We start from the raw sequence: 55,973 nt of genomic DNA on the forward strand, positions 1-55,973 counted from the left end.
TTCGGCGGCCGGCCGCACCTCGAGGACCCCTCGCCACCTGGAGAGCAGGGCGAGGATGCGAGGATTTCGCGCCATGGACGAACTCATAGATCTGCTACCGGTCGGGTGCGTGCGGCTCGACGCGAGGGCGGCGGACTGGCGTGAGGCGATAGCGGTCGCCGGCGGGCTCATGGTGGACGCGGGTTTCACCACCGCCGAGTACACCGCCGAGATGATCGCGAGCGTCGAGGAGAACGGGCCGTACATCGTCGTCGCCCCCGGCGTCGCGTTCGCCCACGCCCGGCCCTCTCCCGCCGTACGCACGACCGGCATGTCCTGGGTGCGCCTGGCCGAGCCCGTCGCGTTCGGCCACGAGACCAACGATCCGGTCACCCTGGTCGTGGCCCTCGCCGCCAAGGACTCCGGCGCGCACACCTCCGCGATGGCCGGCCTGGCCCGGCTGCTCGGCGACCCCGACGCCGCGGCCGCCCTCGCCGCGGCGCCCACCCCCGAAGCGCTGCGCGCCGTGCTGGGCGGCGACGGCGAACGGCCGGGCCCCGCCGCCGGGAAGCCACGGGCGGCCGGGCCCTCCCTGCACAAGATCCTCACGGTGTGCGGCAACGGCGTGGGCACCAGCCTCTTCCTCAAGAACACCCTGGAACAGGTCCTGGACCGCTGGGGGTGGTCGGCCTACGTCACCGTGGAGGCCACCGACACCATCTCCGCGAAGGGCAAGGCGTCCGAGGCCGTGGCCCTGCTCACCTCCCGCGAGATCGCCAGGACCCTGGGCGACGTGGGACGGCCGGTGAAGGTGATTCAGGACTTCACGAGCACCGCGGAGATCGACGCGGTGCTCCGGGACACGTACGACGTCTGACGACGGGAACAGTGGATCTATCATGGGCTGGCTGGTAACACCCGCGAAGTTTCTCGTCAACGAGATCCTGAGCGAACCCGCGTATCTGATCGGCATCATCACCGCCATCGGACTCATCGCGATGAAGAAGACCGCCGGGCAGATCATCGGCGGTGCCATCAAGGCGACCCTCGGATTTCTGCTCATCGGGGCGGGCGCGGGGTTGGTCACCAACTCCCTCGCCCCGCTGGGCACGATGATCCAGGGCGTCACGGGAGCGCACGGCGTCATCCCGACCAACGAGGCCATCGTCGGCATCGCCCAGGCGCAGTTCGGGTCGCGCGTCGCCTGGCTGATGATCCTGGGCTTCGTGGTCAGCCTGCTGCTGGCCCGGTTCACCCCGCTGCGCTATGTGTTCCTGACCGGACACCACATGCTGTTCATGGCTACGCTGCTGACCGTGGTGCTGGCCAACGCCGGTCAGTCCACCGTCGTCGTGGTGGTGGTCGGCGGGGTGCTGCTCGGCATCATGCTGGTGGCCATGCCCGCGTTCGCCCACCCGTGGACCAAGCGCGTCACGGGGAACGACACCGTCGCCATCGGCCACTTCGGCACCGCCGGTTACGTGGTGGCGGGCGCGGCCGGAAGGGTGGTCGGCAAGCGCAGCCGCAGCACCGAGGAGATGAAGCTCCCCGAGGGGCTGCGCTTCCTGCGCGACTCGATGGTGGCCACGGCCCTGTCCATGCTGCTCATCTACGTGGTGATGGCGGTGCTCTTCCTCGTCAAGGTCGGGCAGCGGACGGCGTTCAAGGCGTTCGCCACCGGCACCGGTACCGCGGCCACCGACACCGGCAACTATGTGATGCAGTCGGTGATGCAGGGCCTTCAGTTCGGCATCGCGGTCGCGGTCATCCTCTTCGGCGTGCGGACGATCCTCGGTGAACTCGTGCCCGCCTTCCAGGGCATCGCGAGCAAGGTCGTGCCGGGCGCGCTGCCCGCGCTGGACGCGCCGATCGTCTTCCCGTACGCGCAGAACGCCGTCCTCATCGGCTTCCTCTCCAGCTTCACCGGCGGTCTGGTCAGCCTTGCCCTGCTCACCTGGGTGTTCAACCCGGCGTTCGGCCTCGCGCTGGTCCTGCCGGGCCTGGTGCCGCACTTTTTCACCGGTGGCGCCGCGGGCGTCTACGGCAACGCGACCGGCGGTCGGCGCGGCGCCGTCGTGGGGGCGTTCCTCAACGGTGTGCTCATCACCTTCCTGCCCGCCCTGCTGCTCAAGGTGCTCGGCGCGTTCGGAAAGCAGAACACCACCTTCGGCGACGCCGACTTCGGCTGGTTCGGCGCGCTCATCGGCAACGCGGGCAAGGCCGGTGGCGGGGTGGGCCTCGCCCTCATCCTGCTGATCGGCCTGGCGGTCCTGGGCGCGGCCGTCCTGGTACAGAAGCGCGTGGTCGACACGGGCTGGGACCCGGGCGCCGCCCGCGACGCCCTGATGCCCAGGGACACGGCGGCCGGGGAGGCGACGGCGGCCGACGAGCCGGACGCCGGGGGCCGGAGCGGGGCGTATCCGAAGATCGCCCCGCCCGCGGGCGCCCCCGCACCCCCGCCACCGCCCCGCTGACGCGGGCCGTCTACCCGCCGACGTACTCCCGCAGATGGGTGGCGGTCAGCGACGTACCGGAGGCCACCAGACCGGCGGGCGTCCCGGTGAACACCACCCGGCCGCCGTCCTGGCCCGCCCCCGGGCCCAGGTCGACGATCCAGTCCGCGTGGGCCATCACCGCCTGGTGATGCTCGATGACGACGACCGTGTTGCCGTCGTCCACCAGCCGGTCGAGCAGCGCCAGCAACTGGTCCACATCGGCCAGATGCAGCCCGGTCGTCGGCTCGTCCAGCACATACGTCGTGCCGTTCTTCGCCATGTGGATGGCGAGCTTGAGCCGTTGCCGCTCACCGCCGGACAGGGTGGTGAGCGGCTGGCCGAGCCCCAGATAGCCGAGGCCCACCGCCATCAGCCGGTCGAGGACCACTCGCGCCAGTCCGGTGGTGAAGAACTCCCGCGCCTCGGCCACCGGCATGGCGAGCACCTCGCCGATGCTGCGCCCGCGCAGCCGGTACGCCAGCACCTCCGCCTTGAACCGCTTGCCCTCGCACTCCTCGCACACCGACGCCACCTCGGCCATCATCGCCAGATCGGTGTAGGTCAGGCCGATGCCCTTGCACCGGGGGCACGCGCCCTCCGAGTTGGCGCTGAACAGCCCCGGCTTCACCCCGTTGGCCTTGGCGAACGCCGACCGGACCGGGTCCAGCAGCCCCGTATAGGTGGCCGGGTTGCTGCGGCGTGAGCCACGGATCGCCGACTGGTCGGCGACGATCACCCCGTCCCGTCCGCCGAGCGAGCCATGGATCAGGGAACTCTTGCCGGACCCGGCGACCCCGGTGACGACGGTGAGCACCCCGAGGGGGATGTCGACATCGACGTCCCGCAGATTGTGCAGCCGGGCACCGGTGATCGGCAGTCGGCCGCGGGGCTCACGCACCTTGTCGCGCAGGCTCACCCGGTGGCCGAGATAGTCGCCCGTCAGAGTGCCGGAGGCGCGCAGCCCCGCCAGATCGCCCGCGTAGGCGATCTGCCCGCCCGCCGCACCGGCGCCGGGGCCCAGATCCACCACATGGTCGGCGATCCCGATCGTCTCCGGCTTGTGCTCCACCACCAGCACCGTGTTGCCCTTGTCGCGCAGCTGGAGCAGCAGGGCGTTCATGCGCCGGATGTCATGCGGATGCAAGCCCACGGTGGGCTCGTCGAAGACGTACGTCACATCCGTGAGACTCGAACCGAGGTGGCGGACCATCCGCACCCGCTGCGCCTCGCCACCGGAGAGCGTGCCGGACTCCCGGTCCAGGCTCAGATACCCGAGACCGATCTCCACCAGCGAGTCCAGCGTGCCGCGGAGGGTTTCCAGGACCGGCCCGACCGCGGGGTCCCGGATGCCCCGGACGAACGCGGCCAGGTCGCTGATCTGCATCGCCGCGCACTCCGGGAGGGTGCGCCCGTCGACCGCGCAGGTCCTGGCCGCCTCGTTCAGCCGGGAGCCGTCACAGTCGGGGCAGCGGGCGAGCGCGACCGCCCGGTCCGCGAACGCGCGCACCTGAGGCTGCATCGCCTCCCGGTCCTTGGCCAGGTAGAGGCGCCGGACCTTGGTGACCAGCCCCTCGTAGGTCAGATTGTTCTTCCCCACCTTGATCTTGGTGGCGGGCTTGTGCAGAAAGTCCTCCCACTGCCCGGGGGTGTAGTCCCTCAGCCGGGCATCGGGGTCGAAAAGGCCGGAGTGCGCAAAGAGCTGCCAGTACCACGTGTCCACCCCGAATCCGGGGACGCTGATCGCCCCCTCGTTCAACGACCGCTCCCGGTCCACCAGTTGGCCGACGTCGATCTCCGACACCCGGCCCAGGCCCTCACAGCGCGGGCACATGCCCTCGGCCGTGTTGAAGCTGAAGGCGAGCGGCGGACCCACCCGCGGGGTGCCGATCCGGCTGAACAGGATCCGCAGCATGGTGTGGGCGTCGGTGGCGGTGCCCACGGTGGAACGGGAGTTGGCACCCATCCGCTCTTGGTCGACGACGATCGCGGCGCTGAGGTTGCGCAGCGCGTCGACGTCCGGGCGGCCGAGCGTCGGCATGAAGTTCTGGACGAACGCTGTGTAGGTCTCGTTGATCAGACGCTGCGACTCCGCGGCGACCGTGTCGAAGACGAGCGAGGACTTGCCGGAGCCGGAGACTCCCGTGAAGACGGTGAGCCGCCGCTTGGGTATATCGAGGGAGACGTCCCGCAGATTGTTCTCCCTGGCCCCGCGGACCTGAATCACATCGTGGCCATCGGCGGCGTGGTGGTGCCGTACATGGTCCCTGTCACTGACATCCATGGCTTCAAGTGTTTCATTGAAGTGTCGCGTAGAGACTTTTCGTCCTCGCACGCCACGTCGTGGGGAAATCATCGCCGAAAACCCTCAACACGCCGTGAACACCATGCGGATAGGGTCACCCCATGAGCCGCCCCGAGACACCGCTGCGCCCCATCGACCTGGCCCGCTCGGCCGGAATCTCGACCCAGCAGATCCGCAACTACCTCGACGCGGGCGTCCTGCCCCCGGCGTCCCGCACCGCGGCCGGTTACCGCAGGCTCGACACCCGCCACCGCCGGGCGCTGGTCACCTACGACGCGCTCGTGCCGGGGTACGGACAGCAGACCGCCCGGGCGGTCATGCGGGCGGTGCACACCGGGGACGTACCGCTGGCGCTCAGCCTCGTCGACGCCGCCCATGCGGCCCTGCACCACCAGCGGCTGTCCTTGGCGGCAGCGGGCGAGGCGCTCGAAGCGGTCGCCGGGCAGACCCCCGAGACCCTGGACGTCCCGCGGGGCGGGCTGCGCATCGGCGATGTGGCCGCGTACCTCGGCGTCCGCACCTCCGCGCTCAGGGTGTGGGAGTCGGCCGGGCTGCTGGTCCCGAAGCGGGAGCGGGGCACCCGGTACCGCACCTTCGGCCCGGCCGACGTCCGGGACGCCCGGATGATCCACATGCTGCGGCAGGACCGCTATCCGCTGGACCGGATCCGGCCCGTCCTGGAGGAGCTGCGCCGTACGGGGAGCAGCGCCGCCCTGCGCGAGGTCATCGCCGAGCGCCGGGAGGGGCTGACCCGGCGCACCACCGCCATGCTCGAAGGCGCTGGTCGGCTGCACGGATATCTCACCGGAAAAGAGCATGCCGAGGAGCGATGAGTTTGCCGCACGGCGCCGGTCGATACAGGTAAACGCTCCCACCAGCAGGAGGCACCGATGGCCAGTGACCGATTCACCACATGCCTGTGGTTCGACGGCCGGGCCGAAGAGGCGGCGCAGCACTACGTCTCGATCTTCAAGGACGGCAGGATCGGGCGGACCGTCCGCTACCCCGAGCCCAGCCCCGGCACCCCGGGCGCGGTGCTGACCGTGGACTTCGAGGTCAACGGCCAGAAGTTCGTCGGGCTCAACGGCGGGCCGGAGTTCACCTTCAACGAGGCCATCTCCTTCCAGATCCACTGCGCGGACCAGGACGAGGTCGACCACTACTGGAACCGGCTCCTGGAGGGCGGCGGCCAGGAGGTCCAGTGCGGCTGGGTCAAGGACAAGTTCGGGGTGTCGTGGCAGGTCATCCCCGCCGCCATGGACGAGATGATCGCCGACCCCGACCCGGCGAAGGCGAAGCGCGTCTTCGACGCCATGATGAAGATGGTCAAGCTCGACGTCGCCGCACTTCAGAAGGCATACGAGGGGGAGTAGACGACCGTCCGCCAGGACCGGCCACCGCGTCGGCTACGACGCGCCGCGTCAGCTGATCCGCGCCGCGGCCGCCGGACACCTCAGCCGAGCGCCCGCAGCCATGCGATCAGCAGCCGGTTGACCTCCTCGGCCCGCTCCTGCTGCACCCAGTGGCCACAGCCGTCGAGAAGGTGCGAGGACACCAGGCCGGGGAGGGTGGTGGGGTACGCCGCGACGGCGTCGGCCAGCCAGCCCAGCGAGGCGTCCCGCTCCCCGGCCAGGAACAGCGAGGGCTGGGTGAGCGGCGCCCCGTCCCACGCCGCGAGATCCTCCCAGTCGCGGTCGGCGTTGCGGTAGCGGTTCAGCGCCCCGGTCAGCCCGGTCCGCTCGAACTCGGCCGCGCAGACGTCGAGATCGGCCTCGGTGAGCCAGGACGGCAGCGGGCCGTCCGGGAAGCGGTCGCGCATCCGCCCGCCGCGCGGGATGAAGAAGGGGCTGCCGCCGTCGGGGGAGGGCGCCGTGTCGCCCGAGAGCGCGGCGTAGAACCCCGCGAGCCAGCCGCGCACATCGGGCTCGATCTCCGCCTCGGCCCGGCCGGGCCGCTGGAAATAGCCGACGTAGAACTCCTCGTCCCCGCCGATCCGCGCGAAGATCTCGCTGGGCCGCGGGCCGCCCCGGGGCGCGTACGGCACGCCGAGCAGCCCCACGGCGGTGAAGACATCGGGCCTGAGCAGCGCGGAGTTCGCGGCGATGGGGGAGCCCCAGTCGTGGCCCACGACCACCGCCGTCTCCGCGCCGAGGGCGCGGACCACGCCGACGTTGTCGGCGACATGGGCGAGCATGCGGTACGCCGCCACGTCGCGGGGCTTCGAGGAGCGGCCGTAGCCGCGGACGTCGACGGCCACCGCGCGGTAGCCCGCCGCGGCGAGCGCGGGCAGCTGATGGCGCCAGGAGTGCCATGTCTCGGGGAAGCCATGGAGCAGCAGGACCAGGGGGCCGGTGCCCTCCTCCACCACATGGATACGGGCATCCGGAACGTCGACCAGCCGGTGGTGCATGGATCCTCCCTGAACTGCCGGGGCCTCGCGGCCCACAGCGCGACGCGGCCAACAACGCCACGATCATGCGGTGGCGGCCGGGGAGAAGGGGAGGGAAATTGCCGGTCCGGCAAAAGCCCCCGGCGGGCCGTGGGGGTCACGGCCCGCCGGGGGCATGGATCACAGCGTCTGCTCCAGGCGGCCCGCCATCAGCTTGATGAAGCGCGACCGGTCGGCCAGTTCCCCGCCCTCGGCGAGCAGGGCCATCCCGTAGAGGAGTTCAGCCGTCTCCGCGAGGCTCGCGTCCAACGGGCGCTCACCATGGGCCGTACGCAGCCCACTGACCAGCGGGTGCGTGGGGTTCAGCTCCAGGATGCGCTTGATCTGGGGTACGTTCTGCCCCATCGCGCGGTAGATGTTCTCCAGGGCCGGAGTGACATCGTGCGTATCGCCGACGATGCAGGCCGGGGAGGTGGTGAGGCGGGAGGACAGCCGCACCTCCTTGACCTGTTCGGTCAGCGTCGTCGTCATCCAGGACAGCAGATCGGCGAAGTCCTTCTTCTGCTGCTCGCGCTCGGGCCCGTTCTCGCTCGACTCGCTCTCGTCGTCGAGGTCGACCTGCCCCTTGGCGACCGACTGCAGCTGCTTGCCCTCGAACTCGGGGACGGCGTCGACCCACAGCTCGTCGATGGGGTCGGTGAGGACCAGCACCTCGTACCCCTTGGCCTGGAATGCCTCCATATGCGGCGAGTTCTCCACGATCGAGCGCGACTCGCCCGTCATGTAGTAGATGTGCTCCTGGCCGTCCTTCATGCGCTCGACGTAGCTCCGGAGCGTGGTCGGCTGCTCCGCGTCATGCGTCGAGCCGAACGAGGAGACCTCCAGGATCGCGTCCCGGTTCTCGAAGTCGCCCAGCAGCCCTTCCTTGAGGACGCGGCCGAACTCCTTCCAGAACGTCGCGTAGCGCTCGGCGTTGTCGGACATCATGTCCTTCACCGTCGACAGCACCTTCTTGACCAGCCGACGGCGCATCAGCTGGATCTGACGGTCCTGCTGAAGGGCCTCGCGCGAGACGTTCAGCGAAAGGTCCGCGGCGTCCACGACACCCTTGACGAAGCGCAGATATTCCGGCATGAGCGCTTCGCAGTCGTCCATGATGAAGACGCGCTTGACGTAGAGCTGCACACCCCGCTTGTGGTCCTGCATGTACAGGTCCTGCGGTGCGCGGGACGGAATGAACAGCAGCGACTGGTATTCGAACGTGCCCTCCGCCTGCATGCGGATGGTTTCGAGCGGGTCGTTCCAGTCGTGGCTGATGTGCTTGTAGAACTCGCTGTATTCCTCGTCGGTGACCTCGCCCCGCGGGCGGGCCCACAACGCCTTCATCGAGTTGATCGTCTCGAGTTCGGGTGCGTCGCCGTCTTCGGGCGTGCTGTCGTCCTCGGACGCGCTGGCGGTGCTTTCTCCGGCCATCCGGATCGGCCAGGTGATGAAGTCCGAGTACCGCTTGACGATTTCCCGGATCTTCCACGGGGAGCTGTAGTCGAAGAGATGGTCCTCGGCGTCCTCGGGCTTGAGCCGCAGCGTGACCGCGGTGCCCTGAGGCGCGTCCTCGACCGGCTCGATGGTGTACGTGCCCTCGCCGCTGGAGACCCAGCGGGTGCCCTGGCTCTCGCCCGCGCGCCGGGACAGCAGCGTCACCTCGTCGGCGACCATGAAGCTGGAGTAGAAACCGACCCCGAACTGGCCGATGAGGTCCTGTGAGGCCGCCGCGTCCTGCGACTCCTTCAGCTCCTTGAGGAATTTCGCCGTGCCGGAGTTCGCGATCGTCCCGATGAGCTGCACCACGTCATCGTGCGACATGCCGATGCCGTTGTCGCGCACGGTCAGCGTGCGCTGTTCCTTGTCGACCTCCAGCGCGATATGGAGATCGGAGGTGTCCGCCTCAAGATCCCCGTCCCGGAGGGATTCCAGCCGCAGCTTGTCCAGGGCGTCGGAGGCGTTGGAGATGAGCTCCCGCAGAAAGACATCCTTGTTCGAGTAGATCGAATGGATCATCAGCTGCAAGAGCTGACGGGCCTCGACCTGAAACTCGAATGTCTCTACCCCTGTAGTCACCTGATTCCCCTCATGCGATAAGTGTTCGACGCCATCAAGTCCGTTGCGTCGCCCGGATCTTATCGAAGAGGGAGGTCACTGCGCGTGGTGGTCCGGTGCCTTCGCGCGCTCGCGTGGCCCGACGGCCGGAGCCCCGGGCCGCGCCTGTGGTCGTTGTCGTTCCTGAAGAACCCGCTGGGGGTGAGACGGTACGGACCCCGCGTCACTCGCTCTTCTGGTGCGCGTCGGGGCCCTGAGCGGGTCGCAGACGGCTCCAGTCGAGGGCCTCGGCGGCCTCTCGCTGGATCACCTCCGCCGCTTGCCTGGCTTCGGCGGGAACATCGCCCTGTTCCGCTATGAGACTGTCGTAGATCGGGGACAGGTCGCCCTTGTTCGCGGTGGTCATGCTGAGGTACTTCCTTAGTGCCGTGGTGCAGGTGTGCCACCCGAGCCTAACCTTCGGTTTCCCTTGTCGCGAGGACACATATCACCATGGTCCAGACGGGCCCGATTGCGTGAAGGTTGTGTGATGTCCGGGTGGAAGCCGTCGCGCGGCGGGCGGGGGCGCGGGCCCCCGCCCACCGCGACGCGGGGCTCAGTGCGGAGTGGCCGCGGGCTCCAGTACGAAGACGGGGATCTCGCGCGTGGTCTTCTCCTGGTAGTCGGCGTAGTTCGGGAACGCTTCGACCGCGCGCCGCCACCACCGCGCCTTCTCCTCGCCCGTGATCTCGCGGGCGATCATGTCCCGCAGCTCCGTCCCGTCGCGCAGCTCGACGCGGGGGTCGGCCAGCAGGTTGTGGTACCAGACGGGGTGCTGGGGGGCGCCTCCGAGCGAGGCCACCGCCGCGTACCTGCCCTCGTGCTCCACCCGCATCAGCGGACTCTTGCGGATCTTCCCGCTCTTCGCTCCGCGCGTGGTCAGCACGATGACGGGCTTGCCCCGCAGCGTCGTGCCCTCGGTGCCGCCGGAACTCTCGATCCGCTCGACCTGTTCGCGCACCCACTCGGTCGGGCTCGGCTCGTACTCACCCTGAAGAGGCATGTCATCCATCCCGGTCGTCGTCGACGAAGATTGCCGCACCGCATAACGCTCCGGGACCGCCCGATCATCCCCGGGAGACGGGGCGCAGCCGGTGGAGGGCGTGGTTGCGGGCCCTCGGCACGGCCGCCGCGGGGAGCGGCTGGGCTCCGAGCACGGCCAGCCGGTCCAGCAGGACCCCCTCGCGCAGGGCCCAGGGGCAGAGGGTGACCCGGTCCACGTCCAGCACCTCCATGGCGGCCTCCGCCACGATCGCCCCGGCGAGCGACTGATGGGCCCGGGAGGCGGAGATGCCCGGCAGCAGGGCGCGCTCGGCATCGGATCTGGCCGCCAGCCGGGGAATCCACTTCCGCAGATCGGCGCGGGCGAGGGTGCTGCGGCCCGGCGCCCCGGCCGTCGGTTTGGGGGCTCCGGCGAGCCGTGCCAGCTGGGTGAAGGTCTTCGACGTGGCGATCGCGGACTCGGGGACCGGCTGGTCGCGCAGGTCGGCCGTGGCCTCCATGAGGACCGAGCGCACATGCTCGCGCAGCCGCTCCACCTCCCGCTGGGGCACCGGCGCCTCGTCGGGCAGGTGCCGGCGGGTCAGCTGACCGGCCCCGAGCGGCAGCGTGAGCGCCACCGCGGGTTCCGTATGGCTGCCGCAGGCCAGCTCCATCGAGCCGCCGCCGATGTCGAACAGCAGCATCCGCCCGGCCGACCAGCCATGCCAGCCGCGCGCGGCCAGGAAGGTCAGACGTGCCTCTTCCTCGCCGGTGAAGAAGCGCACCCGGACTCCGGTGGCGTCCTCGATCGCGGCGAGAACCGCCGTCCGGTTGGCCGCGTCGCGCACCGCGGAGGTCGCCAAGGGCACCAGGTCCTCGACCTGATGCGCCGCTGCGACCGCTTCGCTCTCGGTCACGGCACCGACCAGGCGCCGGATGGCGTCCTGGCTGATCACGCCTTGGTGATCCGTCGCCTCGGCCAGATGGACCGACTGCTTGAGGGTGGTCACCGGCTCGGGCGGTCCGCCCGGAACGAGGTCGGCGATTTTCAGATGAACGGCACGTGAACCTATGTCGAGCACTGCAAGACGCATGCCTGCTCAGTGCCCGAGTTGCCGGACTCTACGCCGCGAGGGGGCGCTGCTGGGGAGTGGAGGAGGGGGCGGGGGATTCCTTTTCGCCGTTCCGCTCCGCCGGGCCCTGGGGCGTGGCGGTGCGACGTCCGCTGGGGAACGTCAGATCCGGTACGTCGACCACGGGCGGCAGATCGGGCGTGAGCAAGGTTTGCTCGTTTGTGTCCATGAAGCGATGGGTACCCTCGCGCATCGCGCTCATCCGCGGCAGAGCGGATTCTTCCCTGCGATACCGGTCACACCTAAACCTTATCGGTCTGGAAGTGATCGATTTCGAGCAAAAAAGTATGCCAAGCGGTTCGAGCACAACGGCCGGATCACGCCGGTGCCGTGCCCGAAGCTGGTAGCGGGCGATTGATACCGGTATGTGGCTAATCGGCCGGAGATGCCTGAGGGGTTCCCTCGGGTGCGAGGCTGCCGCTGGCCACGACCGTCGAGCCTGCCGGGCGCGGACGGCGGCGGGAGAGCGCGACCCCGGCCAGGCACAGCGCGCCGCCCGCGAGCGACAGCGCGTGCGGCACCTCGTCCAGAACCAGCCAGGACATCAGCACCACCAGCGCCGGGACCACATAGGTGGTGGCGCCCATGCGGCCCGCGGTGGTGCGGGCGAGGGCGAAGGCCCAGGTGGTGAAGGCGAGCGCGGTCGGGAACAGGCCCAGATAGATCATGTTGAGCGTGCCGGACAGCGGGGCGTGCGCGGCCTCCGACACCAGCGTCCCGGCGAAGGGCAGACAGGCCACCATTCCGATCAGGCAGCCGAAGGTGGTCACCTGGAGCGCTCCGGCGTGCCGCAGCGCGGGCTTCTGGGAGACGACACCACCCGCGTACGTCATCGCGGCCACCAGGCACAGCAGCACCCCGAGCACGGACGCGCTGCCCGAACCGGACATCGAGAGCCCCACGATCACCGCGCCGCTGAACGACACCGCCGTCCCCCACAGCAGCGGACGCGGCAGCCCCTCGCCCAGCAGCTTGCTGCTCAGCAGCGGGATGAGGACCGGGCCGATGTTGACGACCATCGCCGCCGTGCCCGCGTCGACCAGCTGTTCACCCCAGTTGAGCGCCACCGAATAGACGCCGAACCAGAAGAAACCCGAGAGGGCGATCCCCGGCCAGGCGGCGCGGGGCGGCCACCCCACCCGCCGTATCAGGCAGATCGCGCCCAGCGCCACCGTCCCGGTGAACAGCCGCCCGAGTGCCAGGGCGCCGGGCGAATACGCCGATCCCGCAGTGCGGATGGAGACGAAAGCCGAGGCCCACAGCACGACGGTGACGGCCGCCGCCGCCACAGCGGGCCATTCCTTCTGGTAACCGGTGTCCGGCACTTTGGTCATGACGCTGACCCTAGGTCGCGGGAGTTTCGGTGCTCAAGACGTTTTCCATAGACGGTCAATCGACGGCCGCGGACTGCCCGAACCGCGTGACATACCGCCGCTGCCAGGGCGTTTCCACGGCGCGGGCCGCGTAGTGCTCGCGTACGTAAGCCACCGCCTCCCCGGGCGGTACGCCGTCCAGCACCGCCACGCAGGCCAGCGCCGTGCCGGTGCGCCCCCGGCCACCGCCGCAGGCGACCTCGACGCGCTCGTCCGCGGCCCGCTCCCACACCTCGCGCAGCGCGGCGGCGGCTTCCTCGCGGTCGGACGGCAGCCGGAAGTCGGGCCAGCGCAGCCAGCGGGCCGCCCAGTCGACCGTGGGCGGCTCATGGCCCAGCAGATACAGCGCGAACGCGGGCGCGGGCCCCTCCGGAAGGGGACGGCGCAGCCCCCGGCCGCGGACGAGCCGTCCCGAGGGCAGCCGCAGCACGCCCGGCGCGGAAGGGTCCCAAGTGGCGTTCATAGAGGGAGAGTAGCCAGGTGCGCGGCGGTGCGGCAGGGGAACGGGCCCGGTGTCCACGGATGCATGATCACTGCCTAGGGTGACGGCATGGAAATAGGAGTCAACGTCCCGAACTTCGGCCCCGGCACCCGGCCGGATGTGCTGCGTCAGTGGGCCCGGACCGTGGAGGGCCTGGGGTACGACCTGCTGATGGTCTCGGACCACGTCGCGGTCACCCCCGATGTGGCAGAGCAGTATCCCGCCCCGTTCTACGAGCCGTTCACCACCCTTTCCTGGCTGGCCGGGATCACCGACCGGGTACGGCTGGGGACCACCGTGCTGGTCGTCCCGTACCGCCATCCGCTCCTCATCGCCCGTATGGCCGCCAACCTCAACCAGCTCAGCGGGGGACGCCTGGTCCTCGGCATCGGCGTGGGGTGGGCCAGGCAGGAGTACGAGGCGCTCGGCGTGGAGTTCGGGCGGCGCGGAAAGCTGACCGACGAACACCTCCAGGCGATCCGCACGGCCTGGGAGAACGACGCGGACTACCGCAGCGGTGACATCCCGGTCTGGGTGGGCGGCAACAGCGACGCCGCGCTGCGCCGGGCGGTACTGCACGGCGAGGCGTGGCATCCCATCCGGTTCACCCCCGACTGGCTGCGGGAGGCGCTGGGCCGGATGAAGGGGTTCGCGGAGGAGTTGGGCCGACCGGTGCCCGGGCTGGCCCCGCGAGTCGTGCTGAAGGTCACCGACGAGCCGGTCACCGGCCCCGAACGCCAGGCCGGTGAGGGCACGATTGACCAGGTCATGGAGGACATCGAGGAGCTGCGCCGACTGGGCGCCGAGTCCGTGCTGCTCGATCCGTTCAACGGCGACCCGGAGGAGACCTGCCACCCGGAGGCGGCCTGGCAGGCGCTCGCGGCCGTGGCCGCCCGCCGCGACAAGGCCGCCGACCAGGTGCGCTGACCGGCTGCCGGGAGCCGGTCAGCGGTCTCGCCCCGGCTCCCGTGCGGGTGGGGCTCAGCCCACGCGCTCGATGCGCGCGTTGCGGATCAGGTTCTTGCCGGGCTCGCGGACCTGCTCGAAGGCGGCGTTGTTGAGCAGCGCGCAGCTGCCCGATGTCGAGGTGACGGAGACGGTCGTGGACTTGTCGTTGTCCAGATTGGTCACCTTGAGCTTGGTACCGGCCGGGAACTGGTTGCTGGACGCGGCCGGTGCCCCGTCCTCGCCGGACAGGGTGACCGTCGAGCCCGCGCAGACGACTTCGCCGCCCGCCGCGTCCCCGGAGCCCGCCGCCGCGTCCCCGGCCGCTGCCGCGTCGTCGCCCGCCGCCGTGTCATCGGCCGCGGCCCCGCCGCCCTGCGACGGCGCGGCGGCGGGGGAGTCCACCGCACAACCGGACGCCTGCTGCTTCCGCTTGATCTCCTCGATGACCGCCTGCCGGTTGGCGATCCGGGCGTCCGACTGGGCATCCGGATTCGCCTGCTGGTCCGCGATGAACTTCTCGTTGTTGGCCAGCGCCTGAGTCAGTCCGTCGCATGCGGTGGAGGCCGACTTGACCGAGTTCCGGGGCGAGGTGTCGGCCTGGCTGGTGGCCGCCATCACCCCGGCCCCCGTACCGGCCAGCGCCACCGCGCCGACCAGCAGGATCAGCTTCTTCGGACGGCCGAGGGCTCTTCTGCGCGCCATGTGGGACTCCTTCGGTGGGTTCGAGAACCCATACGCGCCGGAGCCCCGCTCGTCTCACGGATTCTCACCCCCGCCTGGCGCGCAGGTCGTGGCCGTCGGCCGTCAGACAGCGCCCGGTGTTCAGGTCGTAGCGCCAGCCGTGCAGGGTGCAGGTGAGCACGTCGCCCTCGATCTGCCCGAACCGGCCCAGGTCGGCGCGGAGATGGGGGCAGCGGCGCTGGATCTGCCAGCCGTCGAGTTCGATGTCCTGGCCGTCGTCGTCACCGGAGGCGTAGTAGTTCTCGACGTACTCGATGCGCTCCATGGACAGGCACTTGAAGAACACGTACAGGAACTCGTTGTACGGCCCGATGCGGCTGGCGGTGAACCGCATCGACAGCAGCAGGCTGTTGGACCAGTCGACCTCGCGCTTGGCGACGTTGGTGGCCACCAGGTCGCCCGTGGTGGACAGCGTGTAGCGGCAGCGCTCGCCGTTCCACTCCCGCACCTCACGCGCCGGGAAGTCGATCACGATCGGGATGTCGCCCACGTCCAGCCGGGCGGGGCCGCCCACTCCCGTGCAGATGTGGTCCGCGCGCGCCAGCAGCGGCTCCCACCACTGCTTCAGCTTGGCCAGCAGCTGGTTGCGCGGCAGCGCGGGGGTGCGCGAGGCGCGTTCCGCGGCGAGGGCGGGGCGCTGGCGGCGGGCGAAGTCGCGCAGATAGGCGCGCTTGTCGCCGAAGATGTGGTCGATCTCCTTCTCGGTGTGGCGGTGGGTGAGCTTGCAGGCGGTGTCCTCCGGCTCCGCGACCGTGCCCGGCAGCAGCAGATGCGCCGAGACACCCGGCCGCGCCTGCGCGAGCTGGGCCAGGAACTCCCGCTGGTCGGTGAAGATGGACTCGCCGTCGCGGCCGGTGCCGTTGTGCTCGAAGAGCGCGTCGTCGAGGAAGCACGGCGGACCCGCGTTGGGGAAGACGTGCGCCGCCTCGACCGCGTCGATGTAGCGCAGCGCGCGGTCGAACTGGCCCTGCCGCTTACGGGCGGCGAACTCCCGCTTCGCGGAGTCCGGCAGCTGGTACACCATCGGGTACCAGATCGCCCCGGAGAACTGCACGAAGTACGCGTCGACCTCGCCGAACTCACGGATCGCCGGGATGTCCAGCGGATGCGCGTCGTTCTGGTTGAGCAGCACGGTCCTGCCGTCGTCCAGGGAGAGCGCGGAGTCGCCGATGGGGCCGTCGCCGGGGCCGGTGAGGGCGGTGATCATGATGCGCAGGCCGTCGCGTTCGACGGGCCTTCCGCTCTCGGTGCGCAGGAACCGGCTGAAGCCGAGCGCCCGCAGTTCGCGCTCCAGCTCATCGGTGGCGAAGGCGGGCAGCAGCACCGTGATGTCCTTGCGCACATTGCGGCGCAGGTTCTGCGCGTCGAAGTGGTCCCGGTGCAGATGGGAGACGTACAGATAGTTCGCGGACCGCCCGTAGTGCGCCCAGTCCAGGTCCGTGTTGTCCGGGAAGGGAAACCACGAGCCGAAAAAGGCGGGATTCACCCAGGGATCGCACAGAACCGATCCCGCCGCGGTCTCGATGAAGAGTCCTGCATGTCCAAGTCCCGTGATGCGCATACCGCAGCACCCCAACCAGCTCGTCCGGTATGTCGGATATCTCCGACTCTCCCGGTGATTCGGGTGGTGTGCATCCGCAGGTGCGCTCGCTGGGTGATCCGGTACCCGTCACCTGGTGAGGAAGCGGATGTGCGGGCGCCCGTCGGGGCCGTCCGGAGTGACGGCCGTGCGCACTCCGTAGACGTCGGCGATGAGATCTTCGGTGAGGACGTCCCCCGGGGTGCCCGCGGCCGCCACCCGTCCCTCCCGCAGCACCAGCAGCGTGTCGCAGTACATCGCCGCCAGGTTCAGATCGTGCAGCGCGATCACGGTGGTGACCGGCAGGTCCGCGACGAGCGCCAGCAGATCGAGCTGGTGCTGGATGTCGAGGTGGTTGGTCGGCTCGTCCAGCAGCAGTTCCCGGGGCGCCTGCGCGAGGGCGCGGGCGATCTGGGTGCGCTGGCGCTCACCGCCGGAGAGGGTGTGCCACGACTGCTCGGCCCGGTCCGCGAGCCCGGTCCGCTCCAGGGCGTGGCGTACCGCTTCCTCGTCCGCCGCCGACGCTCCCGACCAGGGACGCCGGTGCGGGATGCGGCCGAGGCCCACCACCTCGCGCACGGTCAGCTCGGACTGGGTGACGGCGTCCTGCTCGACCACCGCGATCCGGCGCGCCACCGCCCTGCGGGGCAGTTCCGCCAGCGGCCGGCCGTCGAGCGTGACCACGCCCGAGGCGGGGGCCAGCACCCCCGCCAGCAGCCGCAGCAGCGTCGACTTGCCCGAGCCGTTCGGCCCGAGCAGCCCGACGCAGGACCCCGGCGCCGGGGCGAGGCTCACCCCGTCCACGATCAGCCGGCCCCCCGCGCCGCGCGCCACGCGCTCCGCGCGCAGCCCGGTTCCGGTGTCCTCCGTCATGCGGGTCATGACGTCCCCGCCTTCCGGGTGCGGTAGAGGACCACGACGAAGGCCGGTACGCCGATCAGCGAGGTGACCACGCCCACCGGCACCTCCTGCGGGTCGAGCACGGTACGGGCCAGCGTGTCGACCCACACCAGGAACACCGCCCCGGTCAGCGCCGTCACCGGCAGCAGCCGGGCGTGCCCGGAGCCCACCAGGGCGCGGGCGGCGTGCGGCAGCACCAGCCCGACGAAGCCGATCGCTCCCGCCGAGCTGACCAGCGCCGCGGTCAGCAGAGCGGTGACGGTCAGCAGCACGATCCGGGTGCGGGCCACCTGTACGCCCAAAGTGGCCGCGGCGTCCTGCCCGAACGCGAACGCGTCCAGCGCGTGCGCGTATACCCCGCACACCAGCAGCGCCACGGCCAGCACGGCGAGCCCCACCCACACCTCGGTCCAGCCGACGTTGGCGAACGAGCCCAGCAGCCAGAACAGCACGCCACGGGTCTGCTCCGCGTCCGCGGCGGTGGTCACGATGAACGAGGTCAGCGCCGAGAACAGCTGCATCGCGGCCACCCCGGAGAGCACCACCCGGTCCGTCGTGGCGCCCAGCACCTGGCTGAGCACCAGCACCAGCGCGAACGAGACCACCGCGCCCACGAAGGCACCGGCCGAGATGGACACCGCCCCGCCACCGGCCCCCAGGATCACCACCGCGACCGCGCCGGTGGACGCGCCCGAGGAGACACCCAGGACGAAGGGGTCGGCGAGCGGGTTGCGCAGCAGCGACTGCATCACGGCCCCGCACACCGCGAGCCCGGCCCCGCACACCGCGGCGAGCAGGGTCCGCGGCAGCCGCAGATCCCACACGATGCCGTCCCGGATCGGCGTCAGCCCGGTGCTGCCCCAGCCCAGATGGGAGGCGACCACTGCCCATACATCGCCGACCCGGATGTCGGCCGGGCCGATCGTGATGGCGAGGGCGATCGACAGCGGCAGCGCCACGGCCCCGGCCGCCCACAGCGCCGGGTACCGCAGCCGCCGCACGCGGACCGCGCCGGTATCGGTCGTATCGGTCGTATCGGTCGTATCGGTGGTGTCGGCCGTACCGGTCATCGGTCGAGACCGAAGCGGCGCAGCGCGTCGGCCACCTTCTCCACGCCTTCGACCGTACGGATCGACGGGTTCATGGCCTGCCCGCTGAGCAGGACGTACCGCTTGTGGCGGACGGCGTCCATCGACTTGGTGACCGGGTTGGACTCCAGGAACGCGATCTTCTTCGCTGCGGTCTCGGCCGACTCCTGCTTCCGGGCGAGGTCGCCGAGCACCAGGACGTCGGGGTTCCGTTCCGCCACCGTCTCCCAGTTGATCTGCGGCCACTCCTCATGGGCGTCGTCGAACACGTTCTTCGCGCCGACCGCATGGGTGATGACGCCGGGGGCGCCGCAACAGCCCGCCATATAGGGGGAGTCGGAGTTGGCGAACCAGTAGAGCAGGGAGGTGCCGGACGCGTCGACGCCCTCGGTGGCCTTCGTGACCCGCGCCTTGAGCTTGCCGATGAGCGCGTCGCCGCGCTTCTCCACGCCGAAGACCTGGGCCAGGTCGCGGATCTCACCGTAGACGTGGTCCATGGTCAGTGGCGTGGAGCGGGAGCCGTCGCCGTCCCCGCTGTTGTCCTTCGTGCAGTCGGCCGGGGAGACATACGTCGGCACGCCGAGCTTCTCGAACTGCTCCCGGGTGGCCACCCCGCCCTTGCCCAGCGTGGATTCGAAGGACGCGGACACGAAGTCCGGCTCCTTGTCGAGCACCTTCTCGAAGGAGGGCGCGTTGTCGGCCAGCCGGGGCACCGTGGCGTTCGCCTTGCGCAGGCCGGGCAGGACCGGGTCGGTCCAGGTGGCGGTGGCCGACAGCCGGTCGGCGAGCCCCAGCGAGAGCAGGATCTCGGTCGACCCCTGGTTGAGCGACACCGCCTGCCGGGGTGGTGCGGTGATGCGGACCTTCTGGCCGCAGTTGCTCACGGTGCGCGGATATCCGGGGGCGTCCTCGGAGGACCGGGGGGACGCTTCCGGGCCGCCGCCGCATCCGGTCAGCAACAGGGCGCCGCTCAGCAGCAGGGTGGCGCGTCGGGCGGGACGTGCTATCGGCACGGGTGGTGGTTCCTCTGGTGGCGGGTGCGGTCGGGCGGTGTGGCGGGGGAGGGGGCGGCGGTCAGCGGACGGCACCCGCGTTCGCCCTGGCACCCGCCGCCACGGCGGCCGCCGGGCGCGGAGCGATCAGCCGCTCGGCCAGGTAGCCGAAGAACAGCCCGAAGGATCCCCACAGGGTCGCCTGGACGGCCAGCGCGGCCAGCCGGAACTGCCACAGCAGGGCGGCCGGGAAGCCGTGCGGCACCTCGTTGAAGGACGGCAGGAACGCGTACGCGAGCCCGATCGCCGCGAGGAAGGCGACCGAAGCCGCCGTGGTGGCGTTCCAGTTGCCCAGCCGCGGCGCCAGCCGCTTGCCGAGGATCACCGCGGCGACCGACAGCAGCACGCTGAGCACCACCATCAGGAAGTACAGCGTGGTGCGCTGGTCGAGGGTGGTCGGATCGCCCACGGCCGGCGGGTTGGCCGGGTACTTGAGGAACGGCACCACATAGACGGCCACCAGCGCGCCGAGCGATACCAGCGCGGCGGTGGCCCGCGGCCCGAACCGGCCGACGCGTCCGAGGGCGAAGCAGACCACGAGGGCCGCGATGCCGCCGAGGGCGACGCCGTAGATCAGCACACCGGTGGCCAGGCCGGCGGTGGACTGCATGGTGCGGCTGACCAGCTCGACGCCGCCGTGTTCATGGCTGTGCGCTTCCTCGTACCCGATGGCCGCGTCCACGCGCGGTTCGCCCAGCAGATACGCCACGACGAGCGCGAGCAGCCCGGCGGCGAGGCCCGCGAGCATGCCCCGGACGAGCAGCGCCCGGACGGATATGGAGTTCATGGTGTGTCGATTCCCCTGGGGTGCAGCTGAAGCTGAGGCGGTGAGTGCGGTCAGTGGCAGGGGAAACCGAGCAGATGGCGGCCGTCGTGCACCCACTCGTGCACGTTCTCACCGGAGACGACCGCGGTGGCGCCCTGCTCGGCGCCGACGAAGTACAGCAGGATCAGCATGAGGACGCCGAAGAACAGCGCCCACGGGGCGATCGCCTTCAGCGAGATAGGGGTGATCTCCGGCACCGGCTGCGAGCTGGGTGCGGGAACGGCGGACTGAGCCATGGCGACCTCCTGGGAACACGCGTCCCGTTTGTTGGTACTCGTACGACGGCGCCGGGTCTGACTCGCCCGCCGGACGGCCCGCTCTCACGGGGCATGTCCGCCGGACACACAGTGGCGCGACCGTGCCGGGTTCTCACCGGACTTCCGTTCACGCCGTCGTTTTCCATGAGACCGTAGCGCGCGACACCCGGCCGCCGCTACGGCACGGCGGCCGGAATCGGCGCCCCCGCGAGGGCAGATGGTAGGGAAAAGGTGGACAAGGCGGTGCGTATCGCCCTGTTGGCGCCCGCGGTCAACGCGGCCCTGCGGCAGGTACGTTTCGACGACGCCCCGCCGGACGCGGCCGCCGTACGGCGGGCCAGGGCCGCCGCGGGCGCCCTGCCGCACCACGATGTGACGTTCACCGCACCCTCCGCGCGCTGCCGTGGTACGGCGCGGGCCCTCGCCCTGGACGCGGCGGTGGCGCCCGAGCTGCGCGACCTCGACGTGGGCCGCTGGCGCGGCCGGTCGCTGGACGAGGTGGGGCGGGAGGCCCCCGAGGAGGTCGCCGCCTGGCTGGCCGATCCGGCGGCGGCGCCGCATGGCGGTGAATCGCTGCTGGAGCTGATCGAACGGACCGGCGACTGGCTGGAGTCGAGGGCCGGGCAGGACGGGCGGGTGCTCGCCGTCGCCGACCCCGCCGTGATCCGCGCCGCCCTGGTCCACGCGCTGGACCTGCCCCCGCGGACCTTCTGGCGGCTGGACGTCGCCCCGCTCACCACGACCGCGCTGAGCGGCCGGTCCGGGCGGTGGAATCTGCGCTGCGGACTGCCTCTGACGGCCCCGGAGTGAGCGGGCCGCACCGCGATTCCCCGCCGCGTCACAACAGCCGCGCTCCGCGGTGAGCGCGATGCCGGTCCCGCCCGTATGAAGAGGGAGGGCCCGTGCCGGCCGAGCCCCGGCTCTGGTTGTCGGCGACGCGCTGGATCGACGTAAGGAGACGTGGTGGTGAAGCACACGCGGCGAGGCGTGCGCCATGCAGTTCGGTACGCGGCCGTCGGTGCCATGGTCTGTGGCGGACTGCTGGTCGCCCAGACCTCACCGGGCGGATCGGCGCACGGGGCGGAGAGCGGCGGCTCCTCGCAGGTCCTGGACGGGGAGAACGCCCGGGACGGCGGAAGAACCGATGTCGGGAGCCGCCTGGCGTCCGAGCTGGGCGCGTCCCGTACGGCGGGGAACTGGATCGCCGCGGACGGGAAGCCGGTGGTCGCGGTGACCGACGCGGACGCGGCCGACGAGGTCAGCCGGGCCGGGGCACGGCCCAAGCGGGTGCGGTTCAGCATGGAGCAGCTGAAGTCCGCCACCGAGACGCTGCGCTCGGCGCCCCGGGTGGCGGGCACCGCGTGGATGGTCGACCCGAAGTCCAACAAGGTGATGGTGCTGGGTGACAGCTCCGTCTCCACCTCCGACTGGTCGCGGATGAAGGACATGGCCGAGCCGATGGGCGACGAGGTGGGCATGAAGCGCACCACGGGGACGTTCACCACCAAGACCAACGGCGCCGCCCCGATCTTCACCAACGGCAGCCGCTGCTCGGCCGGTTTCAACGTCACCAACGGCCAGACCGGCTTCATCCTGACGGCCGGGCACTGCGGCCCGCCCGGAACGCCCTGGTTCCAGGACACCTCGGGCAAGACGAGCATCGGCACCACCGTGCAGACCAACTTCCCCGGCAACGACTTCTCCCTGGTGCGCTACGACAACACCAAGCTCGACCGGAACAGCGTGCTGGACGTGGGCAACAGCCAGCAGGTGAAGATCACGAACGCCGCCGACCCGACCGTGGGCCAGGAGGTCTTCCGCAGCGGCGCCACCTCCGGACTGCGCTCCGGCAAGGTGACGGGGCTGAACGCGACGGTGAACTACCCCGAGGGCAGCGTCAGCGGGCTGATCCAGACCACCGTGTGCGCCGAGCCCGGCGACAGCGGCGGTCCGCTCTTCGTCGGGAACACGGCGCTCGGCGTGACCTCGGGCGGCAGCGGCGACTGCACCAAGGGCGGGGTCACCTTCTTCCAGCCCGTGACCAAGGCGATGACGGCGCTCGGCGTGACCATCCCGGGCACCAGGATCGGTGAGGCGGGCGGCTCGGCCGACAACTCCGCCACCGCCTCGGGCACCCAGGCCGCTCAGGAGGGCGCGACACCGTTCGATGGCATCATGGACCGGGTCCGGGCGTTCGGACCCGGCCTGTGGATCATCGCCGGTGGCGTCGTCGGCTTCGCCATCAGCCTGCGCCCGCGCCGACGGCGGTACAACACCTATCCCGCGGGATGGCGGTGACCGGCGGGCCGGGGACGGCGGCGGCCGTGCGGTGAGCCGCCACCGGGCGGAGCCCGGGCCGCCGCGGCAGCCCTGGGAGGAGAGAACATGGTGGCACCGACCGCCGAGACCCACAGGATCGTGCACATCGTCGACGACGACCGGGAGCTGTGCACCTCGCTGGCCTGGCTGCTGGAGTCGGTCGGCATCGTCTCGCGCTGCCACACCGACGCCCGGTCCTTCCTGGACACCTACGACCCCGAGCAGCCCGCCTGCCTCGTCCTGGACGTCCGGATGCCGGAGATCAGCGGATTCGGCGTCCAGGAGATCCTCAACCGGACGGGATCCGCGATCCCGGTCGTCTTCGTCTCCGCCCACGGCGACATCCGGATGTCGGTGCGGGCGCTGCAGAACGGGGCCGTGGACTTCCTCGAGAAGCCCTACGACCCCCAGCACATGCTCGACGTCGTCCAGTCGGCGCTGCACACCGCCGAGGAGCGGTTCGCCGAGGCGTCCGGGCGCCGCCGCCTCCTGGACCGGCTGGCGCGGCTGACGTCCCGCGAGACGGAGGTGCTGAACCTGGTGATCGAGGGGGTCCCGAGCAAGCACATCGCGGCCCGGCTCGGGATCAGCGCCAAGACCGTCGATGTGCACCGCACCCGGATCCGGGAGAAGACCGGCGCGGAGTCCATCGCTACGCTGGTGCGTGATGTGCTCCGCGCCGGGCTGCCACTGCCCGTGCCGTAACCTCCCGGCGTCGGCGCCCAGGAGGAGGAACCGTGCACGAGCTGGTACCGGCGGACCACCAGCGGCTGGTGCAGTCCCTCAAATACTGCGTCCTGGTGCACGACGCCGACACCAAGGACATCCTCTGGGCCAACCAGGCCGCCTGTGACCTGCTGGGCTTCACCGTGGACGAGCTGCGGCCGCTGAAGGCCCCGGACATGAGCGGCAACGCCCGCCAGTACCGCCGCGAGATCGGGGTGGCCTGGCTGCAGCGGGCCGTCGACCACGGGGAGAGCGCCACCGAGTGGTGCTATCGCGCCAAGACGGGCGAGGAGATCCTGACCGAGGCCATCGCGATCCGGGTGGAGCTGCCGTCGGGCCCCGTCGTGATGGTCCAGTTCCGGGACATCGCCGAGGAGAAGGCCACCCAGCGGGACCTGTTCCGGACCGAGGGCAGGCTGCGGGCGTTCCTGCGCAACCTGGACGAGGGCATCGTCGTCCTCGACGACGACCGTACGGTGATCTTCGCGAGCGAATCGGCCGCCGGGCTGCTCGGCACCGACGTGGCCACGCTCAGCGGATCCGACTTCGCGCAACTCTGCGACACCGCCTCCCGGGCCGAGCTGGCCGAGATCCTCGCCCGCACGGCGAAAAGCCCGGCGCCCCAGGACTCACGCTTCGCGCTCGCCGCGCCCGGCACCGCACACCGCTGGTACGCGGGCACCTGCCAGCACATCGAGATCGAGAGCGATCTCCGTGGCCACCTCCTGCTGTTCCACGACATCACCGACCGGGTGCGCGCCGAGGAGCAGCACCGCCGGGACACCCAGCACCTCAACCACCTCGCCCGCTACAACGCGATGGGCGACATGGCGATGGCCATCGCCCACGAGGTCAGCCAGCCGCTGGCCGCCGCGTACAACTTCGTCGAGGGCGCCCGCGGCCGACTGGACACCGGCACGGAGGCGGGCGCCTCTGTGGCCTGGGGGCTGGACAACGCCAAGCGCCAGATCGACCGGGCCGGACAGATCCTCAAGAGCCTGCGCCAGTACGTGGTCCGGCTGGAACAGTCGGAGCAGTCCGCCGACCTCAACGCCATCGTCGCGGACTGCGCCTACTTCATCGAGCTGCGCGCCGCCCAGCACGCCGTCCCGCTCACCCTCGGGCTGTGCCCCGAACCGCTCGTGGTGAGCTGCGAGAACGTCCTGATCGGGCAGGTCGTCATGAACCTCGCCTTCAACGCGATCGATGAGATGGCCCGCTGGCCCGAGGCCCGGCGGCGGGTCGAGCTGACCACCCGGCGCACCGACGACGACCACGCCGAACTCACCGTCCGCGACCGGGGCCAGGGCCTCGCCACCATCCCTGGTGACCAGATCTTCGAGGGCGTCTTCACCTCGAAGGAGAACGGCCACGGCATCGGCCTGGCGCTCAGCCATCGCATCATCACCCGGCACCGGGGCCGTATCCACGCCCGCGACAACGCACCCCAGGGCGCCGTCTTCTCCTTCGCCCTGCCGCTCGCCGGACAGGACCGCCGAAGGGCCGGGCACGACCGCCTGTAAGGAATTCCTTACCCCGGCAGGGGAATTCCGCAGTGATCCGGTCCTGAATCCCGATGGTGCCGGTGCCGCACCGCGCCTAGCGTCGTCAGTGCGGTCGCCGACCGGGCGACGCCTCCCCTGACGAGCCCCTGATCATCGCGGAAGGAGACCGGTGTGCCGGTTTTCGAGGACGTACTCGCCCAAGTTGCCGCGCGGCGCACGGAGTTCACCGAAAAACGCCATGTGCCCCGGGACATGATCGAGGAGTTCAAGCGGCTCGGCGTCTACCGGGCCGCCACGCCCCGGCGCTTCGGCGGCGACGCGCTGCCGCCGAGCGACTTCCTGCGCGTGATCGAGCGGATCTCCGCGGTGGACGGCTCCGCGGGCTGGGTGGCCGGGTTCGGCTCGTCCGCCGTCTATCTCGCCGCGCTGCCCGTGGAAACCCAGGCCGAGCTGTACGCCGACGGCCCCGACCTGGTGTTCGGCGGGGCGCTGTTCCCGATCCAGCCCGCCGAGGTGGCGGCGGGCGGCTTCACGGTCAGCGGGCGCTGGCCGTTCGCCAGCGGCTGCAAGGCCGCCGATGTGCTGTGCGTCGGCATCGGCGTGGGGGACGAGGGCGCGCGCAGACCGCGCACCGCCGTCCTCCGCCCCGACCAGGTGCGGATCGTGGAGAACTGGGACGTGGTGGGGCTGGAGGGCACCGGAAGCCACGACCTGAGCGTGGACGGGGCGTTCGTACCCGAGGAGCTGACGTTCAACCGCGGCGGCGCGCCCACCATCGACGAGCCCCTCTTCCGCTATCCCACCGTCGGCTACGTCGCGCAGACGCTCGCCGTCGTCAACCTCGGCATCGCGCGCGCCGCACTCGACCACGTGATCCACGTCGGCAGCGGCGAGGCCGGGATCACCGGCGCGCCGAAGCCCGCCGACCGCCCGTACTTCCGCATCGCGGTCGGCCGGGCGGAGGCGGACCTGCGCTCGGCCCGCGCCTTCTTCTACGAGGTGACCGACGAGGTGTACGAGGCCGTGGCCGGAGGCGCCACCGCCACGCCCGAGCAGGTCGGCATGGTGCGGCTGGCCGCCGCGCATGTGGCGAAGACCGGTTTCGACATCGTCCGCACCGCCCACCACCTGTCCGGCACGGCCGCCATCCGGCGCGGCCACCCGATGGAGCGCCTGCTGCGGGACGCGTCGGTGGTGCCGCAGCACGCGTTCCTCTCCGAGGGCATGTACGACGGCGCCGGTGCGGTCCTCATGGGCGTCCAGCCCTTCCCAGGCTTCCTCTGACCTCGCCACCACCGGCCCCCGTCCCGGCACCGAAGGGAAACCATGTCCGAGCCCACCCCCTGCGTGTTTCCATGAGGCATGAGGAGATGACTTCAGTGATGACGGCTACGCGCCCGGCCAAGGCGGACTTCCGGGAGGCGATGGCGCACCTCCCGGCCGCCGTCAGCATCCTGACCACGGACGGGCCCGGCGGCCGGTGCGGCATCACCGTCAGCGCGGTGTGCTCGGTCACCGACTCACCGCCCACCATCCTGGTCTGCGTCAACCGGAGCAGCGCCAGCCACGACCTCTTCCTCGACAACGGCCGGGTGTGTGTGAACGTGCTCGGCGGCGACCACGAGGAGTTCGCGCTGCACTTCGCGGGCGCCACCGAGGTGCCCATGGCGGAGCGCTTCTCCTGGGACATCTGGGACCCGGAGGAGAGCGTCCCCGTCCTCCGGGACGCTCTCGTCCACCTCGTCGGCACGATCCGCGACCGCAAGCAGAGCGGTTCCCACACCGTGATGTTCGTGGAGCTGGAACGGATCGGGGTCCGCCCCGGCGGCGACAGCCTCGTCTACTTCAACCGGAACTTCCACCGGTTGGGCGACGCGGCCGCCTGACGCCTGCCCCCTGCTGTCCTCAGCCCTCCGGGACGTCGAGCAGCACGATCCGCTGGGCGCCCTTGGCCTCCCCGGGGTACCGGCTGACCAGGTCCAGGCGGAGGCGGGCGGTGCGCACCGGGGCGAAGGTGACGACGGTCGGCTCGCCGGACGCCTCCGCCCAGGCGACCTCCGCCCCGCGGACCGGGGTGAAGCGGTGTCCGTCCCAGGCGGACACCGTGACCGAGGCGGGCAGGGTGTGGGTCGCGTCGAGGGTGAAGGACACCTCGACGCGGCGTACCCGGCGCTTCCTGGCCCAGGTCACCGAGACCCAGTCGGTCTCCCTGGCCCCGTCGAAGGCGGGCAGCAGGGCGGTGGCGGCCTTGTGGAAGGCGTTGGACCAGCCGGTGGCCGGATCGCCGTCCAGCATGGCGGCGGGCAGCGACTGGGGCGATCCCGAGTAGCCGGCGTCGGCCAGCGGGTAGGTCGCCGCGTCCGGTCCCGGGTCGGGCGCGAAGGGCGGGGTGGGGGTGACCCGGGTGGTGGTACCGCCAGTGGCGCGGACGGTGGCGGTGGCGGTACGCAGCCCCGTGGAGCGGGCCGTGATGGTGAGGCGTCCGGGCTTGGTGGCGGAGCGGACGATGGCCAGGGCCTTGCCGTGGTAGGCGGTGCGGGTGCTGGCCTGGTAGCGCTCGGCGCTCTCCTGACGGCCGTTGTCGACGCCCGCCAGCGAACCCCCGGAGGTGGTGAAGGAGATCAGGTGGTCGGCGTCGGGGACCACCACACCGTGCGCGTCGACTACTTCGGCGGTGACGAAGCACAGGGAGCGGCCGTCGGCGTCCACGGTCTTGCGGTCGGGGGTGAGCCGGATGGCATGGGGGCGCCCGGCCGTACGCAGCACATCGGTGGCCACCACGCGGCCGCCTCGCCGTGCCACGGCCTTCAGCTCGCCGGGAGCGAAGGGGACCTTCCAGGTGAGGTGGAGTTTTCCGGCGCTGTTGTTGGGGCTGGTGTAGCTGCCGGGGTAGGGGCCGGAGGTGAACGTCTTGTCGTCGCCGGTGGCCTCGGTGGTCTCCAGGTAGGTGCGGCCGTCGGTGGTCTTCTTGGTGTCGAAGCGGCGTACGCCCAGGGAGTCGCCGTTGAGGAACAGCTCGACGGTGTCCACGTTCGCGTAGGCCCAGACCTCGACCGTCTCGCCCGGCCGGTGACCGGTCCAGTTCATGGGCACCAGATGGACCATCGGCTCACTCGTCCACTGGCTCCTGAACAGGTGATACATGTCCTTGGGGAATCCGGCCGTGTCCACCGCGCCGAAGAAGGACGCCTTCACCGGGAACACGTCGTACGGGGTGGGCTCGCCGATGTAGTCGATGCCCGACCACAGGAACTGCCCGGTGAAGAACTTCCGGTCCCGGTCCTTCTTCAGCCCGTACTCGCCGCTCATGGTCCAGGAGGCGAGGTTGTTGTCGTAGCTGGAGGGCTCGCGCTTGCCGGGGGTGTGGTTCTCCCCGGTGTTGAGGTGCTCGGGCTCCTGATAGGCCCCGCGGGAGGAGGTCTCGGAGGAGGACTCGGACTCGAACAGGAACAGATGCGGATAGCGGGCATGCAGCGCGTCCACCGAAGCGGCGGTGTTGTAGTTCAGGCCCAGACCGTCCAGCTTGGCGAGCATCAGATCGGCGGCGGAGCCGCGGGCGGGCGGCGTGCGGTACTTGTCGGAGCCGATCACGACCGGCCGGGTGTCGTCGGTCTTCCTGACGGCGTCGATGAGCCGCTCGGCCATGCCGAGTCCGGCGGTGCTGGTGGAGTCCGGGATCTCGTTGCCGATGGACCACATGATGACCGCGGGCGAGTTGCGGGCGGCACGCACCATCTCGGTGATGTCCGCCTCGCTGTGCTCGTCGAAGAAGCGTCCGTAGTCGTACGGGTTCTTGCCGGTGCGCCAGCAGTCGAACGCCTCGACCAGCATGACGATGCCGAGCCGCTCGCAGATCTCGATCAGCTCCGGCGCGGGCGGGTTGTGGGAGGTGCGCAGGGCGTTGACGCCCATGCTCTTCATGATGGTCATCTGGCGCAGCGCGGCGTCGGCGTGGAACGCGGAGCCGAGCGCCCCCAGATCATGGTGGAGGTCGACACCCCGGAGCTTGGCGTACTCGCCGTTGAGCGTGAGCCCGTTGTCGGGGTCGAGGGTGACATGGCGGATGCCGAAGGGGGTGCGGTAGCGGTCGGTGGTCTCGTCCCCGACCCGTAGCTCGGTCTCCAGGGTGTAGCGCACCGGGGTGTCGAAGGACCACAGCCGTGGCTTCTCGACGGTGAGTTCCTGGGTGGCGTCGCGGGTGGTGTCCGCGCCGACCGTGAGGGTGGAGCGGGTGTGGGCGACCGTCTTCCCGTCGGGGCCCTTGAGGGTGGAGACGACGGTGACGGACTTCTCGTCGCCCGACGCGTTGACCACGCTGGTGCGCGCCCGCACGGTGGCGTGGCCTTCGCTCACGGTGGGGGTGGTGACGTACGTGCCCCAGCGGGCCACGTGTACGGGGTCGGTGATGACGAGGCGGGCGTGGCGGTAGATGCCGCTGCCGGAGTACCAGCGGCTGCTGGGCAGCTGGTTGCGGACCTTGACGGCGAGGACGTTGGGGGTGGTGCCGTCGGTGTGTGCCACGTCGGTGAGGTCGAGGGCGAACCCGGTGTAGCCGTAGGGGTGGCTGCCGAGGAGCTTGCCGTTGCAGTACACGTACGCGTCCATGTAGACCCCGTCGAACTCGACGGAGATCCGCTTGCCCGCGAGCCCGGACGGCAGCGTGAACGACCTGCGGTACCAGCCGATGCCGCCGGGCAGGAAGCCGGTCCCGCCCGTGGTGCCGTGCTCGGTGGTCGGGGCCAGCTCGATGCTCCAGTCGTGCGGCACCGCGACCGTACGCCACGCCGCGTCGTCGTAGCCGGGCTGGTGCGCGTCGTCGTAGTCCTTGCCCGGGTCGGCGTTTCCGTCCGGGGTGACCAGCGCGAACCGCCAGCCGTCGGCCAGCGGGATGCTCCGCCCGCCGGTCGCGCGGGATGCGCCGGCGGCCGGGGTGGCCGCCTCTGCGGGGATGCCGGTGGCGAGCGTTCCCGCCATGGGCGCGGCGCTGCCGGCGATCAGCAACGATCTACGAGTGACCGCCATGGCGATCCCCTTCTCTTCGATTATGTTGCTTCTTGGGAGTGCTGTCGGGTCTCAACTCCCTTTTGCGGAACAGATTCTGACAGTTTCCAACAGGCCGATGTCAAGGCCCGTGCTTCAGCCGCATGACAACGAGGTGGCCCCCACCCATGGCGGGGGCCACCTCGTGCGGTGGGGGAGGTGCGGCTGGGGTTTTCCGGCCTCAGATCTCGTAGTGGTGCCGGTGATGGTGATGCGGGTCGGGATCCTCGACCACCGGAGGTGCCGCGGCGCCCGGCGGGACCACCCGCCGACGCTTGTAGACACTGACGTACGCGGCCATGCCGATGAAGCCGACCGCCATGAGGATCAGGCCCACCAAGTGCACATTGAATCCATTGGCGTCCCAGTCCGTCGCGAAGGTGAGGATGCCTCCGATCGCGACCATGAGGATGCAACCGCCCAAGCCCATGAGTATTGCCTCCGAACATGAGTTAGCTCTTCCGGGCCGGTCCGCGTCCGAGTACCCGTCAAAGTCCCCTCCAATCTCAGGAGTGGCCGCCCTCTGCGTAGGCCTCGGCGGCCACCGCCTCGTCGAGCGCCCGGAGGTCCCGGCGGGCCCGTGCGCGGTCGTGGGCGGACGCGTCCGTGACGTCGAGGAAGATCTGGTCGGCGTGCGGCCAGAGCTCCGTCATCTTGGCCTTGACCCGCATCAGGACCTCCTCGACCTCTTCGCTGTCGAGCCCGGCGACGAGGTCGACGCGGGCCGCGATCAGGGTGGACTCGGTGCCCAGGCGCATCGTCAGCAGCGTGGTCACCGTGTCGATTTCCGGCTGCTCGTCGAGGAAGCCCCGGATCTCCCGCCGCTGGGCCGGATCGATCGCCTCGCCGATCAGACGGCCCCGCGACTCCTTGGCCAGCCGGTAGGCCACGTAGACCAGCAGCGCCCCGATCAGGAACGACGCCACCGCCTCGTAGACCCCGTCGCCGGTGAGCATGTGGAGCCACATGCCGAGCAGGGCGAACACCACGCCGAGGCAGGCGGTGGAGTCCTCGGCCAGCACGGTGCGCAGCGTGGGGTCGTCCCCCGCGCGGATCTCGGCGAGCATGCCACGACCCGCTGTCCGGGCCTTGCCGCGGACCTGGACCAGGGCGCGCACCAGCGAGGAGCCCTCCGCGACGAGGGCCACCCCCAGCACGGCGAGGCCGACCAGATAGCCGGTGTGGCCCTCCGAACTGCCCGAGTGCAGCGCCTCGGCGCCCTGGAAGAAGGAGAAGCAGCCGCCCATGACGAAGATGCCGACGGCGGCGAGCAACGCCCAGAAGTAGCGCTCCTTGCCGTAGCCGAAGGGGTGTTGCGCGTCCGGGGCGCGCTTGCTGCGTTTGAGGGAGGCGAGCAGGAACACCTCGTTGAGGCTGTCCGCGACCGAGTGGGCGGCCTCGGAGAGCAGCGCGGGGGAGCCCGTGAAGACCCCGCCGACCGCCTTGGCGACGGCGATGACGAGGTTGGCGCCGAGCGCGACGAGCACGGTGACCGCGGTTCTGGAGTCCTCGCCGGACCGGGGACCGGGGTTGCGTGCCGCGGATTCGCTCATCGTGGGACTCCGTACGTCGACTCGTTCGTGCCCCACTCTGGTGTCCCGATGCGGCGTCCTTAACCGTCACACCCGCCCGGAACGCGCCGCCCGGAACGCACCCGGCCCGCCCGGAACGCGGCACGCCCCGGGGAGAACCACTCCCGCGGGGCGTGCCGGGTCGTCCGGTCGTCGGTCGGCGCGAATCAGCCGGTGGGGGCGCCACCGGGGCTGGCCGGGACCTCGGGCATCGGGGTGAACACGTCCAGCCCCATCACGGCCGCGATCAGCAGGCCGATGACGCCGAGCGCCACCGCGCCCCAGGCCACGGCCGTGACCCAGTTGGCGCCTGAGGCCGACGCGGCGGTGCGCTGCCGCAGCAGCACCACGGCGGCGATCACCACGGCGGCGAGCCCGAACAGCCCGTTGAAGAAGGCCGTGGTGTGCCACGGCGTGCCGTAGACCGCCTCGATCTGGTTGGCGGCGGCTCCGGACTGGGCCTTGATCTGCCCGGTCAGCTGCTTGCGCTCCTGCAGCATGGTGCCGAGCCAGGTGCCGGTGAGCGACGCGAGCCCCAGGCCCGCGGCGGCCACCGCGGCGGCACCGGGGAACACCCCGGTGGAGGCCGCCGGGGCGGCGGCCGGAGCGGTCGCCGGCTCGTCGAGACGGTCCGCGGCGGAGTCCGCGGCAGAGTCCGAGGCGGACTTTTCGGCGGGAGCCTCGGAGTGCGATTCCTGGGAGTCGGAAACAGCGTTTCGGACACCCTCCGCCGTTGCTTCTTCGGCTTCTGCGGGCTGCGCTGTGCGGTCGGTCGGTTGGTCCGTCTTGGTGGTGTCCATGGGCCGGACCGTAGGTGCCGAAAATGAGAGTCCGCTGAGAATGAGCCCCGGCATCCGGCCGGGTGCCGCCGACCGGTGCGCGCGGGCCGCTGCGCATACGCTGGCCAGGCAGTCTCACGATGGCTGAAACTCTTCGCCACCCCCGACAGGAGCGCATCGTGACCGGCTCTTCCCGCCACCTCTCCGCCCCGCGGGGCGGACCGCGGCACCGGCTGCGCGCATGGATGCTGAAGGGCCTCACCGACATCTCCAAGCGGCCGTCCGGGCCGCACGCCGAACCAGACAGCGCGGACGAGGGCCGCCCGTGGTGGCGGGTCATGTGCCTGACCGGCCTCGACTACTTCTCGACCCTCGGCTACCAGCCCGGCATCGCCGCCCTCGCTGCCGGACTGCTGTCCCCGCTGGCCACGGTCGTGCTGGTGGTGGTGACCCTCGCGGGCGCGCTGCCGGTCTACCGGCGCGTGGCCGTCGAGAGCCCGCACGGCCAGGGCTCGGTCGCGATGCTGGAGCGGCTGCTGACGTTCTGGAGGGCCAAGCTCTTCGTCCTCACCCTGCTGGGCTTCGCCGCGACCGACTTCCTGATCACCATCACCCTCTCGGCCGCCGACGCCACCGCCCATCTGGTGGAGAACCCGCACTTCACGAACGTGCTCCACGGCCACGAGGTGGCCATCACCCTGGTCCTGGTCGGCCTCCTCGGCGCGGTCTTCCTCAAGGGGTTCACCGAGGCCATCGGGCTGGCCGTCGTCCTGGTCGGCGTCTATCTGCTGCTCAACGTCGTCGTGGTGGCCGTGGGGCTGTGGCACGTCTTCACCGCACCGGAGGTGATCACCGACTGGACCACCGCGCTCACCGCCCAGCGTGGCAACCCCCTGGTCATGATCGCCGTATCCCTGGTGATCTTCCCCAAGCTGGCGCTCGGGCTGTCCGGATTCGAGACCGGCGTCGCCGTCATGCCGCACATCGAGGGGAAACCAGGCGACACCGAGGAGCGCCCCACCGGCCGCATCAAGGGCGCCCGGAAGCTGCTCACCACCGCCGCGCTGATCATGAGCGTGTTCTTGATCACCTCCAGCCTGATCACGACCCTGCTGATCCCGCAGCACGCGTTCCAGCCGGGCGGCGCGGCCAACGGACGCGCCCTGGCCTACCTCGCCCACCAGTACCTGGGATCCGCCTTCGGCAGCGTCTACGACGCCTCCACCATCGCCATCCTCTGGTTCGCGGGCGCCTCCGCCATGGCCGGGCTGCTCAACCTCATGCCCCGCTACCTCCCGCGCTACGGCATGGCACCCCACTGGGCGCGCGCGGTGCGCCCGATGGTGCTCGTCTTCACCCTCATCGCGTTCCTGGTGACCTGGCTGTTCAAGGCCGATGTGGACGCCCAGGGCGGCGCGTACGCCACCGGTGTCCTCGTCCTCATCACCTCCGCCACGATCGCCGTCACTATCGCCGCGCGGCGCGCCCGGCAGCGCGGCTGGACGATCGGCTTCGGGGCCATCGCGGTCGTCTTCCTCTACACCACGGCCGCCAACGTCATCGAGCGGCCCGACGGCGTCAAGATCGGCGCCTGCTTCATCGGCGGCATCATGGCCGTGTCCCTGCTGTCCCGGGCCGCCCGTGCCTTCGAGCTACGGGTCACCAGCGTCACCTTCGACGACATGGCCCAGCGGTTCGTCCGGGATACCGCCCACCGCAAGATCCGGTTCATCGCCAACAAGCCGCAGGCCTGTGACCTGGCCGAATACCGCGACAAGGAGCAGGCGATCCGGGACGACAACGACATCCCTCCCGAGGACGACATCATCTTCGTCGAGGTCACCGTCGCCGACCCGTCCGAGTTCGAGAGCGAGCTGCGGGTGTGCGGAAAGGTGATGCACGGCCGCTACCGGGTGCTCACCATGGAGAGCGCCACCGTCGCCAACGCGCTCGCCGCGCTGCTGCTGGCGGTGCGCGACCAGGCCGGTCAGCGGCCGCACATCCACTTCGAGTGGACCGAGGGCAACCCCCTCGCCCACTTCCTCCGCTTCTTCCTCTTCGGCCAGGGCGAGGTGGCCCCCGTCACCCGCGAGGTGCTCCGCGAGGCCGAACCCGACCGCGACCGCCGCCCCCACATCCACGTCGGCTGACCCCCGCCCCGCGCGGGCCCCTACGCCACGACCGCCCGCCACCTGACCTCGCCGTCCTGCCGGTGGCCGGTGGGCGCCAGCCCGGCGGCGCGGGCGACGGCCGCCGAGGCCCGGTGGCGGGGGTGGATGTGCGCGATCACCTCGGTTACGGACCGGGCCGTGAGCCACCCCACCAGGGCCCGGGCCGCCTCCGTGGCGTACCCCCGGCCCTGCCACGCCGTGCCCACCACCCAGGCGACCTCGGCGGTGCGCCCGGCCGCGGGGCCGCCGACCGTGGCCTGGACCGTACCCACCAGGCACCGCTCGGCAGGCGCGTGGAGCACCCAGTTGCACCACGCCACCTCCGGGTCGGGCGAGCCCGCGACCAGCGTTGCGTAACGGGCCCGCAGGGCCGCGGCGTCCAGCGGGGCGCCGCCGGTGAAGGTGTGCAGGCCGGGGTCGGACAGCACCCCGGCCATCTCCCCGGCGTGCTCGATCCGCAGCGGCCGCAGCTCCAGCCGCGCGGTGGGGATGACCGCCGCGCGGGCGGGGTGGCTCACTCCGACGCCGCGGCCACGGGCTCGTCGGCCGACAGGCTGTCCATGAACGAGCTGACCGAGAACACGGCCCGCCCCGGCCCGGCCGGGCCGTACCCCGGGGGTGAGGTCAGCCCGTACTCCTCCAGCGTCGCCCGGTAGGTCTCCAGCAGCCGGATGTGGTACTCCAGCGGCGCGCCCTGCGGATTGGCCTTGCCGAGCGGCGTGGTCGGCTCCGGGCACCAGGTGGTGAACCGGGGGACGACGCCGTTCGACATGAAGAACCGCAGCCCCTCGGCGGTCGAGTCGATGGCCTCGCCCACGCTGGTGAAGCCGAACGGCTCGGCCATCTCCACGCCCGCCACGAAGTTGGGGATCACATTGCGCGCGCCGAACACCTCGGTCGAGTCCAGGATCCGCCGGTGCCACTCGTCCCGGCCGACGTAGCGCTCCTTGCCCGGGCAGTACAGCTCGAACAGCCGCCGGTCCCACACCTCGAAGTTGGGGTGGTAGATGCTGATGCCGTAGTCGTGGAAGCGCTGGACGTCGTCGCGCGGCAGCGCCTGCGCCACCACCTTGCCGATCCAGCGGCCCGGGAAACGCTCCTCGATGGCCTTCGCGTAGTGGCCGTAGAAGTCGGCCTCGTCACGGCCGGCGACCTTCGAGGTGATCGAGCCGCCGGTGAGGGTGTACGCCTTCGAGGCACCGGCGGTGTCGTGCCGGTCGATGATCTCCAGCGCCTCCAGCACCTCCTCGACCGGCTTGACCCCGGTGTACGGGCGGCCCGCCGCCTTGTGCTGGCGCCAGTTGTGGTTGATGTCGCAGTACTGGCACTCCTCCTTGGCGCCGAAGTACTGGCACACCCGGAACACCGTCAGATAGACCAGGTAGCCCCACTGGATGGTCGGGGCGACCTCCATCACCGACTTGCCGTTCGACAGCGTGTGCCGGTAGTAGTCCGGCATCGGCGGCAGCCCGACGTCCGCGATCCGGGTCCCGTCCAGATACAGCCCCAGCGCCCCGTCCTCCCCGGCCCGCACCACATACGGCGAGTCCGGGTTGACGCGCACCGACACCACGGTGCGCCGCAGCCCGTACGGCCCGCCGGTGAGCACGACCTCCTCCGGCGGCCGGTTGAGCGCGGCAGCGCCGAGCTCGGGAAGGGTGCGGTGGTCGAAGGAGAAGATGAAGTACGACTTCGGCTTGACGTCCCCGTCGTCGCCGCTGAGCGCGGAGTCGTCGAAGGCCATGCCGCCGCGCAGCAGGTCCTCCTTGATCACCGCCTCCGGCGGCACCTGCGGGAAGCGCCCCATCAGCTCCTCGACCAGCGCGGTACGGTTCGGACTCGTCATCTGTGCTGCACCATCCCTGATTCGATGAGACTCGCCGGCTCCCCCGCAGCTCCGTCGTCCCCGCCACCCTAGATCAACCCCCATGGTCCCCCCGCTGCCGGGCACGGTGCGCCGGGTCGCTCTACGGTGGGGAGGAGGATGCCTGTCAACCGGCTCGGCCTGGTCGTCCACCAGGCCCGCCCCGCCGCCGTCGCGGCGGCCCGTGCCGCGCACTCGTGGGCCGCCGCGCGGGGCATCTCCTGCACTGAGATCGACGTATGGCGCGCGGAGCAGCCGCGGCGCAGCGCGCGGGAGGAGTCCGCGGCGGCCGGGCATCCCGATCTGATCGTCACCTTCGGCGGTGACGGCACCTTCCTGCGCGGGGCCCGGATCGCGGTCAGGGACGGCGCCGCGGCGCTGGGGGTGAACGTGGGCCGGGTCGGCTTCCTCACCGAGATCACCCCCGACGACGTACGGCATGCCCTGGACGCCGTGCAGGCGGGCCGCACCACGGTCGAGGAGCGCATGATGCTCACGCTGCGGGCGTCGCGGCCGCTGGACATGCCCGCCGGGATGGAGGCGCTGCTGCGGTACGGACGCGGGCCCGTGCTGCCCGCGCCGAAGATCCGGCCCGGCAGCCCCGAGGAGGTCGGCTGGGGCGTCGCCCTGGACGTCACCGCCCTCAACGATGTCGTGTTCGAGAAGCTGGCCCGCGACCGCCAGGCCGGACTCGCGGTCTATGTGGCCGGGCAGTTGCTCGCCTCGTACTCGGCCGACGCCATCATCGTGGCCACTCCCACCGGCTCCACCGCCTACAGCTTCGCCGCGGGCGGCCCGGTCCTCTCCCCGCACATGGACGCGGTCGTCTTCACCCCCGTAGCCCCGCACATCGCCTTCGACCGCACCGTGGTGGCCGCGGTGGACGAGGCCGTCGCGATCCGGGTGCTGCCGCACTCCGGGCGGGTGGCCGTCTCCATCGACGGGCAGCTGCGCGGGGTGCTGGAGCCGGGCGACTGGGTGGCGGCGTACCGGGCCCCGGCCCGGCTGCGGCTGGTGCGGCTGCGGCCCGCCGAGTTCTACCACCGGCTGCGCGACCGCTTCCGGCTCGCCGACTCGCCCGCCGCCGACCAGGCCCCGCCGTTCTACCGGCCCCGCAGCCCGGTCCCCGACGACCTCGCCCATCTGCGACTGCCCCCGCCCCCGCCGCCCGGTGAGCCCGGGGCCCCCGGTGAACCCGAGGCGCCCGGTGAAGATGCGGGGCTCTGAACCCGGTGCCATGGTGTGGGTTGTGACAGCTCAGAGGTTTCACACCGATCTCACGCTGCGTGTCAACGGCACCGACCGGCCCCTCACCCTCGACAACCGGGTGACCCTGCTGGACGCCCTGCGCGAACACCTCGCGCTGACCGGCACCAAGAAGGGCTGCGACCACGGCCAGTGCGGCGCCTGCACGGTCCTGATCGACGGCGAACGGGTGAACAGCTGCCTGGTGTTGGCCGTGACCGCGGCCGGTCATGACATCACCACCATCGAGGGCGTCGCGGACCTCGCCGCCGAGGGCGATCTGCACCCGCTCCAGCGGGCGTTCCTGGAACACGACGGCTTCCAGTGCGGCTACTGCACCCCTGGCCAGATCTGCTCGGCCATCGGCGCGCTCGGCGAGGCGGCCCGCGGCTGGCCCAGCCACGCCACCGAGGACGTGGCCGCCGGTGTCCGCGCGCCCGACGCGCTGGACGACGACGAGATCCGGGAGCGGATGAGCGGCAACCTGTGCCGCTGCGGGGCCTACCGGGGCATCGTGGACGCCATCCGCGAGGCCGCCGGGCCGGACGGCCAGGGTGTGCCGGTCCGGGGCGGTGTGCGATGAAGCCCTTCGCCTTTGAGCGCGCCACCCGCCCCGAGGCCGCCGCCTCCCTCGTCGCGGACTCCACCCGGGCGGTGTACCTGGCCGGGGGAACCAACCTGGTCGACCTGATGAAGCTCGGCGTCACCGAGCCCGCCATGGTCGTGGACATCACCGGACTGCCGTACGACCGCATCGAGCACCGCGCCGACGGCGGGGTGCTCATCGGGGCACTGGTGCCGGGCAGCGAACTCTCCGGCGACCGCGGCATCCGGACACGCTTCCCGGCCCTCGCGCAGGCGCTGCTGGCCGGGGCCTCCGGACAGCTGCGGACCCGCGCGACCACCGGCGGCAATCTGCTGCAGCGCACCCGCTGCGTGTACTTCCAGGACGTCACCAAGCCCTGCAACAAGCGGGCCCCGGGCACGGGGTGTTCGGCCATCGAGGGCAGCCACCGCGACCTCGGCGTGATCGGCACCTCCGATGCCTGCGTGGCCACCAACCCCTCCGACATGGCGGTGGCCATGGCCGCGCTCGACGCCGTCGTCCATCTGCGGCGCGTCGACGGCAGTCCCCGCACCGTCTCCCTCGCCGACTTCCACCTGCTGCCCGGCGACACCCCGCACCGCGAGACGGTGCTGCAGCCCGGCGACCTCGTCACCGGCGTCGAGCTGCCACCGCCACCGCCCGGCGCCATGCGCTACCGCAAGGTGCGCGACCGCTGGTCGTACGCGTTCGCGGTGGTGTCCCTCGCTGCGGTGGCCGCCACCGACGACGGGGGAGCGCTGCGGGAGATCCGGCTCGCGCTCGGCGGGGTGGCGCCCAAGCCATGGCGGGCGCACAAGGCCGAGCGGCTGCTGACCGGGCAGCGGCCGACCGAGGACGCGCTGCGGACCGCGGCCCTGGCCGAGTTCGCCTCGGCGCGCCCGCTGCCGCACAACGCCTTCAAGGTCGGCCTCGCCGTGGACCTCATCGTGGCCACCGTGCGCGACCTCGTGGCGGGGGAGGGGCGATGACCACACTCGAACGGACCGTGGGCGCCGAGGTGACCCGGATCGAAGGGCGCGACAAGGTCACCGGTACCGCGCTCTACGCGTACGAATACCCCGTGCCGGACGCCTTGTACGGCGTGGCGGTGCAGTCCACCATCGCCCGTGGCCGGGTGCGTTCCGTCGACGCGGGCGCCGCACTGGCCCTCCCCGGGGTCGTCGCCGTGCTGGACAGCGGCGGTGTGCCGCGGCTGCACCCGACCGACGACCCGGAGCTGTCGGTCCTGCAGTCCGCCGAGGTCGCCTACCGCGGGCAGATCGTGGCGGGCGTGGTCGCGGACACCTACGAGACGGCGCGTCAGGCCGCGGAGGCGGTACGCGTCGTCTACGAGGAGGAGCCGCACGACGTCGTCCTGCGCGACGGAGACCCGCACATCTTCGTCCCCGAGACGGTCAACGCCGGTTACCCGGGCCGGACGGAGACCGGCGACGTGGACACCGCCCTGGCCACGGCGCCGGTCACCATCGACGCCACGTACACCACGCCGCCCGAGCACACCTGCGCGATGGAACCGCACGCCACCCTCGCGGTCTGGGACGGCGACACGCTGACCCTCTACAACGGCGACCAGGGGCCCTGGGTGACGGCGGGCACCCTCGCCACCCTGTTCGGGCTCCCTGACGGCGCCGTACGGATCGTGGCGGACCATGTGGGCGGCGGCTTCGGCTCCAAGGCGCTGCCCCGCCCGCCCACGGTGCTGGCCGCGCTGGCCGCGCGGGTGGTCGGCCGCCCGGTGAAGGTGGCGGCGACCCGGCAGCAGATGTTCACCATGGTCTCGTACCGGACCCCCACCGTGCAGCGGATCCGGCTGGGCGCCGAGCGCGACGGGCGGCTCACCGCGATCTCGCACAACGCGCTCCAGCAGAGCTCGCGGCTCGCCCCGTACTGCGAGCAGACCGTCGTCGCCACCCGAATGATGTACGCGGCGCCGCACCGCCGTACCATCCACCGGCTGGCTCAGCTCGACGTGCCCACGCCGTCGTGGATGCGGGCGCCCGGCGAGTCACCGGGGATGTTCGCGCTGGAGAGCGCGATGGACGAGCTGGCGTACGCGCTGGACATGGACCCCATCGAGCTGAGGGTGGTCAACGAACCGTCAGTGGACCCCGAGTCGGGGAACGCCTTCAGCAGCCGCAACCTGGTCGCCTGTCTGCACGAGGGCGCGGCCCGGTTCGGCTGGGCGGGGCGCGACCCCCGCCCCGGCCGCCGCCGCGAGGGGCGGTGGCTGGTGGGTACGGGCGTCGCGGCGGGCAACTACCCCGCCTACACGCTGCCCGCCACCGCGACCGCCCGGGCGGAGCCCGACGGGCGCTTCACCGTACGGATCGCCGCCGTCGACATCGGCACCGGGGCCCGTACCGCACTGACCCAGGTGGCCGCGGACGAACTCGGCGTGGCGCTGGACCGGGTCACCCTGGACATCGGCCGCAGCGCCTTCGGCTCGGCCCCCTTCGCGGGCGGCTCCATGGGGACCAGCTCATGGGGGTGGGCGGTCAGCAAGGTGTGCCGGGCGCTGGCCAAGCGGCTCGGCGAGGTGTCCGGCCGGATTCCGCCCGGCGGACTGGAGGCGCACGCGGACACCACAGAGGACGTCCAGGCCCGGAAGGACCTCGCGCGCCACGCCTACGGCGCCCAGTTCGCGGAGGTGCGGGTGGACGCGGACACCGGGCAGGTGCGGGTCGACCGGCTGCTGGGGATGTTCGCCGCCGGGCGCATCATCAACGCCCGTACGGCCCGCTCGCAGCTGCGCGGCGGCATGTGCATGGGGCTGTCGGCCGCGCTGTACGAAAACCTCGAACTCGACCCAAACTTCGGCGACTTCGCCAACCACGACCTCGCCACTTACCACGTGGCGGCACACGCCGATGTGCGCGATGTCGAGGCCCACTGGATCGAGGAGGACGACGATCAGCTCAACCCGATCGGCGCCAAGGGAGTCGGGGAGCTGGGCATCGTCGGGACGGCGGCGGCCATCGCCAACGCCGTCCATCACGCGACAGGGGTGCGGGTGCGCGATCTGCCGATCACCCTGGAGCGGGTGCGTCCGGCCCTGCCGCACTGACCTGGGATGACCTGAGATACTGAGCGGGGCGGTTTTCGGCCCCCCGCCCGGGTGTCCCGCGGTAACGGCGCGGGACACCCGGTGCGTGAGGGTCAGCCGTGCGAGGGCGTGGCCTTACTGGGCCGCGCCGCCACCGGCTCCGCCGTCGCCGATCGTGGCGCCGACGGCCTCCAGCGCGGTGGTCACCGGCTGGAAGAAGGTCTCACCGCCCGCGGTGCAGTCGCCACTGCCGCCGGAGGTCAGGCCGATGGCCTTGCCGTCGTCGGTGAAGAGGGAGCCGCCGCTGTCGCCGGGCTCGGCGCAGACATCGGTCTGGATGAGCCCGCTGACCGAGCCCTCCGCGTAGTTGACGGTCGCGTTCAGACCGGTGACCGAGCCGCCGTTCAGCCCGGTGGTGCTGCCCATGCGCTGCACCTCCTGGCCCACCGACGCCTCGGCCGCCTCGGTGATGTTCACCGTCTTGCCGTCGCCGGTGTTGACCGTGCTCGGCGCCTCGGTGGCGGCGTCGTCGTACGTGGCGAGCGCGAAGTCGCCGGTGCCCGGGAAGGTGGCGTCCTTGACCGTGGCGACCGGGGCGCCGTCCTGGGTCTCCGACCACTCCTCGGCCGCGACACCGCAGTGACCGGCGGTCAGGAAGCCGGGATCGCCGCTGTCGGTGGTGACGTTGAAGCCCAGGGAGCAGCGCGAACCGCCACCGAAGATGGCGTCACCGCCCTCGGCGAAGGTCTTGAACGTGCCCGCGGAGCGCTTGACGTCGGCCATGTCCGCGCCGAGCGACTTCACGGTGGACTCGAGGCTGTCCCACTTCGCGCCCTTGACGGTGCTGTCCGCCGTGACCTGGAGCTTGTTGGTCTTGGGGTTGATGGCCCAGGCGGTGCCCGCCATGGTGGCCTTCTCCTTGAGCGTCGCCTCGGCGGCCTTCAGCGACTTCATGCTGTTCTTGGCGGCCTTGGGGACGGCCCCGGCACTCTTGACCGCAGCGACCTCGACATTGTTGTTGTCACCGATGACATTGACGATGACCTGCTGCTGTTCCTTGTCGTACCAGGCACCGCCGAACGCCTCGCCCAGACTCGACGCGAGCTGCGCGATGGCGTCCGAGGCGGACGAGGAGTTGAACGCCTTGGGCTTGGCGTCGATGGCCTCGGACTTCTTGTCCTCCGAGGCATTGGCGTTGGGCAGCACAATGGCGGCACCCACGACGGCGGCGGCCGCGGCAGCCCCAATGACGATCTTTGTCTTGGGGACGCGCTTGTGACTCCGGCTCAACTTATGACCTCCTGTGGGGCGCACGGGGTCGTACGCAGGGGACGGGGTTCGCTACGGCTGTTGATACGCAGGGGCCGCTCGTTGTGTTCAGACCAATTTCGCGGCCTGACGGTGACGGGCCTCACACCTGGAAACGCGGAGCGGCAATGTCTGCATTGGTGTCCGTGTGCGGGGTACCGGGCGTCCTGTGTCCCTTTCCGCCCACGAGACCCGCCTACGAGAGGAGCGCATCGTGAGTGACGACCGGCAACCGGAAGCGCCCGGCGAGAACGGCCCCGCGATCCCGAGGGACCTGCCCGATCAGCAGGCGCAGGGCGGCCCGGACCCACTGGACATCACCGGCAGCACCCCGCACACCACCCCGCCCCACCGCCCGGAAGACGTTCCCGACCTGGACGAACCCGGCACCCGTCGGCGCGGAAAGCCGCACAGCGGAGGCGTACACCCCGAGCAGCCGGTCCCCGACGAGCCCTCCGCATGAACGAGTGCCCCGGCGCGGCCGGAGAGCTTCTGGTGACGTCGTACGGCTAAGCCGAACTCTCCACGCGCCGGGCGCCGGACTTCTCGTTCCCGGTGCGCCGGAACGCCCACGCCATGCGAGGCTCCACCACTCCGCGGAAGACCCGCCGCACCGGCGCCGTGCACAGCAGCGTGATCATGGCGACGGCCGCGGCGGTCACCGCCAGCTCACCGAGCGGGGTGTGCAGCCACGGATGGTCGTACCACCGGCCGAAACGCGACGACTTGATGATGAAGCCGTGCAGCAGATAGCCGTACATCGTCCCCGCGCCGAGCACCGTGAACCACATGCGCCGCCCCGGCACCCAGGCCAGGAAGCAGGCCGTCAGCACCAGCGCGCCCACGAAGAGGAGGGGAGTGGAGAGCAGCCCGGCCCACTCCGGTACGCCGTCCATCGCCGCGACGCTCTTGCGGTGGTAGAACCACTCCGAGTTGAACCACGGCGCCACCGAGTACGCCGTGATCAGCGCCACGATCCCGACCGGCAGCGCGATCCACCGCGCCCGCCAGGTGCGCAGCCGGGCGAAGTGCTCCGGGCGGAGGGTGAGCCCGAGCACGAAGAACGGCAGGAACGCCAGGGTGCGCTGCAGCGAGAGATCGCCGCCGGTCTCGGGCGAGAGCGAGCCGAGCGCGGCCACGGCCAGCGCGACCGGCACCGGATGGCGCAGCGCCAGCCACAGCGGGGTGGTGATCCGCCAGATGAACAGCGCGACCAGGAACCACATCACGTACCACGGGTCGAGCATGCTGAACGGCTCGTCCGGGTTGTCCTGCGCCCAGCGGGAGAAGAGGGTGTACAGGATCTCGAAGACGACGTAGGGCACGACCACACCGGTGAGCAGCCGCTGCAACCGCTTGGGCGCCATGTCGAAGGTGCGCGAGAAGTAGCCCGATATCAGCGCGAAGGCGGGCATGTGGAACGCGTACACCAGGAGGTAGATCGCCATCGAGGCCCGGCTGCCGTACGTCAGCGGCTCCCATGCGTGGCCGCAGGCCACCAGCACGATGGTGAGGTACTTCGCGTTGTCGAAATACGCGTCGCGGGCCTTGCCTTGGGCCGCGCCCTCACCCCGTGGTGGTCGTTCCGCTGTGGACTGCGGCGTTGTCACACGGGTGGGGGTGTCCTGGTGCACTGCTTCTCCCGGTCACCTTCGTACGAGCCAGCGAGGTTCCTGTTCGCCTGCCCGACGTGGCCCCGCTCATGACCGTTCACCCTAGTGGCGAATGACACCCCACATTCGCGGAACTGTCCGGATTCGATGAAGATCCCTAAAGGCTCAGTATTCGGCCCCCCGGTGCTCAGGAAGTCTGCTAACGGTGGTCAGTTCGCCATCGGCGGAGGCGAACAGCAGCGCCACGGCCAGGGCCCCCGGGTCGGGGACGCCGACCGCGTGCTCCCCGGTGTAGCTGGCCCGCCCGCGCCGGGCGCGCAGATAGGCGGTGGCCCGTGCGCCACGGTGGGCGGCCACCGCCGCGAGCCGCAGCGAGCGGGCCGGTTCGGCGGTCGGCGGGCAGTCGGCGAGCGCCTTCGCGGCCGGGAGAAGGGCGTCGACCATGGTCTTGTCGCCGACCTCGGCCTCGCCCACCCGCTGGATCGCGGCCGTCCCGGCGGCGATCCCGGCGGCCAGTTCGCCGGTGCCGGGCGGGGTGGGGGCGGCCGCGGCGACCGCGTCGGCCAGCTCCTGGAAGAGCAGGCCGAACAGCGGGCCGCTGGTGCCGCCGACCTCGTCGAGGAAGACCCGGGCGGCGGCGGCCAGCGGCGCCTCCGCCGTGTCCTCGCCGACCGCCGGGGTGGCGGACAGACTGTCCAGGGCGCGGCGCACCCCGTCCATGCCGGTGGCGATGTTGACACCGAAGTCTCCGTCGCCCGCCTGCTGGTCGAGGGCGGTCAGCTCGGGTTCGACGGACCGTACGGTGGCGCCGAAGCGCATCAGCCAGGCGGTGACGGTGGCGCGGGTGAGGGAGCGCGGGGCGGGGTTCTCGGACATGGGCGCGGGGCTCCTTGGGGCTTCGGACCGGCGGTCGGGGGTCACAGGGGCCAGGCCGCGGTGTGGGCGGGGGCGTCCCACAGGCGCAGGACCTCGTCGTCGGTGGCCATCAGGGACAGCGAGAAGCCACGCATGTCGAGGGCGCTGACGAAGGTGCCGGTCAGGGACCGGTCGAGGGCGGTGCCCCGGGCGTCGAGGGCCTTGGTGAGGATGTGGTGGATCCCGTACAGCTCCAGGGACGTGACCGAGCCCAGGCCGTTGATCAGCGCGAGCACCCGGGGCCGCGGGCCATGGGGGAGGGCGGCCAGCAGCCGGTCCGTCATGGTCTCGACCAGCTTGCTGAGCGGCGCGTGCGGCACGGTCTTGTCGGCGCGCTCACCGTGGATGCCGACCCCGAATTCCAGCACGTCCTCGGGCAGGTCGAAGGCCGGGGTCCCGGAGGCGGGGGTGGTGTGCGCGGCGGAGGCGAGGGCGAGGCTGCGGGAGCGCCGGGTCAGATCGACGCCGAGCGCGACGAGGTCGTCCAGTCCGCGTCCCTCGTCGGCGGCGGCGCCGAGGACCTTCTCCACGATCAGGGTGGCGCCGGTGCCGCGCCGGCCGACGGCGATCTCGTCGGAGTCGGTGGCGAGGTCGTCGTCGATCAGCACCCGCTCGCAGCGGATGCCCTCGTGGTGGAGGCGTTCGGCGGCGATGCCGAAGTTGATGCGGTCGCCGGTGTAGTTCTTGACCAGATGCAGTACGCCGCCGTCCCCGGCGACGGCGCGGCTGGCCTCGAAGATCTGCCGGTTGTGCGGCGAGGCGAAGATCCGGCCGGGGCAGGCGGCGTCCAGCATCCCGGCGCCGACGAATCCGGCGTGCAGCGGTTCATGGCCGGACCCGCCACCGGAGACCAGCCCGACCCGGCGGGCGGGCGAGGTGCCACGGGCGCGGAAGTATCCGTGTTCGGGGTGGTGTTCCACGAGGGCGGCGTGGGCGGTGGCGAAACCGGCGTGCGCGTCGGGGACCAGCGATTCGGAGGAGTCGGCGAAGTACAGCGGCATGGTCGTGGCTTCCCTATGGTCGTGGCTTCCCTGGATAGTGGGGCGGACAGGGTCACTGGCTTCGATGGTCCGCCGCGACCGGTGGGCCGGGCGCGCCGACCGACCCCAACGGAGTACACGCATAGCCCGGTCGTGCGACGGGGTAGGGCTGCCACCGGCCACGCTGAACACACCACGACACACACGCCACGAGCGCACACACCACGACGCACCCGCCCCACCTGCCCCATGGAGCCCGTCATGTCCCTCGACGACTTCGACCGCCACCCGCTGCTCTTCGGCCTCAGCCCCGTCCACCCCCTCGACCGCCTCAGCGACCATCTGGGCGGGCCCCGCGTCTGGGCCAAGCGCGAGGACTGCAACAGCGGGCTGGCCTACGGCGGCAACAAGACCCGCAAACTCGAATACCTGGTCCCCGACGCGCTCCGCCAAGGCGCCGACACGCTCGTGAGCATCGGCGGAGTGCAGTCCAACCACACCCGCCAGGTCGCCGCCGTGGCGGCCCGACTGGGGCTGAAGGCCGTCCTGGTGCAGGAGAGCTGGGTGGACTGGCCCGACGCGGTAAACGACAAGGTCGGCAACATCCTGCTGTCCCGCGTCATGGGGGCGCAGGTCCGGCTGGTCGACGCCGGGTTCGGCATCGAAGTCAAGGACAGCTGGACCCACGCCCTGGACGAGGTACGGGCCGCGGGCGGTACGCCGTACCCGATCCCGGCCGGTGCCTCCGACCATCCGCTGGGCGGGCTGGGCTTCGCCAACTGGGCGTACGAGGTCGAGCGGCAGGAACGCGAGCTGGGCGTGTTCTTCGACACCATCGTGGTGTGCAGTGTCACCGGCTCCACCCAGGCCGGGATGATCGCGGGCTTCGCGGGCCAGGACCGCCCCCGGCGGGTGCTGGGCATCGACGGCTCCGCGAAACCGGCCGAGACCCATGCCCAGGTGGAGAAGATCGCGCGGAACACCGCCGAGCTGATCGGCCTCGGCCGGGAGCTGCGCGACGAGGAGATCACCCTGCTGGAGGGCTGGGCGGGCGACGCGTACGGCGTCCCGGTGGCCTCCACCCTCGACGCCATCCGGCTCACCGGGGGCCTGGAGGGCGTGATCCTCGACCCGGTGTACGAGGGCAAGTCCATGGCCGGGCTCATCGACCTCGTGCGCGAGGGCGACATCCCCAGGGACTCCACGGTGCTGTACGCACACCTCGGCGGCCAGCCCGCGCTCAACGCGTACAGCGGGGCGTTCTAGCGCCTCCGGCGCCGAAGGTGACGGACCCGAACACCGGACCTGGGCCGCGCCTGTGTGCCGCTGACCGCCGATCTGCGGGACGCGGCCCAGGCGCGGCACTGCCCGCGCACAGCGCCGTCAACGAGATCCTGGTGCGCCCCACGGCCCAGGAACACTGACCCCGCGCGCCGGGCGGGGCCGGGCCGTGGGCCTACTTCCCGAGCGCCTGCTTCAGCTGGGACTTGGTCATCCGGGAGCGGCCCTCGATGTTGCGCCGCTTGGCCTCGGCGTAGAGCTGGTCCCGCGTGGGGCCCTGCGACCCGGTGTGCGACCGCTGACCGCCGCGACGCGAGGGCGACATGATGTGTTCGTACTGCCGCTCCCGCTTCGAGCTCGATCCCCTGGGCATGAGACGCACCTTCCTTCCGGAGACAAGCACAACGGCGACGAGTACCACTATTTCCGCTTCGGACACCGGGCCCGCAACAGCGCTCCGGCCGCCCTGCCCGAGCGATTGGGCCCATCAGGTGAGATGTGCTCCGGGGGCGGGCGGACCGCCCTGCTGGTGCTCGACCTGCCCCGCCTCGGATGACAGCGTGGGCCGACATGGAGCACAGCCCTGGACCGCAAAACGTGCGCGCGAGGCTGCTGCTGGCCAGCGCCACCATGCTCTTCGTCGAGCTGGCGCTGATCCGGTGGACCGGCGCCAATATCGTCCATCTGAGCTATTTCTCGAACTTCATCCTCCTGGGCTCGTTCCTCGGAATCGGCCTCGGATTCCTCCTTCCCGCCGGCCGCGGGCAGTGGCTCACCCGCTGGGCGCCCATCCCGCTGGCCATCCTCGTCGTCCTGGTCCGGGAGTTTCCCGTCCAGGTGCGGCAGACCAGCGGTGAGGTCATCTACTTCACCGCCGTGAAGACCACCGGTATGCCGCAGTGGGTCACCCTGCCCGTGCTGTTCGGGCTGACCGCGCTCATCATGGCGGCGATCGGCAAGATGACGGCCGACCAGTTCCGGCAGCTGCCGTCGCTGGAGGCATACCGCTTCGACCTGCTCGGCTCCCTCACCGGCTCGGTGTCCTTCGCGCTGCTGTCCTGGCTGCGCGCGCCGTCGGTGGTGTGGGGTGTGCTCGCGGCGCTGGCGATGCTGGTGCTGGGCGGACGGCGCTACACCGTCCGGTACTCGATTCCGCTGGCCGTGATGGTGGCGGTGCTGGCCCTGGAGTCGGCGGCCAGCGGCATCTCCTGGTCGCCGTACTACAAGATCGAGGTCAAGAAGTCCGCCTCGGCCGCCCGGGACTACAACATCGCCGCCAACGGTGTTCCGCATCAGTCCATCGCCCCGCTGAAGGCGCTGCGGAAGCCCGGTTCACCGTACGAGCAGCCCTACCGCGAGACCCCGCGCAACTCCCACCGCCGGGTGCTGGTCATCGGCGCGGGCAACGGCAACGACGTCGCCCTCGCCCTCGCCCACGGGGCCCGGCGCGTGGACGCCGTGGAGATCGACCCGAGGCTTCAGGAGATCGGCGCCTCCCTGCACCCGGCACGCCCGTACGACAACCCCCGGGTGCACGTCCACATCAACGACGGACGGGCCTTCCTGGAGCAGACCGACGCCCGCTTCGACCTGATCGTCCTTGCGCTGCCGGACTCCCTGACCCTGGTGTCCGGGGCCAGCAATCTGCGCCTGGAGAGCTATCTGTTCACCCGGCAGGCGTTCGAGGCGGCCCATCGCCATCTGGCCCCCGGCGGCGCGTTCGCCATGTACAACTACTACCGGCAGAACTGGCTCATCGACCGCTTCGCCGGCTCCCTCACCTCCGTCTTCGGACACGCCCCCTGCATCACCCACTACGGCAACAAGAGGGCCGCGATCCTCGTCGCAGGCACCACCCCGGCCGCCCAGTCGTGCGGTGCCACGTGGAAGGCGTCCGGCCCGGTGCCGAAGGCCGCGAGCGACGACCACCCGTTCCCGTACCTGCTGCACCGGACCATTCCCACCCTCTACCTCGGGGTGCTGGGCGCGATCCTGCTGGTGACCCTGGCATCGGTGCGGCTGACCGGCGTACGGCTGCGGCGGACCGTGCGATACGCCGACATGTTCCTGCTCGGTGCCGCCTTCATGCTGCTCGAAACCAAGAACGTGATCGGCTTCGCGCTCTACTTCGGCACCACCTGGCTGGTCAACGCCATGGTCTTCGCCGGTGTGCTGCTGGCCGTGCTGTGCGCGGTCGAGGTACGGCGGCGGCTGCGCAAGCTCAACCAGCTGGCGCTGCAGCTCCTGCTGTTCGCGTCGCTGGCCGTCTCCTGGCTGATCCCGGCCCATCTGGTGCTCGGGCTGCCCTTCGCGGGACGGCTCGCCGCCGCGATCGCGCTGGCCTTCGCGCCCATCTTCTGCGCCAACCTCATCTTCTCCGACCGGCTGGCCGTGGCCTCCGACCCCACGGCGGCCTTCGGCGCCAACCTGCTCGGCTCGCTGGTCGGCGGCACCCTCGAATATCTCGCGCTGGTCACCGGCTACCAGGCCCTGCTGCTCGTGGTGGCGGTCCTGTACGCGGGCGCCTGCGTCCTGATGCGCTTCACCCGGCCCGGTACGGGCGAGCCTGCCGAACATGAGCCGGTCTCCGTCGCAACCGCGCCACGGACCTGACCCGCGCCGACGACAAGCGCCGCCCCCGGACCATCCGGTCCGGGGGCGGCCTCATGCGTGTCGCTCTCACTCGAACATGACGTAGTCCGGCCGCGGCCGCAGGGCCAAGACCTCCTTCGGCGTCATCAGTCGGCTGACCTCGGCGTCCTCCTCGTAGAAGAGCTTGAAGCCGGTGCGCAGCCCCTCCGGCTGGTCCTTGACCAGCTGCCGCCAGGTGTCCCGCTTCATGCCCGGCGAGCCGATGCCGTCCGCGCTCTTGATCATGACGACGCCGGGCTGCTGGCGCAGCGCGGACTGGTCGCGGACCACGGACACCGCCACCTGGTGGAAGACGAGCGGCTTCTCCGGCAGATCGTGTTCCGCCACGATCTCGGACAGATAGCGCGCCACGTCGGTCAGCTCCTGCCCGCTGGTGTGGCCGTAGGTGTCGCCCGGCACCTCGCCCGGGCCCATGTCCCATTCGGGGTCCAGCGCTACGCCCACATCGGGCTCGACGAGCCACTTGCGCAGCGCCTTGACCTCGTCCAGCGCCGCGGCCCGGCCCGGCTGGATGTTGAGCAGCAGCATCGCGTCATGGCGCCGGGCCGCGTCGTGGAAACGGCGGACGGTGTCGTCCGGGACGCGGGTGCGATAGGTGCCGTCCGACCCCGCGGAGCTGTTCGTCACGGTCGCGAGCAGTTCGAGGACCGGCAGCGGCTCCCGGTCCGCGGCGTAGTCGCGCGCGGTCTTCTCGATCTCCTTGACCCGCTGGTTCAGGTCACCGGTACCGAGCCGGCCGAGTGCGGCGGCGCCGGGCAGTCCGCAGTACCCCACCAGGCGGTACCGGGACAGATCCCGGCCGCCGCGGGGGAGTTCGGGCCGTCGCTTCGTCGGCCGCGGCGACGGCGAGCGACTGGCCTTGTTGTCGGATCCCGCGGCGGAGGTGCCGTGGCCCTTGGAGGGCGTGGGGCTCCTGGCGGGCTTGGCCCATTCGGTGTTCTGCTCGCCGCATCCGGCGAGCAGACCGAGACCGGCCGCCGCCGTCACCGAGAGCATTCCCCGCCGGGTCGGCGGGGCGCCCTGCCCTCTGGTGTTCTCCCGGATCCGCTCGGCGCCGGTGCCCTGACCTGGTGTGGTGTGCGCCACGTTCCCCTCCGTCTGCGGGCGAATGGTTTTTCCCCGTCCTCTGCGGCTTTCCGGCCGGAGGGAAGGTGAAACGGAGTGGTGGCCACCACTTACCTGACGTAACCCAGCTCCTTGTCGACCACGTTGTGCAGCGGACGGCCCTCGGCCCTGCGGAACAGGTTGTCCAGGAACAGGTCGGCCAGGTCGTGACGCCAGTGGACCACCTCACCCGCGGTGTGCGGGGAGACGATGACCCCCGGCAGCTCCCACAGCGGGGAGGCGGCGGGCAGCGGCTCGTGCGCGAACACGTCCAGCGCGGCACCGGCCAGCCTGCCGCCGGACAGGGCGTCCACGAGCGCGGGCTCGTCCACCAGCTGGCCGCGTCCCACGTTGACCAGCCGGGCGCCGGGCTTCATGGCCGCCAGCACCGAGGCGTCCACCATGCCCCGGGTGGCCGGGGTGAGCGGGGCGGCCAGCACCACGTAATCGGCCTCTCCCAGCCCGGTGCGCAGGGTCGCCGGACCGTGCACGGTGCCGAAGTCGGGGTCGTCGGCGCGCGGGGTGCGGCCCGCGCCGCTCACCCGCATGCCGACCGCGCGCAGCAGCCGGGCCACCGCCCGGCCGATGGATCCGGTGCCCCAGACCAGCACGGTGCGGCCGCCGACGCGCTCGCTGTCGCGCGGCCGCCACTGACGGCCGCGCTGGTGGTCCCACATGCCGGGGAAGTCCTTGGCGAGGGAAAAGACCAGCCCGAGGACGTATTCGGCGATGGACTGGTCGTACACGCCGCGCGAGTTGGTGAGCACCACATCCGGGTTGCCGGTCAGCGCGGGAAACAGATACGGATCCACCCCCGCGGCGGCCACATGCACCCAGCGGGGAGCCTTCGCCGGATCGGCGGGCCACGAGGCGGCCACGGCCGGGCTCAGCGGCCACCACGCGAGGAGGGTGTCCGCACCGGGGAGGACCGCGGGCAGCTCCTCCTCGGTCACGTACACGGTCCGCGCCAGCGACTCGATCCGCTCGCGGTTGTACGGCAGATGGCCGTTGTACAGGACGACGAGCCGGTCACCCACGGCCGCCTCCCGGCGGGTCGCTCATGCCGCCGCCCGGGGGCTCACACCGGAGTGTCATGACGGTTCTCCCGAGGTCAGGAAGGGTGCGGAACGGATTCCCACACCCTGACCGCACCCGCGCGACGGGGCAACGGGCACAGTGTCCGCTCCGGCGGGCCGTTGTGGACGCTGTGTCCCGGCAGGCCGCGCGGCCCGGGACCAAAGTCCTGCGCAGCCCCGGTGCGTACCCGGCGTACACAGTGTCCACCACGGGGCCGGTGATGGAACAGGATGGCCGTTGACGGTGCCGGACGGCTGAACCATGGTGAGGGCCATCCACCTCCCGTCATCTGCCCGTCCCCGGCAGCACACCCCGCGGCCCCCGCCGCGCCCCGCACGAATGCTTGACGCCCGATGCCACACCGCCGGTGTCGCATCGGCCGCGCCCCAGCGCCTTAAGCGCCTTCTCCTCGTCCCCAGGAGTCTCAAGCATGTCTTTGTCCAACGCATCGCAAGAAGCCACCGCAAGAGCCCACAGCCTCGACGACGCCCCCGTCACCAGCTTCCACCGCAGGATGGTCGCCGTCGCCATGGGCGGGCCGTTCTGCGACGGCTATCTGCTGGGCATCATGGGCGTCGCCCTCGGCCTGATCACCCCGGCGCTCAGCCTGAACACTATGTGGCAGGGGCTGATCGCCGCCTCCGTCCTGGTCGGCGTCTTCATCGGGGGCGCGGTCTTCGGACCGATCACCGACCGGGTCGGCCGCCATCTGATGTATGTGCTCAACCTGCTCACCTTCGTGGTCTTCTCGGCCCTGCAGTTCTTCGTCACCGAGGCGTGGCAGCTGCTGGTGCTGAGGCTGCTGATCGGCATCGCGATCGGCGCGGACTACCCGATCGCGTCCGCCCTGACCTCCGAGCTGGTGCCGCGCAAGATACGCGGCCCGGCCCTGTCCGGCCTGGTCCTCGCCTGGTGGGTCGGCTACGGCGTCAGCTTCTGGGCCGGGTGGCTGCTGATGGGCACCGGCGACGACGCATGGCGCTGGATGCTGGCCTCCGGCGCGGTCCCCGCCATCATCTTCATGTTCTTCCGGGCCGGAGTGCCCGAATCGCCCCGCTGGCTGGCCTCCCGCGGCCGGGTGGAGGAGGCCAAGGAGGTCGTGCGCCGCCACCTCCGCCAGGAGGTCAGCACCGAGGAACTGCTCGCCGAGAGCGGCACGCGGCGCGGCGGCTCCGGACTGGGCAACCTGGCGGAGATCTTCCGCCGCGGCTACGGGGTCCCCGCCCTGTTCTGTTCGGTGTTCTGGATCTGTCAGGTGGCGCCTGCCTTCGCCGTACGGTCCTTCCAGCCGCAGATGCTGGAGTCGTTCGGGGTGACCAGCACCTTCGGCGCCAGCGCGCTCATCACCACCATCGCGGTCGCGGGTACGGCGGTCGGGCTGCTCGTCGTCAACCGGATCGGCCGGCGGCCCCTGCTCATCGGCAGCTTCGCCTGCATCAACGTCTGCCTCATCGCCCTGATCGTGCTGCCGCTGCACTACGCGTTCCTGGTGGTCGCCCTCTTCGCCGGGTTCCAGTTCTTCGAGGCCGCGGGCAGCGGACTGCAGTTCGTGTACCCGAGCGAACTGTTCCCCACCGACCTGCGCGCCACCGGCGTCGGCGTGGCCACCGCCATGAGCCGGGTCGGCTCCGCCTCCAGCACCTTCCTGCTGCCCATGCTCACCACCGACTTCGGCGTCCGCGGCACCCTCGCGATGGGCGTGGGCATCACCGTCATCGGCCTCATCGCCTCCATCGTCCTCGCCCCCGAAACCAAGGACCTGGGCCTGGCGGAAGCCAGCCGCCGCGCCTGACCGCGCCACGTCCCTCCCGTCCCGCCCTCTCTCCGGCGCTCCGGCGCTCCGCCGCTCCGTCTCTCCGCCTCTCCGAAAGGACCTCCCATGCGCAAGGTCGTCTCCTTCGACTGCTACCGCACCCTCATCAACTTCGACACCCGCACGGCCACCCACGAGATCGTCAAGGACCGCCTCGCCGAGCTCGGCGTCGACCCCGACCAGTTCCACCACGACGCGTACGTGATGCGGTTCCAGGGCGTCGTGGACCATTACCGCCCGTACCGGGAGACCGTCCGCCGCACCCTGCACAACGTCATGCTGCTGCACGGCCTGGAGTACCGCGACGAGGACGGCGAGGCCCTCATCGAGGCCATCAAGAAGTTCAAGCCGTTCCGCGAGGTCCCCGACGCGCTGCGCCGCCTCAAGGGCGAGTACGACATCGCCATCCTCTCCAACAGCGAGGACGACCTGATCTCCTACGCCGTCGACGAGCTGGGCGTGGAGTGGGACTACGTCCTCACCGCCGAGCAGGCGGGGGCGTTCAAGCCGCTGCCGCAGGCGTTCGAATACCTCATGAAGGCCACCGGCCGCGGGCCGGAGGACATCATCCACACGGCCCAGGGCTGGGAGTACGACATCATGCCCACCAAGCGGTACGAGGGCATGCGGCGGATCTGGGTCAACCGGTACGGCTTCCCCGGTTCGGCCGCCTTCCAGCCGTACGAGGAGATCAAGGACCTGTCCGAGCTGCCCGGCCTGCTCGGCGTCTGATCCGGCTCCAGGCCGTCCCCCACACCGCGAGAGGACCTCATGTCCGCCACCACGGCACCGGTCAACGGGCGAGTCGCCCACTGGTTCGCCGAACTGCCCGCCCCCCGCCCGGCGCTGCCCGGCGACCGCGACGCCGATGTGTGCGTCGTGGGCGCCGGAATGACCGGACTGTGGACCGCCTACTACCTCAAGCAGGCCGACCCGTCCCTGCGCATCACGGTGCTGGAAGCCGAGTTCGCGGGCTTCGGAGCCTCCGGCCGCAACGGCGGCTGGGCCTCCGGCCTGATCCCCGGCGCCCGCGACCGGCTGGCCCGCACCTGCGGCCGCGACGCCGTCCTCGACTGGCAGCAGGCCATGAACGAGGCCGTGGACGAGGTCATCGCCGTCGCCGCCCGCGAGGGCATCGACGCCGACATCGTCAAGGGCGGCACCCTGCGGGTCGCCCGCACCCCCGCCCAGGCCACCCGGCTGCGGCACAAGGTCGAGCAGGACCACGAGTGGGGGGTGCCGGAGTCCGTCCTGCTCACCCCCGCGGAGTCCGCGCGGCACATCGCCATCGACGGGGTGACCGCCGGTGCGTACACCCCGCACTGCGCCCGGCTGCAGCCCGCCGCCCTGGTCCGGGGGCTCGCCGAGACGGTGGAACGGCTCGGCGTGACGATCTACGAGAAGTCGCCCGTCACCGCCATCGAGCCGGGCCGCGCCCTCACCGCGCACGGCACGGTCCGCGCCCCCGTGGTGCTCCGCGCCACCGAGGGGTTCACCGCCTCCCTCAAGGGGCTGCGGCGGGCCTGGCTCCCGATGAACAGCTCGATGATCGTCACCGAGCCGCTGCCCGCGGAGGTCTGGAAGGAAATCGGCTGGGAGGGCCGGGAAACCCTCGGCGACACCGCGCACGGCCACATGTACGCCCAGCGCACCCCGGACGACCGGATCGCGATCGGCGGGCGCGGTGTCCCGTACCGCTT

52 protein-coding genes (2 of these 52 cut by a window edge) are annotated in these 55,973 nt (G+C 71.2%); 23 read left to right on the forward strand and 29 right to left on the reverse strand.

Annotation, left to right across the window (positions count from 1 at the left end; all coding sequences use genetic code 11):
* The 3 genes in view from ACZ59A_RS16940 to ACZ59A_RS16950 are tightly spaced (at most 22 nt apart) and all read left to right on the forward strand, a layout consistent with a single transcriptional unit that may run on beyond the window.
* On the forward strand, nucleotides 1-144 hold the end of the coding sequence (locus tag ACZ59A_RS16940; RefSeq protein WP_470959254.1) for a sodium/solute symporter. The gene continues 1,521 nt to the left of window position 1, outside the view; 144 of the gene's 1,665 nt are visible here — the last part of the coding sequence; its start codon lies off the left edge, out of view; it ends in the stop codon at nucleotides 142-144.
* The gene (locus tag ACZ59A_RS16945; protein WP_470959257.1) at nucleotides 74-856 is read left to right on the forward strand and encodes a PTS sugar transporter subunit IIAB; all 783 of its coding nucleotides are present in this window, start codon (nucleotides 74-76) and stop codon (nucleotides 854-856) included. The genes ACZ59A_RS16940 and ACZ59A_RS16945 overlap by 71 nt, the downstream gene beginning before the upstream one ends.
* A gap of 22 nt (nucleotides 857-878) precedes the next feature.
* Nucleotides 879-2,453, forward strand: coding sequence for a PTS ascorbate transporter subunit IIC (locus ACZ59A_RS16950; protein WP_468045567.1), 1,575 nt, complete (start codon nucleotides 879-881; stop codon nucleotides 2,451-2,453).
* A 10-nt stretch (nucleotides 2,454-2,463) separates the two neighbouring features.
* On the opposite strand, the gene ACZ59A_RS16955 is transcribed toward ACZ59A_RS16950, so the two are convergent.
* Nucleotides 2,464-4,755, reverse strand: coding sequence for an ATP-binding cassette domain-containing protein (locus tag ACZ59A_RS16955; protein WP_470959261.1), 2,292 nt, complete (start codon nucleotides 4,753-4,755; stop codon nucleotides 2,464-2,466).
* A 122-nt stretch (nucleotides 4,756-4,877) separates the two neighbouring features.
* Here ACZ59A_RS16955 and ACZ59A_RS16960 point away from each other — a divergent pair, with 122 nt between their 5' ends.
* Both ACZ59A_RS16960 and ACZ59A_RS16965 read left to right on the forward strand, forming a co-directional pair.
* On the forward strand, nucleotides 4,878-5,609 hold the full coding sequence (locus ACZ59A_RS16960; RefSeq protein ID WP_470959264.1) for a MerR family transcriptional regulator: 732 nt from the start codon (nucleotides 4,878-4,880) through the stop codon (nucleotides 5,607-5,609).
* 57 nt (nucleotides 5,610-5,666) lie between these two features.
* On the forward strand, nucleotides 5,667-6,149 hold the full coding sequence (locus tag ACZ59A_RS16965) for a VOC family protein (RefSeq protein ID WP_470959267.1): 483 nt from the start codon (nucleotides 5,667-5,669) through the stop codon (nucleotides 6,147-6,149).
* A gap of 80 nt (nucleotides 6,150-6,229) precedes the next feature.
* On the opposite strand, the gene ACZ59A_RS16970 is transcribed toward ACZ59A_RS16965, so the two are convergent.
* The 8 genes from ACZ59A_RS16970 to ACZ59A_RS17005 all read right to left on the reverse strand — a co-directional run bounded on the left by ACZ59A_RS16970 (nucleotide 6,230) and on the right by ACZ59A_RS17005 (nucleotide 13,251).
* Entirely contained in the window at nucleotides 6,230-7,186 is a 957-nt protein-coding gene (locus ACZ59A_RS16970; protein ID WP_470959270.1) for an alpha/beta fold hydrolase, read from the reverse strand.
* A 159-nt stretch (nucleotides 7,187-7,345) separates the two neighbouring features.
* Nucleotides 7,346-9,283, reverse strand: a complete 1,938-nt coding sequence (gene htpG, locus ACZ59A_RS16975) for a molecular chaperone HtpG (RefSeq protein WP_470959273.1) — start codon at nucleotides 9,281-9,283, stop codon at nucleotides 7,346-7,348.
* 202 nt (nucleotides 9,284-9,485) lie between these two features.
* On the reverse strand, nucleotides 9,486-9,668 hold the full coding sequence (locus ACZ59A_RS16980; protein WP_470959276.1) for a hypothetical protein: 183 nt from the start codon (nucleotides 9,666-9,668) through the stop codon (nucleotides 9,486-9,488).
* Nucleotides 9,669-9,857: 189 nt separating this feature from the next.
* Nucleotides 9,858-10,304, reverse strand: coding sequence for a nitroreductase family deazaflavin-dependent oxidoreductase (locus ACZ59A_RS16985; RefSeq protein ID WP_470959279.1), 447 nt, complete (start codon nucleotides 10,302-10,304; stop codon nucleotides 9,858-9,860).
* Nucleotides 10,305-10,368: 64 nt separating this feature from the next.
* A complete protein-coding gene (locus ACZ59A_RS16990) occupies nucleotides 10,369-11,376 on the reverse strand; it encodes a Ppx/GppA phosphatase family protein (RefSeq protein ID WP_470959282.1) in 1,008 nt (335 codons plus the stop codon).
* Nucleotides 11,377-11,404: 28 nt separating this feature from the next.
* Nucleotides 11,405-11,584, reverse strand: coding sequence for a hypothetical protein (locus ACZ59A_RS16995; protein WP_470959285.1), 180 nt, complete (start codon nucleotides 11,582-11,584; stop codon nucleotides 11,405-11,407).
* 202 nt (nucleotides 11,585-11,786) lie between these two features.
* Nucleotides 11,787-12,749: a DMT family transporter gene (locus tag ACZ59A_RS17000; RefSeq protein ID WP_470959288.1), complete on the reverse strand. Its 963-nt coding sequence runs from the start codon at nucleotides 12,747-12,749 to the stop codon at nucleotides 11,787-11,789.
* A gap of 55 nt (nucleotides 12,750-12,804) precedes the next feature.
* Nucleotides 12,805-13,251 carry a protein-tyrosine phosphatase family protein gene (locus tag ACZ59A_RS17005; protein ID WP_470959291.1) on the reverse strand — a complete coding sequence of 149 codons (447 nt, stop codon included), beginning with the start codon at nucleotides 13,249-13,251 and terminating at the stop codon, nucleotides 12,805-12,807.
* An 87-nt stretch (nucleotides 13,252-13,338) separates the two neighbouring features.
* Here ACZ59A_RS17005 and ACZ59A_RS17010 point away from each other — a divergent pair, with 87 nt between their 5' ends.
* The gene (locus ACZ59A_RS17010; protein ID WP_470959294.1) at nucleotides 13,339-14,196 is read left to right on the forward strand and encodes an LLM class flavin-dependent oxidoreductase; all 858 of its coding nucleotides are present in this window, start codon (nucleotides 13,339-13,341) and stop codon (nucleotides 14,194-14,196) included.
* Nucleotides 14,197-14,250: 54 nt separating this feature from the next.
* Here the strand turns inward: ACZ59A_RS17010 and ACZ59A_RS17015 are convergent, their stop codons facing one another.
* The 7 genes from ACZ59A_RS17015 to ACZ59A_RS17045 form a co-directional block, all read right to left on the reverse strand.
* Nucleotides 14,251-14,919, reverse strand: coding sequence for a hypothetical protein (locus ACZ59A_RS17015; protein ID WP_470959297.1), 669 nt, complete (start codon nucleotides 14,917-14,919; stop codon nucleotides 14,251-14,253).
* Between the two features lie 64 nt (nucleotides 14,920-14,983).
* Entirely contained in the window at nucleotides 14,984-16,519 is a 1,536-nt protein-coding gene (locus tag ACZ59A_RS17020; RefSeq protein WP_470959300.1) for a Rieske 2Fe-2S domain-containing protein, read from the reverse strand.
* 108 nt (nucleotides 16,520-16,627) lie between these two features.
* Entirely contained in the window at nucleotides 16,628-17,419 is a 792-nt protein-coding gene (locus ACZ59A_RS17025; RefSeq protein WP_470959303.1) for an ABC transporter ATP-binding protein, read from the reverse strand.
* Entirely contained in the window at nucleotides 17,416-18,507 is a 1,092-nt protein-coding gene (locus ACZ59A_RS17030) for a FecCD family ABC transporter permease (protein ID WP_470959306.1), read from the reverse strand. The genes ACZ59A_RS17025 and ACZ59A_RS17030 overlap by 4 nt, the downstream gene beginning before the upstream one ends.
* Entirely contained in the window at nucleotides 18,504-19,538 is a 1,035-nt protein-coding gene (locus tag ACZ59A_RS17035; RefSeq protein WP_470959309.1) for an ABC transporter substrate-binding protein, read from the reverse strand. Before ACZ59A_RS17035 ends, ACZ59A_RS17030 begins: the two co-directional genes overlap by 4 nt.
* A gap of 61 nt (nucleotides 19,539-19,599) precedes the next feature.
* Nucleotides 19,600-20,364: a CbtA family protein gene (locus ACZ59A_RS17040; protein ID WP_470959312.1), complete on the reverse strand. Its 765-nt coding sequence runs from the start codon at nucleotides 20,362-20,364 to the stop codon at nucleotides 19,600-19,602.
* 50 nt (nucleotides 20,365-20,414) lie between these two features.
* Nucleotides 20,415-20,639: a CbtB domain-containing protein gene (locus tag ACZ59A_RS17045; RefSeq protein ID WP_009720365.1), complete on the reverse strand. Its 225-nt coding sequence runs from the start codon at nucleotides 20,637-20,639 to the stop codon at nucleotides 20,415-20,417.
* A 264-nt stretch (nucleotides 20,640-20,903) separates the two neighbouring features.
* Here ACZ59A_RS17045 and ACZ59A_RS17050 point away from each other — a divergent pair, with 264 nt between their 5' ends.
* From ACZ59A_RS17050 to ACZ59A_RS17075, 6 genes are all read left to right on the forward strand, one after another.
* Nucleotides 20,904-21,470, forward strand: a complete 567-nt coding sequence (locus ACZ59A_RS17050) for a histidine phosphatase family protein (protein WP_470959317.1) — start codon at nucleotides 20,904-20,906, stop codon at nucleotides 21,468-21,470.
* A gap of 177 nt (nucleotides 21,471-21,647) precedes the next feature.
* Complete coding sequence (locus tag ACZ59A_RS17055) at nucleotides 21,648-22,958, forward strand: S1 family peptidase (RefSeq protein ID WP_470959320.1); 1,311 nt, start codon at nucleotides 21,648-21,650, stop codon at nucleotides 22,956-22,958.
* Between the two features lie 87 nt (nucleotides 22,959-23,045).
* Entirely contained in the window at nucleotides 23,046-23,684 is a 639-nt protein-coding gene (locus ACZ59A_RS17060; RefSeq protein WP_470959323.1) for a response regulator transcription factor, read from the forward strand.
* Nucleotides 23,685-23,716: 32 nt separating this feature from the next.
* Nucleotides 23,717-25,228, forward strand: coding sequence for an ATP-binding protein (locus ACZ59A_RS17065; RefSeq protein ID WP_470959326.1), 1,512 nt, complete (start codon nucleotides 23,717-23,719; stop codon nucleotides 25,226-25,228).
* Nucleotides 25,229-25,381: 153 nt separating this feature from the next.
* A complete protein-coding gene (locus ACZ59A_RS17070; protein ID WP_470959329.1) occupies nucleotides 25,382-26,494 on the forward strand; it encodes an acyl-CoA dehydrogenase family protein in 1,113 nt (370 codons plus the stop codon).
* Between the two features lie 98 nt (nucleotides 26,495-26,592).
* The gene (locus ACZ59A_RS17075; RefSeq protein WP_470959332.1) at nucleotides 26,593-27,096 is read left to right on the forward strand and encodes a flavin reductase; all 504 of its coding nucleotides are present in this window, start codon (nucleotides 26,593-26,595) and stop codon (nucleotides 27,094-27,096) included.
* Nucleotides 27,097-27,115: 19 nt separating this feature from the next.
* Here ACZ59A_RS17075 and ACZ59A_RS17080 read toward each other — a convergent pair whose 3' ends face one another.
* The 4 genes from ACZ59A_RS17080 to ACZ59A_RS17095 form a co-directional block, all read right to left on the reverse strand.
* Complete coding sequence (locus ACZ59A_RS17080; RefSeq protein ID WP_470959335.1) at nucleotides 27,116-30,232, reverse strand: glycoside hydrolase family 2 TIM barrel-domain containing protein; 3,117 nt, start codon at nucleotides 30,230-30,232, stop codon at nucleotides 27,116-27,118.
* A gap of 199 nt (nucleotides 30,233-30,431) precedes the next feature.
* On the reverse strand, nucleotides 30,432-30,680 hold the full coding sequence (locus ACZ59A_RS17085; protein WP_468045617.1) for a hypothetical protein: 249 nt from the start codon (nucleotides 30,678-30,680) through the stop codon (nucleotides 30,432-30,434).
* A 76-nt stretch (nucleotides 30,681-30,756) separates the two neighbouring features.
* Nucleotides 30,757-31,803, reverse strand: coding sequence for a cation diffusion facilitator family transporter (locus ACZ59A_RS17090; RefSeq protein WP_470959338.1), 1,047 nt, complete (start codon nucleotides 31,801-31,803; stop codon nucleotides 30,757-30,759).
* 185 nt (nucleotides 31,804-31,988) lie between these two features.
* Nucleotides 31,989-32,621: a hypothetical protein gene (locus ACZ59A_RS17095; protein WP_470959341.1), complete on the reverse strand. Its 633-nt coding sequence runs from the start codon at nucleotides 32,619-32,621 to the stop codon at nucleotides 31,989-31,991.
* Nucleotides 32,622-32,845: 224 nt separating this feature from the next.
* Between ACZ59A_RS17095 and ACZ59A_RS17100 the strand changes: the two genes are divergently transcribed.
* Nucleotides 32,846-34,750 carry an APC family permease gene (locus ACZ59A_RS17100; protein WP_470959696.1) on the forward strand — a complete coding sequence of 635 codons (1,905 nt, stop codon included), beginning with the start codon at nucleotides 32,846-32,848 and terminating at the stop codon, nucleotides 34,748-34,750.
* Between the two features lie 20 nt (nucleotides 34,751-34,770).
* Here ACZ59A_RS17100 and ACZ59A_RS17105 read toward each other — a convergent pair whose 3' ends face one another.
* Both ACZ59A_RS17105 and ACZ59A_RS17110 read right to left on the reverse strand, forming a co-directional pair.
* Nucleotides 34,771-35,289: a GNAT family N-acetyltransferase gene (locus ACZ59A_RS17105; RefSeq protein ID WP_470959344.1), complete on the reverse strand. Its 519-nt coding sequence runs from the start codon at nucleotides 35,287-35,289 to the stop codon at nucleotides 34,771-34,773.
* Nucleotides 35,286-36,617 carry a radical SAM protein gene (locus tag ACZ59A_RS17110; protein ID WP_470959347.1) on the reverse strand — a complete coding sequence of 444 codons (1,332 nt, stop codon included), beginning with the start codon at nucleotides 36,615-36,617 and terminating at the stop codon, nucleotides 35,286-35,288. Before ACZ59A_RS17110 ends, ACZ59A_RS17105 begins: the two co-directional genes overlap by 4 nt.
* 138 nt (nucleotides 36,618-36,755) lie before the next feature.
* Here ACZ59A_RS17110 and ACZ59A_RS17115 point away from each other — a divergent pair, with 138 nt between their 5' ends.
* From ACZ59A_RS17115 to ACZ59A_RS17130, 4 genes are read left to right on the forward strand one after another with little or no spacing between them, the layout of a single operon-like run.
* Nucleotides 36,756-37,862 carry an NAD(+)/NADH kinase gene (locus ACZ59A_RS17115; protein WP_470959350.1) on the forward strand — a complete coding sequence of 369 codons (1,107 nt, stop codon included), beginning with the start codon at nucleotides 36,756-36,758 and terminating at the stop codon, nucleotides 37,860-37,862.
* Between the two features lie 10 nt (nucleotides 37,863-37,872).
* Nucleotides 37,873-38,463, forward strand: a complete 591-nt coding sequence (locus ACZ59A_RS17120) for a 2Fe-2S iron-sulfur cluster-binding protein (RefSeq protein WP_470959353.1) — start codon at nucleotides 37,873-37,875, stop codon at nucleotides 38,461-38,463.
* A complete protein-coding gene (locus tag ACZ59A_RS17125) occupies nucleotides 38,460-39,455 on the forward strand; it encodes an FAD binding domain-containing protein (protein WP_470959356.1) in 996 nt (331 codons plus the stop codon). The genes ACZ59A_RS17120 and ACZ59A_RS17125 overlap by 4 nt, the downstream gene beginning before the upstream one ends.
* Nucleotides 39,452-41,551, forward strand: coding sequence for a xanthine dehydrogenase family protein molybdopterin-binding subunit (locus tag ACZ59A_RS17130; RefSeq protein ID WP_470959359.1), 2,100 nt, complete (start codon nucleotides 39,452-39,454; stop codon nucleotides 41,549-41,551). Before ACZ59A_RS17125 ends, ACZ59A_RS17130 begins: the two co-directional genes overlap by 4 nt.
* 114 nt (nucleotides 41,552-41,665) lie before the next feature.
* On the opposite strand, the gene ACZ59A_RS17135 is transcribed toward ACZ59A_RS17130, so the two are convergent.
* A complete protein-coding gene (locus ACZ59A_RS17135; protein WP_470959361.1) occupies nucleotides 41,666-42,820 on the reverse strand; it encodes a S1 family peptidase in 1,155 nt (384 codons plus the stop codon).
* 232 nt (nucleotides 42,821-43,052) lie between these two features.
* Here ACZ59A_RS17135 and ACZ59A_RS17140 point away from each other — a divergent pair, with 232 nt between their 5' ends.
* A complete protein-coding gene (locus ACZ59A_RS17140; protein WP_470959364.1) occupies nucleotides 43,053-43,301 on the forward strand; it encodes a hypothetical protein in 249 nt (82 codons plus the stop codon).
* A 46-nt stretch (nucleotides 43,302-43,347) separates the two neighbouring features.
* Here ACZ59A_RS17140 and ACZ59A_RS17145 read toward each other — a convergent pair whose 3' ends face one another.
* The 3 genes from ACZ59A_RS17145 to ACZ59A_RS17155 all read right to left on the reverse strand — a co-directional run bounded on the left by ACZ59A_RS17145 (nucleotide 43,348) and on the right by ACZ59A_RS17155 (nucleotide 46,367).
* Entirely contained in the window at nucleotides 43,348-44,448 is a 1,101-nt protein-coding gene (locus ACZ59A_RS17145) for an acyltransferase family protein (RefSeq protein WP_470959367.1), read from the reverse strand.
* Nucleotides 44,449-44,616: 168 nt separating this feature from the next.
* Nucleotides 44,617-45,327 (reverse strand): dihydroxyacetone kinase subunit DhaL, encoded by a 711-nt coding sequence (dhaL, locus tag ACZ59A_RS17150; protein ID WP_468045641.1) that lies wholly within the window; start codon nucleotides 45,325-45,327, stop codon nucleotides 44,617-44,619.
* Between the two features lie 41 nt (nucleotides 45,328-45,368).
* The gene (locus tag ACZ59A_RS17155; RefSeq protein WP_470959370.1) at nucleotides 45,369-46,367 is read right to left on the reverse strand and encodes a dihydroxyacetone kinase subunit DhaK; all 999 of its coding nucleotides are present in this window, start codon (nucleotides 46,365-46,367) and stop codon (nucleotides 45,369-45,371) included.
* A gap of 240 nt (nucleotides 46,368-46,607) precedes the next feature.
* Here ACZ59A_RS17155 and ACZ59A_RS17160 point away from each other — a divergent pair, with 240 nt between their 5' ends.
* Entirely contained in the window at nucleotides 46,608-47,612 is a 1,005-nt protein-coding gene (locus tag ACZ59A_RS17160; RefSeq protein ID WP_470959373.1) for a 1-aminocyclopropane-1-carboxylate deaminase, read from the forward strand.
* Nucleotides 47,613-47,802: 190 nt separating this feature from the next.
* Here ACZ59A_RS17160 and ACZ59A_RS17165 read toward each other — a convergent pair whose 3' ends face one another.
* Nucleotides 47,803-48,000, reverse strand: a complete 198-nt coding sequence (locus ACZ59A_RS17165) for a hypothetical protein (RefSeq protein WP_470959376.1) — start codon at nucleotides 47,998-48,000, stop codon at nucleotides 47,803-47,805.
* A gap of 224 nt (nucleotides 48,001-48,224) precedes the next feature.
* Between ACZ59A_RS17165 and ACZ59A_RS17170 the strand changes: the two genes are divergently transcribed.
* Entirely contained in the window at nucleotides 48,225-50,240 is a 2,016-nt protein-coding gene (locus tag ACZ59A_RS17170; RefSeq protein WP_470959379.1) for a spermine/spermidine synthase domain-containing protein, read from the forward strand.
* Nucleotides 50,241-50,306: 66 nt separating this feature from the next.
* Here ACZ59A_RS17170 and ACZ59A_RS17175 read toward each other — a convergent pair whose 3' ends face one another.
* Nucleotides 50,307-51,365, reverse strand: coding sequence for a hypothetical protein (locus tag ACZ59A_RS17175; RefSeq protein ID WP_470959382.1), 1,059 nt, complete (start codon nucleotides 51,363-51,365; stop codon nucleotides 50,307-50,309).
* A gap of 89 nt (nucleotides 51,366-51,454) precedes the next feature.
* A complete protein-coding gene (locus ACZ59A_RS17180; protein ID WP_470959385.1) occupies nucleotides 51,455-52,420 on the reverse strand; it encodes a D-2-hydroxyacid dehydrogenase in 966 nt (321 codons plus the stop codon).
* Between the two features lie 470 nt (nucleotides 52,421-52,890).
* On the opposite strand from ACZ59A_RS17180, the gene ACZ59A_RS17185 reads away from it, so the two are divergent.
* The 3 genes from ACZ59A_RS17185 to ACZ59A_RS17195 form a co-directional block, all read left to right on the forward strand.
* Entirely contained in the window at nucleotides 52,891-54,252 is a 1,362-nt protein-coding gene (locus tag ACZ59A_RS17185; protein ID WP_470959388.1) for an MFS transporter, read from the forward strand.
* 87 nt (nucleotides 54,253-54,339) lie between these two features.
* A complete protein-coding gene (locus ACZ59A_RS17190; RefSeq protein ID WP_468045659.1) occupies nucleotides 54,340-55,005 on the forward strand; it encodes an HAD-IA family hydrolase in 666 nt (221 codons plus the stop codon).
* Nucleotides 55,006-55,044: 39 nt separating this feature from the next.
* A protein-coding gene (locus ACZ59A_RS17195) for an NAD(P)/FAD-dependent oxidoreductase (RefSeq protein ID WP_470959391.1) crosses the window boundary here: on the forward strand, nucleotides 55,045-55,973 show its 5' portion. The gene runs 454 nt beyond the window's last position; 929 of the gene's 1,383 nt are visible here — the first part of the coding sequence; the start codon lies at nucleotides 55,045-55,047; its stop codon lies beyond the right edge, outside the window.

The organism is Streptomyces sp. NPDC040405 (assembly GCF_055595765.1).

Bases quoted from the DNA above. Each gene is read 5' to 3' on its own strand.
- ACZ59A_RS16970 (WP_470959270.1), bottom strand. From the start codon at position 7,186: ATGCACCACCGGCTGGTCGACGTTCCGGATGCCCGTATCCATGTGGTG.
- ACZ59A_RS17045 (WP_009720365.1), bottom strand. From the start codon at position 20,639: ATGGCTCAGTCCGCCGTTCCCGCACCCAGCTCGCAGCCGGTGCCGGAG.
- ACZ59A_RS17090 (WP_470959338.1), bottom strand. From the start codon at position 31,803: ATGAGCGAATCCGCGGCACGCAACCCCGGTCCCCGGTCCGGCGAGGAC.
- ACZ59A_RS17015 (WP_470959297.1), bottom strand. From the start codon at position 14,919: ATGGCGCGCAGAAGAGCCCTCGGCCGTCCGAAGAAGCTGATCCTGCTG.
- dhaL (WP_468045641.1), bottom strand. From the start codon at position 45,327: ATGTCCGAGAACCCCGCCCCGCGCTCCCTCACCCGCGCCACCGTCACC.
- ACZ59A_RS17025 (WP_470959303.1), bottom strand. From the start codon at position 17,419: ATGACCCGCATGACGGAGGACACCGGAACCGGGCTGCGCGCGGAGCGC.
- ACZ59A_RS17160 (WP_470959373.1), top strand. From the start codon at position 46,608: ATGTCCCTCGACGACTTCGACCGCCACCCGCTGCTCTTCGGCCTCAGC.
- ACZ59A_RS17120 (WP_470959353.1), top strand. From the start codon at position 37,873: ATGGTGTGGGTTGTGACAGCTCAGAGGTTTCACACCGATCTCACGCTG.
- ACZ59A_RS16950 (WP_468045567.1), top strand. From the start codon at position 879: ATGGGCTGGCTGGTAACACCCGCGAAGTTTCTCGTCAACGAGATCCTG.
- ACZ59A_RS16945 (WP_470959257.1), top strand. From the start codon at position 74: ATGGACGAACTCATAGATCTGCTACCGGTCGGGTGCGTGCGGCTCGAC.
- ACZ59A_RS17165 (WP_470959376.1), bottom strand. From the start codon at position 48,000: ATGCCCAGGGGATCGAGCTCGAAGCGGGAGCGGCAGTACGAACACATC.
- ACZ59A_RS16955 (WP_470959261.1), bottom strand. From the start codon at position 4,755: ATGGATGTCAGTGACAGGGACCATGTACGGCACCACCACGCCGCCGAT.
- ACZ59A_RS17095 (WP_470959341.1), bottom strand. From the start codon at position 32,621: ATGGACACCACCAAGACGGACCAACCGACCGACCGCACAGCGCAGCCC.
- ACZ59A_RS17130 (WP_470959359.1), top strand. From the start codon at position 39,452: ATGACCACACTCGAACGGACCGTGGGCGCCGAGGTGACCCGGATCGAA.
- ACZ59A_RS17020 (WP_470959300.1), bottom strand. From the start codon at position 16,519: ATGCGCATCACGGGACTTGGACATGCAGGACTCTTCATCGAGACCGCG.
- ACZ59A_RS17005 (WP_470959291.1), bottom strand. From the start codon at position 13,251: ATGAACGCCACTTGGGACCCTTCCGCGCCGGGCGTGCTGCGGCTGCCC.
- ACZ59A_RS17075 (WP_470959332.1), top strand. From the start codon at position 26,593: ATGACGGCTACGCGCCCGGCCAAGGCGGACTTCCGGGAGGCGATGGCG.
- ACZ59A_RS17060 (WP_470959323.1), top strand. From the start codon at position 23,046: ATGGTGGCACCGACCGCCGAGACCCACAGGATCGTGCACATCGTCGAC.
- ACZ59A_RS17040 (WP_470959312.1), bottom strand. From the start codon at position 20,364: ATGAACTCCATATCCGTCCGGGCGCTGCTCGTCCGGGGCATGCTCGCG.
- ACZ59A_RS16960 (WP_470959264.1), top strand. From the start codon at position 4,878: ATGAGCCGCCCCGAGACACCGCTGCGCCCCATCGACCTGGCCCGCTCG.
- ACZ59A_RS17100 (WP_470959696.1), top strand. From the start codon at position 32,846: ATGCTGAAGGGCCTCACCGACATCTCCAAGCGGCCGTCCGGGCCGCAC.
- ACZ59A_RS17085 (WP_468045617.1), bottom strand. From the start codon at position 30,680: ATGGGCTTGGGCGGTTGCATCCTCATGGTCGCGATCGGAGGCATCCTC.
- ACZ59A_RS17185 (WP_470959388.1), top strand. From the start codon at position 52,891: ATGTCTTTGTCCAACGCATCGCAAGAAGCCACCGCAAGAGCCCACAGC.
- ACZ59A_RS17190 (WP_468045659.1), top strand. From the start codon at position 54,340: ATGCGCAAGGTCGTCTCCTTCGACTGCTACCGCACCCTCATCAACTTC.
- ACZ59A_RS16990 (WP_470959282.1), bottom strand. From the start codon at position 11,376: ATGCGTCTTGCAGTGCTCGACATAGGTTCACGTGCCGTTCATCTGAAA.
- ACZ59A_RS17080 (WP_470959335.1), bottom strand. From the start codon at position 30,232: ATGGCGGTCACTCGTAGATCGTTGCTGATCGCCGGCAGCGCCGCGCCC.
- ACZ59A_RS16995 (WP_470959285.1), bottom strand. From the start codon at position 11,584: ATGGACACAAACGAGCAAACCTTGCTCACGCCCGATCTGCCGCCCGTG.
- ACZ59A_RS17155 (WP_470959370.1), bottom strand. From the start codon at position 46,367: ATGCCGCTGTACTTCGCCGACTCCTCCGAATCGCTGGTCCCCGACGCG.
- ACZ59A_RS17115 (WP_470959350.1), top strand. From the start codon at position 36,756: ATGCCTGTCAACCGGCTCGGCCTGGTCGTCCACCAGGCCCGCCCCGCC.
- ACZ59A_RS17000 (WP_470959288.1), bottom strand. From the start codon at position 12,749: ATGACCAAAGTGCCGGACACCGGTTACCAGAAGGAATGGCCCGCTGTG.
- ACZ59A_RS17030 (WP_470959306.1), bottom strand. From the start codon at position 18,507: ATGACCGGTACGGCCGACACCACCGATACGACCGATACGACCGATACG.
- ACZ59A_RS16980 (WP_470959276.1), bottom strand. From the start codon at position 9,668: ATGACCACCGCGAACAAGGGCGACCTGTCCCCGATCTACGACAGTCTC.
- ACZ59A_RS17125 (WP_470959356.1), top strand. From the start codon at position 38,460: ATGAAGCCCTTCGCCTTTGAGCGCGCCACCCGCCCCGAGGCCGCCGCC.
- ACZ59A_RS17010 (WP_470959294.1), top strand. From the start codon at position 13,339: ATGGAAATAGGAGTCAACGTCCCGAACTTCGGCCCCGGCACCCGGCCG.
- ACZ59A_RS17110 (WP_470959347.1), bottom strand. From the start codon at position 36,617: ATGACGAGTCCGAACCGTACCGCGCTGGTCGAGGAGCTGATGGGGCGC.
- ACZ59A_RS16965 (WP_470959267.1), top strand. From the start codon at position 5,667: ATGGCCAGTGACCGATTCACCACATGCCTGTGGTTCGACGGCCGGGCC.
- ACZ59A_RS16985 (WP_470959279.1), bottom strand. From the start codon at position 10,304: ATGCCTCTTCAGGGTGAGTACGAGCCGAGCCCGACCGAGTGGGTGCGC.